Annotated in this window: 63 protein-coding genes; 57 read left to right on the top strand and 6 right to left on the bottom strand. The window is 66.2% G+C overall.

Annotation, left to right across the window (positions count from 1 at the left end):
* Window positions 1–109: 109 nt before the first annotated feature.
* A complete protein-coding gene (locus tag ACTICP_RS07640) occupies window positions 110–1384 on the bottom strand; it encodes an isochorismate synthase (protein ID WP_441891083.1) in 1275 nt (424 codons plus the stop codon).
* 95 nt (window positions 1385–1479) lie between these two features.
* On the opposite strand from ACTICP_RS07640, the gene ACTICP_RS07635 reads away from it, so the two are divergent.
* The 4 genes from ACTICP_RS07635 (at window position 1480) to ACTICP_RS07620 (ending at window position 5334) form a co-directional block, all read left to right on the top strand.
* Window positions 1480–2067 carry a hypothetical protein gene (locus tag ACTICP_RS07635; protein WP_441891081.1) on the top strand — a complete coding sequence of 196 codons (588 nt, stop codon included), beginning with the start codon at window positions 1480–1482 and terminating at the stop codon, window positions 2065–2067.
* Window positions 2064–2780, top strand: a complete 717-nt coding sequence (locus tag ACTICP_RS07630; RefSeq protein WP_441891079.1) for a class I SAM-dependent methyltransferase — start codon at window positions 2064–2066, stop codon at window positions 2778–2780. Before ACTICP_RS07635 ends, ACTICP_RS07630 begins: the two co-directional genes overlap by 4 nt.
* 81 nt (window positions 2781–2861) lie before the next feature.
* Window positions 2862–3923: a polyprenyl synthetase family protein gene (locus tag ACTICP_RS07625; protein ID WP_441891077.1), complete on the top strand. Its 1062-nt coding sequence runs from the start codon at window positions 2862–2864 to the stop codon at window positions 3921–3923.
* Window positions 3924–3960: 37 nt separating this feature from the next.
* On the top strand, window positions 3961–5334 hold the full coding sequence (locus ACTICP_RS07620) for an FAD-dependent oxidoreductase (protein ID WP_441891075.1): 1374 nt from the start codon (window positions 3961–3963) through the stop codon (window positions 5332–5334).
* Between the two features lie 12 nt (window positions 5335–5346).
* On the opposite strand, the gene ACTICP_RS07615 is transcribed toward ACTICP_RS07620, so the two are convergent.
* On the bottom strand, window positions 5347–5745 hold the full coding sequence (locus tag ACTICP_RS07615; RefSeq protein ID WP_441891073.1) for a hypothetical protein: 399 nt from the start codon (window positions 5743–5745) through the stop codon (window positions 5347–5349).
* A 120-nt stretch (window positions 5746–5865) separates the two neighbouring features.
* Between ACTICP_RS07615 and ACTICP_RS07610 the strand changes: the two genes are divergently transcribed.
* Window positions 5866–6912 carry an alpha/beta hydrolase gene (locus ACTICP_RS07610; RefSeq protein ID WP_441891071.1) on the top strand — a complete coding sequence of 349 codons (1047 nt, stop codon included), beginning with the start codon at window positions 5866–5868 and terminating at the stop codon, window positions 6910–6912.
* 110 nt (window positions 6913–7022) lie between these two features.
* Window positions 7023–7175, top strand: coding sequence for a hypothetical protein (locus ACTICP_RS07605; RefSeq protein ID WP_441891069.1), 153 nt, complete (start codon window positions 7023–7025; stop codon window positions 7173–7175).
* A gap of 23 nt (window positions 7176–7198) precedes the next feature.
* Here the strand turns inward: ACTICP_RS07605 and ACTICP_RS07600 are convergent, their stop codons facing one another.
* Window positions 7199–7687, bottom strand: a complete 489-nt coding sequence (locus tag ACTICP_RS07600) for a YajQ family cyclic di-GMP-binding protein (protein WP_441891067.1) — start codon at window positions 7685–7687, stop codon at window positions 7199–7201.
* 191 nt (window positions 7688–7878) lie between these two features.
* Here ACTICP_RS07600 and ACTICP_RS07595 point away from each other — a divergent pair, with 191 nt between their 5' ends.
* The 45 genes from ACTICP_RS07595 (at window position 7879) to ACTICP_RS07375 (ending at window position 39009) form a co-directional block, all read left to right on the top strand.
* On the top strand, window positions 7879–9108 hold the full coding sequence (locus tag ACTICP_RS07595; RefSeq protein WP_441891065.1) for a sugar ABC transporter substrate-binding protein: 1230 nt from the start codon (window positions 7879–7881) through the stop codon (window positions 9106–9108).
* An 84-nt stretch (window positions 9109–9192) separates the two neighbouring features.
* Window positions 9193–10806 carry an ABC transporter permease subunit gene (locus ACTICP_RS07590; RefSeq protein ID WP_441891063.1) on the top strand — a complete coding sequence of 538 codons (1614 nt, stop codon included), beginning with the start codon at window positions 9193–9195 and terminating at the stop codon, window positions 10804–10806.
* 1 nt (window position 10807) lies between these two features.
* On the top strand, window positions 10808–11701 hold the full coding sequence (locus tag ACTICP_RS07585; protein WP_441891061.1) for a sugar ABC transporter permease: 894 nt from the start codon (window positions 10808–10810) through the stop codon (window positions 11699–11701).
* A 92-nt stretch (window positions 11702–11793) separates the two neighbouring features.
* On the top strand, window positions 11794–11964 hold the full coding sequence (locus tag ACTICP_RS07580; protein ID WP_441891059.1) for a hypothetical protein: 171 nt from the start codon (window positions 11794–11796) through the stop codon (window positions 11962–11964).
* An 89-nt stretch (window positions 11965–12053) separates the two neighbouring features.
* Window positions 12054–13046 carry an ABC transporter gene (locus ACTICP_RS07575; RefSeq protein ID WP_441891057.1) on the top strand — a complete coding sequence of 331 codons (993 nt, stop codon included), beginning with the start codon at window positions 12054–12056 and terminating at the stop codon, window positions 13044–13046.
* 71 nt (window positions 13047–13117) lie between these two features.
* Window positions 13118–13552, top strand: coding sequence for a hypothetical protein (locus ACTICP_RS07570; protein ID WP_441891055.1), 435 nt, complete (start codon window positions 13118–13120; stop codon window positions 13550–13552).
* Between the two features lie 52 nt (window positions 13553–13604).
* Complete coding sequence (locus tag ACTICP_RS07565; RefSeq protein ID WP_441891053.1) at window positions 13605–14252, top strand: spermidine/putrescine ABC transporter substrate-binding protein; 648 nt, start codon at window positions 13605–13607, stop codon at window positions 14250–14252.
* A 225-nt stretch (window positions 14253–14477) separates the two neighbouring features.
* Window positions 14478–14846, top strand: coding sequence for a 30S ribosomal protein S12 (rpsL, locus tag ACTICP_RS07560; protein WP_017201609.1), 369 nt, complete (start codon window positions 14478–14480; stop codon window positions 14844–14846).
* A gap of 5 nt (window positions 14847–14851) precedes the next feature.
* On the top strand, window positions 14852–15322 hold the full coding sequence (rpsG, locus tag ACTICP_RS07555; RefSeq protein WP_017201608.1) for a 30S ribosomal protein S7: 471 nt from the start codon (window positions 14852–14854) through the stop codon (window positions 15320–15322).
* An 80-nt stretch (window positions 15323–15402) separates the two neighbouring features.
* Entirely contained in the window at window positions 15403–17517 is a 2115-nt protein-coding gene (gene fusA, locus ACTICP_RS07550; protein WP_441891050.1) for an elongation factor G, read from the top strand.
* Window positions 17518–17672: 155 nt separating this feature from the next.
* Window positions 17673–18863 (top strand): elongation factor Tu, encoded by a 1191-nt coding sequence (tuf, locus tag ACTICP_RS07545; RefSeq protein ID WP_441891048.1) that lies wholly within the window; start codon window positions 17673–17675, stop codon window positions 18861–18863.
* Window positions 18864–19319: 456 nt separating this feature from the next.
* Complete coding sequence (gene rpsJ, locus ACTICP_RS07540; RefSeq protein ID WP_017201594.1) at window positions 19320–19628, top strand: 30S ribosomal protein S10; 309 nt, start codon at window positions 19320–19322, stop codon at window positions 19626–19628.
* 11 nt (window positions 19629–19639) lie between these two features.
* Window positions 19640–20299: a 50S ribosomal protein L3 gene (gene rplC, locus ACTICP_RS07535; RefSeq protein ID WP_441891046.1), complete on the top strand. Its 660-nt coding sequence runs from the start codon at window positions 19640–19642 to the stop codon at window positions 20297–20299.
* Window positions 20300–20302: 3 nt separating this feature from the next.
* Window positions 20303–20965, top strand: a complete 663-nt coding sequence (gene rplD / locus ACTICP_RS07530; RefSeq protein ID WP_441891044.1) for a 50S ribosomal protein L4 — start codon at window positions 20303–20305, stop codon at window positions 20963–20965.
* Entirely contained in the window at window positions 20962–21285 is a 324-nt protein-coding gene (gene rplW / locus ACTICP_RS07525) for a 50S ribosomal protein L23 (protein ID WP_441838868.1), read from the top strand. The genes rplD and rplW overlap by 4 nt, the downstream gene beginning before the upstream one ends.
* A 21-nt stretch (window positions 21286–21306) precedes the next feature.
* Window positions 21307–22146 (top strand): 50S ribosomal protein L2, encoded by an 840-nt coding sequence (gene rplB, locus ACTICP_RS07520; RefSeq protein WP_441891042.1) that lies wholly within the window; start codon window positions 21307–21309, stop codon window positions 22144–22146.
* A 12-nt stretch (window positions 22147–22158) separates the two neighbouring features.
* The gene (gene rpsS / locus ACTICP_RS07515; RefSeq protein WP_033106056.1) at window positions 22159–22440 is read left to right on the top strand and encodes a 30S ribosomal protein S19; all 282 of its coding nucleotides are present in this window, start codon (window positions 22159–22161) and stop codon (window positions 22438–22440) included.
* A gap of 25 nt (window positions 22441–22465) precedes the next feature.
* Window positions 22466–22864: a 50S ribosomal protein L22 gene (rplV, locus tag ACTICP_RS07510; protein ID WP_441891040.1), complete on the top strand. Its 399-nt coding sequence runs from the start codon at window positions 22466–22468 to the stop codon at window positions 22862–22864.
* A complete protein-coding gene (rpsC, locus tag ACTICP_RS07505) occupies window positions 22864–23613 on the top strand; it encodes a 30S ribosomal protein S3 (RefSeq protein ID WP_441891038.1) in 750 nt (249 codons plus the stop codon). Before rplV ends, rpsC begins: the two co-directional genes overlap by 1 nt.
* Complete coding sequence (gene rplP, locus ACTICP_RS07500; RefSeq protein WP_144792547.1) at window positions 23613–24032, top strand: 50S ribosomal protein L16; 420 nt, start codon at window positions 23613–23615, stop codon at window positions 24030–24032. The genes rpsC and rplP overlap by 1 nt, the downstream gene beginning before the upstream one ends.
* On the top strand, window positions 24032–24349 hold the full coding sequence (gene rpmC / locus ACTICP_RS07495; RefSeq protein ID WP_147037971.1) for a 50S ribosomal protein L29: 318 nt from the start codon (window positions 24032–24034) through the stop codon (window positions 24347–24349). Before rplP ends, rpmC begins: the two co-directional genes overlap by 1 nt.
* On the top strand, window positions 24349–24657 hold the full coding sequence (gene rpsQ, locus ACTICP_RS07490; protein WP_441891036.1) for a 30S ribosomal protein S17: 309 nt from the start codon (window positions 24349–24351) through the stop codon (window positions 24655–24657). The genes rpmC and rpsQ overlap by 1 nt, the downstream gene beginning before the upstream one ends.
* 26 nt (window positions 24658–24683) lie before the next feature.
* The gene (rplN, locus tag ACTICP_RS07485; RefSeq protein WP_441891034.1) at window positions 24684–25052 is read left to right on the top strand and encodes a 50S ribosomal protein L14; all 369 of its coding nucleotides are present in this window, start codon (window positions 24684–24686) and stop codon (window positions 25050–25052) included.
* A gap of 2 nt (window positions 25053–25054) precedes the next feature.
* Window positions 25055–25414, top strand: a complete 360-nt coding sequence (gene rplX / locus ACTICP_RS07480) for a 50S ribosomal protein L24 (RefSeq protein ID WP_441891032.1) — start codon at window positions 25055–25057, stop codon at window positions 25412–25414.
* Entirely contained in the window at window positions 25414–26004 is a 591-nt protein-coding gene (gene rplE / locus ACTICP_RS07475) for a 50S ribosomal protein L5 (protein ID WP_441891030.1), read from the top strand. The genes rplX and rplE overlap by 1 nt, the downstream gene beginning before the upstream one ends.
* A gap of 120 nt (window positions 26005–26124) precedes the next feature.
* Entirely contained in the window at window positions 26125–26523 is a 399-nt protein-coding gene (gene rpsH / locus ACTICP_RS07470; RefSeq protein ID WP_441891028.1) for a 30S ribosomal protein S8, read from the top strand.
* A 6-nt stretch (window positions 26524–26529) separates the two neighbouring features.
* Window positions 26530–27066 carry a 50S ribosomal protein L6 gene (gene rplF / locus ACTICP_RS07465; RefSeq protein WP_441891026.1) on the top strand — a complete coding sequence of 179 codons (537 nt, stop codon included), beginning with the start codon at window positions 26530–26532 and terminating at the stop codon, window positions 27064–27066.
* 2 nt (window positions 27067–27068) lie between these two features.
* Window positions 27069–27428 (top strand): 50S ribosomal protein L18, encoded by a 360-nt coding sequence (gene rplR / locus ACTICP_RS07460; protein WP_441891024.1) that lies wholly within the window; start codon window positions 27069–27071, stop codon window positions 27426–27428.
* Window positions 27425–28135: a 30S ribosomal protein S5 gene (rpsE, locus tag ACTICP_RS07455; RefSeq protein WP_441891022.1), complete on the top strand. Its 711-nt coding sequence runs from the start codon at window positions 27425–27427 to the stop codon at window positions 28133–28135. Before rplR ends, rpsE begins: the two co-directional genes overlap by 4 nt.
* Window positions 28135–28320, top strand: coding sequence for a 50S ribosomal protein L30 (gene rpmD / locus ACTICP_RS07450; protein WP_441891020.1), 186 nt, complete (start codon window positions 28135–28137; stop codon window positions 28318–28320). The genes rpsE and rpmD overlap by 1 nt, the downstream gene beginning before the upstream one ends.
* Window positions 28320–28967: a 50S ribosomal protein L15 gene (gene rplO, locus ACTICP_RS07445; protein ID WP_441891018.1), complete on the top strand. Its 648-nt coding sequence runs from the start codon at window positions 28320–28322 to the stop codon at window positions 28965–28967. The genes rpmD and rplO overlap by 1 nt, the downstream gene beginning before the upstream one ends.
* A gap of 101 nt (window positions 28968–29068) precedes the next feature.
* The gene (gene secY, locus ACTICP_RS07440) at window positions 29069–30391 is read left to right on the top strand and encodes a preprotein translocase subunit SecY (RefSeq protein WP_441891016.1); all 1323 of its coding nucleotides are present in this window, start codon (window positions 29069–29071) and stop codon (window positions 30389–30391) included.
* Window positions 30388–30990: an adenylate kinase gene (locus tag ACTICP_RS07435; RefSeq protein WP_441891015.1), complete on the top strand. Its 603-nt coding sequence runs from the start codon at window positions 30388–30390 to the stop codon at window positions 30988–30990. The genes secY and ACTICP_RS07435 overlap by 4 nt, the downstream gene beginning before the upstream one ends.
* Window position 30991: 1 nt before the next feature.
* Window positions 30992–31834: a type I methionyl aminopeptidase gene (gene map, locus ACTICP_RS07430; protein WP_441891013.1), complete on the top strand. Its 843-nt coding sequence runs from the start codon at window positions 30992–30994 to the stop codon at window positions 31832–31834.
* A gap of 145 nt (window positions 31835–31979) precedes the next feature.
* A complete protein-coding gene (locus tag ACTICP_RS07425; protein WP_441891011.1) occupies window positions 31980–32642 on the top strand; it encodes a DsbA family protein in 663 nt (220 codons plus the stop codon).
* Window positions 32643–32833: 191 nt separating this feature from the next.
* Window positions 32834–33055, top strand: coding sequence for a translation initiation factor IF-1 (gene infA, locus ACTICP_RS07420; RefSeq protein WP_017201569.1), 222 nt, complete (start codon window positions 32834–32836; stop codon window positions 33053–33055).
* 62 nt (window positions 33056–33117) lie between these two features.
* Window positions 33118–33234, top strand: coding sequence for a 50S ribosomal protein L36 (gene rpmJ, locus ACTICP_RS07415; RefSeq protein WP_441891009.1), 117 nt, complete (start codon window positions 33118–33120; stop codon window positions 33232–33234).
* Between the two features lie 131 nt (window positions 33235–33365).
* Window positions 33366–33740, top strand: a complete 375-nt coding sequence (gene rpsM, locus ACTICP_RS07410) for a 30S ribosomal protein S13 (protein ID WP_441891007.1) — start codon at window positions 33366–33368, stop codon at window positions 33738–33740.
* A gap of 30 nt (window positions 33741–33770) precedes the next feature.
* Entirely contained in the window at window positions 33771–34169 is a 399-nt protein-coding gene (gene rpsK / locus ACTICP_RS07405; RefSeq protein ID WP_033106075.1) for a 30S ribosomal protein S11, read from the top strand.
* A 124-nt stretch (window positions 34170–34293) separates the two neighbouring features.
* The gene (locus tag ACTICP_RS07400) at window positions 34294–35283 is read left to right on the top strand and encodes a DNA-directed RNA polymerase subunit alpha (protein WP_441891005.1); all 990 of its coding nucleotides are present in this window, start codon (window positions 34294–34296) and stop codon (window positions 35281–35283) included.
* 34 nt (window positions 35284–35317) lie between these two features.
* Entirely contained in the window at window positions 35318–36040 is a 723-nt protein-coding gene (rplQ, locus tag ACTICP_RS07395; RefSeq protein ID WP_441891003.1) for a 50S ribosomal protein L17, sunset domain variant, read from the top strand.
* Between the two features lie 119 nt (window positions 36041–36159).
* The gene (locus ACTICP_RS07390) at window positions 36160–36954 is read left to right on the top strand and encodes a sulfite exporter TauE/SafE family protein (RefSeq protein WP_441891001.1); all 795 of its coding nucleotides are present in this window, start codon (window positions 36160–36162) and stop codon (window positions 36952–36954) included.
* 62 nt (window positions 36955–37016) lie between these two features.
* A complete protein-coding gene (locus ACTICP_RS07385) occupies window positions 37017–37478 on the top strand; it encodes an FAS1-like dehydratase domain-containing protein (protein WP_441890999.1) in 462 nt (153 codons plus the stop codon).
* Complete coding sequence (locus tag ACTICP_RS07380) at window positions 37475–37873, top strand: MaoC/PaaZ C-terminal domain-containing protein (protein ID WP_441890997.1); 399 nt, start codon at window positions 37475–37477, stop codon at window positions 37871–37873. The genes ACTICP_RS07385 and ACTICP_RS07380 overlap by 4 nt, the downstream gene beginning before the upstream one ends.
* Complete coding sequence (locus ACTICP_RS07375; RefSeq protein WP_441890995.1) at window positions 37873–39009, top strand: UDP-N-acetylmuramate dehydrogenase; 1137 nt, start codon at window positions 37873–37875, stop codon at window positions 39007–39009. The genes ACTICP_RS07380 and ACTICP_RS07375 overlap by 1 nt, the downstream gene beginning before the upstream one ends.
* Here the strand turns inward: ACTICP_RS07375 and ACTICP_RS07370 are convergent.
* Window positions 39006–40205, bottom strand: coding sequence for a pyridoxal phosphate-dependent aminotransferase (locus ACTICP_RS07370; protein WP_441890994.1), 1200 nt, complete (start codon window positions 40203–40205; stop codon window positions 39006–39008). The two genes, ACTICP_RS07375 and ACTICP_RS07370, sit on opposite strands and share 4 nt — an antisense overlap.
* 104 nt (window positions 40206–40309) lie before the next feature.
* Here ACTICP_RS07370 and ACTICP_RS07365 point away from each other — a divergent pair, with 104 nt between their 5' ends.
* Window positions 40310–42034 (top strand): acyl-CoA dehydrogenase, encoded by a 1725-nt coding sequence (locus tag ACTICP_RS07365; protein ID WP_441890992.1) that lies wholly within the window; start codon window positions 40310–40312, stop codon window positions 42032–42034.
* 76 nt (window positions 42035–42110) lie between these two features.
* On the opposite strand, the gene aceB is transcribed toward ACTICP_RS07365, so the two are convergent.
* A complete protein-coding gene (gene aceB, locus ACTICP_RS07360) occupies window positions 42111–43763 on the bottom strand; it encodes a malate synthase A (protein ID WP_441890990.1) in 1653 nt (550 codons plus the stop codon).
* 175 nt (window positions 43764–43938) lie between these two features.
* Between aceB and ACTICP_RS07355 the strand changes: the two genes are divergently transcribed.
* Entirely contained in the window at window positions 43939–45393 is a 1455-nt protein-coding gene (locus ACTICP_RS07355) for a helix-turn-helix domain-containing protein (RefSeq protein ID WP_441890988.1), read from the top strand.
* 84 nt (window positions 45394–45477) lie between these two features.
* On the opposite strand, the gene ACTICP_RS07350 is transcribed toward ACTICP_RS07355, so the two are convergent.
* A complete protein-coding gene (locus ACTICP_RS07350) occupies window positions 45478–46947 on the bottom strand; it encodes a PucR family transcriptional regulator (protein ID WP_441890986.1) in 1470 nt (489 codons plus the stop codon).
* A 98-nt stretch (window positions 46948–47045) separates the two neighbouring features.
* Here ACTICP_RS07350 and gabT point away from each other — a divergent pair, with 98 nt between their 5' ends.
* The 4 genes from gabT to poxB all read left to right on the top strand — a co-directional run.
* Window positions 47046–48410 carry a 4-aminobutyrate--2-oxoglutarate transaminase gene (gene gabT, locus ACTICP_RS07345; protein ID WP_441890984.1) on the top strand — a complete coding sequence of 455 codons (1365 nt, stop codon included), beginning with the start codon at window positions 47046–47048 and terminating at the stop codon, window positions 48408–48410.
* 21 nt (window positions 48411–48431) lie between these two features.
* Window positions 48432–49901: an NAD-dependent succinate-semialdehyde dehydrogenase gene (locus ACTICP_RS07340; RefSeq protein WP_441890982.1), complete on the top strand. Its 1470-nt coding sequence runs from the start codon at window positions 48432–48434 to the stop codon at window positions 49899–49901.
* Window positions 49902–49945: 44 nt separating this feature from the next.
* Window positions 49946–51307 carry an NAD-dependent succinate-semialdehyde dehydrogenase gene (locus tag ACTICP_RS07335; protein ID WP_441890980.1) on the top strand — a complete coding sequence of 454 codons (1362 nt, stop codon included), beginning with the start codon at window positions 49946–49948 and terminating at the stop codon, window positions 51305–51307.
* 332 nt (window positions 51308–51639) lie between these two features.
* Window positions 51640–53203, top strand: a 1564-nt coding sequence (gene poxB / locus ACTICP_RS07330) for a ubiquinone-dependent pyruvate dehydrogenase (RefSeq protein ID WP_441890978.1), incomplete at its 3' end; no start/stop codon positions are given.

Genomic DNA, 53203 nt, shown 5'->3' with positions numbered 1-53203 from the left:
CTCTGCGCCTCCGCTCAACGCCCACCGCGGGTCGTTGAGCGAGCGGAGCGAGACGAAACGGGCTGAGCGAGCCGAAGGCGAGTCGAAGTCAGCTCCTCACATCAGCACCTCAGGCCAGCGCATCCACCAGCGGCCGGAACTTCACCCGCGTTTCCAGCAGTTCGGTTTCCGGGTCGCTGGCCGCGACGATGCCGGCGCCGGCGTAGGCCGTCACGGCGATCGGGTCGGCATCGGAACCGGGGTTGAACTGCGCGCACCGCAGCGCGATCGCCCATTCGCCGTTGCCGTCACCGTCGATCCAGCCCACCGGCCCGGCATAGCGCCCCCGGTCGAACGGTTCGATCTCGCGGATCGCGGCGACGGCGGCTTCGGTCGGGGTGCCGGCGACCGCAGCGGTCGGATGCAGGGCGCCCACGAGGTCAAGCGCCGATCCGCCGTCCGCGAGCTCGGCCTCCACATCGGTGGCGAGGTGGAACAGATTCGGCAGTTTCAGCAGGAACGGCTGCTCGCTCGATGCCATGGCCCGCACGTGCGGGCGCAGCGATTCCAGCAGGCTCTGCACCGCATATGCATGCTCGTCGATGTCTTTCGTGCTCGTCGCCAGATGGGCCGACGCCTCGGTGTCCTGATCGGCATCGGCGCCTCGCCCGATCGTTCCCGCCAGCACGCGCGCGGTCACGCGACCATCCTGCGCAGTGACGAGCGTCTCGGGGCTCGCGCCGATGAGGCCGTCGACGGCGAAGGTCCATGTGTCGGGGTACCCGGTCGAGAGGGCGCGCAGGAGGCGCCGCAGGTCGGAGTGCGCGGGAATCGTGCCGGCGAGGTCGCGGGCCAGCACGATCTTGCCGATCTCGCCGTTGGTGATGCGGTCCAATGCCGTGCGCACCGACGCCTGGTATCCCTCCGGCGACTGCGCGCCGGGACCGACCGTTCCCGCCCAGTGCGGGCCGTACGCGCTGGGCTCGAGGGTGGCTCCTGGCTGATCCTGCGGAAGATCTTCGCCGACCGGTGCGATCCGAGTGATCCAGCCGCGGCCCTTGCGCTTGCCCAGGATGATCGAGGGGACGACCAGGATGCTGTCCGCTGCCGACCCTTCGTCGAAGGTGAGCGCGCCGAACCCGACCAGCCCGGTGCCGGGAAGCCCGACGGGATCGTCGACCTCGGCATTCGCGGAGAGTTCGCGCCACGCCTCGGCGATGATCGCGCTGCGCAGCGGGCCTTCTCCTGCGGAGACGCGGATGGATGCCGTCACCCCGGTGCCGATCGCGACGATCCCGTCGCCGCGACGCAACCACGCGAGAGGGTGCTCGGGGCTGGCATACGACAGGAGGTCTTCGACCGGATCGAATTCACGGGTTTGAACGATCAGGCGAGTGCTGCTCACCGATCCAGTTTAGGGCGCGCGGGCGTGCTCGAATCGCACGCCCGATCAGCGCGGCATCAGTGAGCGGGCGCGGCGGTGCGACATACAGTGGGAGCATGAGCGCCGATCGCCCCGCCTCCGCTGCCGAGATGATTTTCCAATGGCGCAAGTGGGACGGTTCGCCGCACTGGCGCCACGAATGCGTCTACCTCGGCGCGGACGAGTGGGGTGACTGGGTCGGTCAACCGCGCGGCTGGCACAGCATCCGGCCCGGCGCGGAGTTCTACGCCGAAGCGCCGAACGTCACCCTGGTGCCGCCGTCCGGAGACTTCTCCCTCACCGTCAACCGCGGCCACCCGTCCGGCATGCGCATCTACATCGATCTCGGCTGGGATGTCTGCTGGTCAGATGACCCGCTGCTGGCGACCGGCATCGACATGGACCTCGACGTCATCCGCCTTGAGCGCGACCGTGACCCCGCTGACGGTCCCAGCGGCACGTGGGTCGATGACCGCGACGAGTGGGCGGAGCACAGCATCCGCTACGGCTACCCGGCCGATGTCGTGACGCGCCTCGAAGCGCTCACCCTCGACCTTGAGGCGCGGGTACGGGCGCAGAGCGCTCCGTTCGACGACGCGACGGCGGATGTATGGCTCGATCGTCTGGGTGCGCTCGAACTCGACAGCCCTAGACTGGATGGGTGAACCAGCCCAATCGCGCAGACCTCGGCAGGGACCCGGCGCGGGTCAGCGGCATGTTCGATCAGGTCGCTGCGGGATACGACCGCACGAACACGGTGATGACGTTCGGCAATGACGCGCTCTGGCGGGCCGCAACGACCCGAGCGGTGGCGCCGAAGCGCGGCGAGCGCATCCTCGATCTGGCGGCGGGAACGGCATCCTCTTCAGCATCCATCGCGATGAGCGGAGCCGAGGTCGTCGCCGCCGACTTTTCACCCGGCATGCTGGCAGAGGGCAAGCGGCGGCATGCGCACCTCAAGAACCTGAGCTTCGTCGAAGCGAATGCCACGGACCTTCCCTTCAGTGATGACGAGTTCGACGCCGTGACGATGTCGTACGGACTGCGCAACGTGCAGCAGCCGAAGAAAGCGCTCGCCGAGTTGTTCCGCGTCACCCGCCCCGGTGGCCGATTGGTCATCAACGAGTTCTCCACGCCGCCCGGAAAGGCGTTCCGCGGCCTGTACCGCTTCTACAACGCTCAGGTGCTGCCCCGTGTTGCCCGAATGGCCGGCACCAACGGCGACGCCTACGACTATCTCAACGAGTCGATCCGCGACTGGCCCGATCAGAAGCGGCTCTCCGCCTGGATTCGCGAAGCCGGCTGGACCGACGTCGCCTACCGCAACCTCTCCTTCGGCATCGTCGCGCTGCACCGCGCGACCAAGCCGGTCAGCTGAACGCCGCACCGTCTGAGGATTCATCGACGACTCGGCCGCTGACGCGGTTCGCGCGACCCGCGTGCGGGTAGGGTGGGAACCGTGACTTCGAGCCCCGCTGCCCCGGGTTCGCGCCTCGCGAGCCGTCTGGGCTTCAGCGACCGCGTGTTCGTCGGACCAGCCGCGCGCCGGGTCGCTCGTCAGATCGAAGACGGGCTCGAACTCGTCGAGACGGGCCTCGCCGACGAACTGCACGTCGCCGACTCGATCGCCGATGCCTCGGCCCGCTACCTCTACGAGGCCGGCGGCAAGCGCATCCGCCCCGTCCTCACGCTGTTGACCGCTCAACTCGGCGAGGGCAACATCCCCGCCGTCATCGACATCGCCAAGGCGCTCGAGATGACCCATCTCGGCTCGCTCTACCACGACGACGTCATGGATGGTGCAGACCGCCGCCGCGGTGTCCCAGCGGCGCATGCGGTGTGGGGCAACAGCGTCGCCATTCTCACCGGCGACATCCTGTTCTCCCGCGCCAGCCAGCTCATGGCACGGTACGGCGATCGCGCGATCCGGCTTCAGGCCGATACGTTCGAGCGGCTCGTGATGGGGCAGTTGCATGAGACTGTCGGTGCGCAGGAGGGCGACGACCCGATCGCGTTCTACTTGCAGGTGCTCGCGGACAAGACCGGTTCGCTCATCGCCGCGGCGACCCAGGGCGGATCGATCTTCTCGAATGCTCCCGACGAGTACGAGGAGCCGCTGCGGGTGTACGGCGAGAAGGTCGGGGTGGCTTTCCAACTGCTCGACGACGTCATCGACCTGTCCGCCGATCCCGCCGAGACCGGCAAGGTACCGGGAACGGATCTTCGCGCCGGCGTCCCGACGATGCCGTACCTGCTGCTCAAGAACGAATCGGGTGCCGCGGCCGCGGCCCTCGCGGACCGCATCGATGATGGTGTCGCCCGGATCGCCGAGGGTGCAGACCCCGTCATTCTGGACCAGCCGCTCGCCGAACTGCGCGATCACGCTGTCACGCAGAAGACGCTCGAGCTCGCCGGATCCTGGACGCGGGAGGCCGTCACCGCACTGGAACCGTTGCCGAAGGGCACCGTGCGCGAGGCGCTGGTGCGCTTCGCCGAAACACTTGCAGACCGCAGCAGATGATCGCTCGTCGATCACTACAGCATCCGAAAGGACATCTATGACCAAGCTCAGGCTGGCCATCGTCGGGGCGGGCCCGGCGGGCATCTACGCCGCCGACATCCTGCTGAAGACCGAGCGCTCCTTCGACGTCTCGATTGACCTGTTCGAGCAGCTCCCCGCGCCCTACGGGTTGGTCCGCTACGGTGTCGCCCCCGATCATCCGCGCATCAAGGGCGTGATCAACGCGCTGCGCGATGTGCTCGACCGCGGTGACATCCGCATCTTCGGGAATGTGCGCTTCGGCGAGGACATCATGCTCACGGATCTGAAGAAGCACTACAACGCCGTGATCTTCGCCACTGGCGCCATCCGCGACGCCGATCTTGAGATTCCCGGAGTCGACGCCGAGGGTTCCTACGGGGCGGCGGAGTTCGTCAGCTGGTTCGACGGTCACCCCGATGTGCCCCGCGAGTGGCCGCTGGATGCCGAGTCGGTCGCCGTGCTCGGAAACGGCAACGTCGCGCTCGACGTGGCGCGGATCCTCGCCAAACACGCTGAGGACCTGCTGCCCACGGAGATCCCCGAGAACGTCCACGCGGGGCTCGACGCATCCCGGGTCACCGATGTGCACATCTTCGGGCGCCGCGGTCCGGCGCAGGTGAAGTTCACCCCGCTCGAACTGCGCGAGCTCGGCGAGCTGCGCGACGTCGACATGGTGGTCTACAACGAAGACTTCGACTACGACGATGCATCCATCGCCGCCATCGCCAGCAATAAGCAGGTGAAGGTCATCGACCGGGTGCTCCAGCAGTGGCGCACGCGTCCGTCGGCGGACAACGCCGGGGGAGAGGCGAGCAGGCGTCTGCATCTGCACTTCTGGTCGCGGCCGGTGGAGATCAAGAAGGATGCCGATGGCAGAGTCGCCGCCATCGTCTACGAGCGCACGCAGCCGGACGGCTCCGGCGGCATGACCGGCACCGGCGAGCTGCGCGAGATCGCGATCGGCCAGCTCTACCGCGCCGTCGGCTACTTCGGCTCCCCGCTGAAGGATGTCCCGTTCGACAAGAAGCATGGCGTCATCCCGAACCGCGAGGGCCAGGTCATCGCCAAGGATTCCAACCAGCGCGTGCCGGGCATCTATGCCACCGGCTGGATCAAGCGCGGCCCGGTCGGGCTCATCGGGCACACCAAGTCCGACGCGATGGAGACCGTGCAGCACCTGGTCAACGACCAGGGTTCGTGGTGGCAGCCGGTCGACCCCTCGGAAGAGGCCATTCCCGCACTGCTTGCCGAGCGCGGCGTGCAGTGGACGGATCTCGAGGGCTGGCACCGCCTCGACCAGCACGAGATCGGGCTCGGCGAACCGCACGAGCGCGCACGCATCAAGATCGTTCCGCGCGACGAGATGGTGCGGATCTCGCGCGGGGAGTGATGCGGGTCCCGGTCAGTTCGCCGGTTCGGTGACCTTGACCGTGAAGGTGACGGTGTCGCCGCTGGTCGCGTTGTCCAGGGTGACTTCGCTCTCCCCGACGGTCACGGCATCCAAGCCGGGATTGAACTGCGCACTGCCGTCGTCCTTGCCTGGAACGAACGCGACCACATCGCCGTTGTCGATCTCGGCCGTCCAGTCGAGGTACGTGTCGTCGTCGCCGGTCAGATCGATGGCGTTGCCCTCGGCGACCTCGACCGTTGTCCCGTCGATGTCGTTGATGTCGACGATCACCGGCGGGAGCGCCTCGCCACCCGGTTCGGCGGAGGCGCAACCGCTGACTGCCCAGGCTGTGCCGACGGCGATGAGCGCGGCGGCCGCGCGAAGTGCGGATGAACGGCGTTGGCGTGACATGTGACCCCCTCGATGCGGTGCGCCGTTCGCGTCTGGTCCCCGACGGCGTGGTTGCGCACAGCTTAGGGTGCGCGCGTCTGCGGCCGCGAGCGTGTCGCCGTGCTGAGTATCGTGGGATGCATGTCTGACTGGGTTCCTGACGTCCTCGGGGACGAGTTCGAGCAGCGCACCCTGCCGCTCGGGTCTGACGACCAGGGCGATGTGGTCGCGACGCTGGTGCGTGCGCTGCCCGCCACCCCGTCGGCACCCAACGGCTGGGAACGGTTCGTGCGGCGTCTGCGGGGGAAAGCGGTCGATGACCCTCCTCCGATGCTCGACGACATCGACGTGCTCTACGTGCACGGCTGGTCGGACTACTTCTTCCAGAAGCGTCTGGCGCGATTCTGGACGGCGCGCGGCGCGCGGTTCTACGCCCTCGATCTGCGCAAGTACGGGCGCAGCCTGCGCGACGGGCAGACTCCCGGCTACATCACGGATCTGGCCACCTACGACGAAGACATCGCCGCTGCCCTCGAGGTGATGGCGGGGGACCCCTCGTCGCCGCGCGAACGCCGACTGGTGCTGCTCGGTCATTCGACGGGCGGGCTCGTGCTGAGCCTGTGGGCCTCTCGGCACCCTGGTCGAGCGGATGCTGTCGTGTTGAACTCGCCGTGGTTGGAGTTCCAGCTCGGAGCCGTGCGCACCGCGATCCTCCCGGTGGTGGAACTGGGGGCGCGATGGCGACCGCATGATGCCGCACCGCAAGTGGATCTGGGGTTCTACGCACGCGCGCAGGCAGAGGTGGCCGACCCCGACGACCCCATGGACGTGAATCACGAGTGGCGTCCGGAGCACGCCATGACGGTCTATGCCGGCTGGCTGAACGCCATCCTCGCGGGGCACACGAGGGTGGCTGCGGGACTCGAGATCGACGCACCGGTGTGCGTGCTGCTGTCGACTCGTTCGCTGCCGCCGACGCGTTGGTCCAACGAGCTCACCTCGGCGGACACGGTGCTCGTCGTCGAAGAGATCGCGCGCCGGGCGCTGAAGCTGGGTTCAACAGTGACGGTGGAGCGCATCGACGGGGCGCTGCACGACGTGTTCCTGTCGCGCAAGCACGCGCGCGACGATGCTTACGCACGGCTGGGGCGCTGGGTCGCCGGGTGGGCGGCTGCCCGTCAGGGATGATGCGCCTGGAGTTTGCGGGATTATCGCCTTACGTCCGCTGAGTGTCAACGGTGGTCACGGCCAGCGACTTGGTGAGATGCTTGGGTCCAGATCGACGAACGGAGTCTCAGATGAGCGAGCCCATCTATCCAGAAGACGCACTGGAGCAGTCCGACCCCAATCCAGAAGGGGAGGACGTTGACCCGGACGACCTGTCGATCGCCGGGTCAGACATGCCCTACGGCGATGACGACGAGGAGTCTGAACTCGACGAGCGGGCGTGACCGGCGTGTGAGCGTCTCGCGGTCTACCGGTAGTTGATGAACTGCAGGTCGAGGTCGAGATCGGAGCCCTTGAGCAACGCGATCACGGACTGCAGATCATCGCGACTCTTGGACTGCACGCGCAGCTCGTCGCCCTGAATCTGGCTCTTGACGCCCTTGGGGCCCTCGTCGCGAATGATCTTGGAGATCTTCTTCGCGTTCTCCGAGGAGATGCCGTCCTTCAGCGTGGAAACGATGCGGAACTCCTTGCCGCTGGCGAACGGTTCGCCCGACTCGAGGCTCTTGAGCGAGATGCCGCGCTTGATGAGCTTGGACTGGAACACGTCGAGGACTGCCTTCGCACGCTCTTCGGTGTTCGCCTTGATCAGAATGGACTCGCCGCTCCACTCGACCGAAGCTCCGGTGCCCTTGAAGTCGTAGCGCTGCTCGACCTCTTTGCGGGCCTGGTTGAGGGCGTTCTCCGCCTCCTGGTGGTCGACCTTGCTGACGATGTCGAACGATGAGTCTGCCATGGCGCCATCCTATCGATTCTGGTTTCGTACACGGATCTTGGAAGCGCTTCCACGGCGGCGAGCTCGTTAGTCCGTGTGTCACGACTTGATATCAGCAGCTTTCCGCATTGCCTTATGGATGCGTCGCCATGCATACTGTAAGCGCTTGCAGTATGGCAGGCACTCAACAGCATCGAGAGAGGCACACACCAATGAAGGTGAACAAGAGGGGCATCCTCGCGTTCGGCGCGATCGCCGCGGTTTCCACACTCACGCTCGCCGGCTGCTCCGCCGGTGGCGACAGCGACGCGGGCGGCGACGAATCGACCGACTCCGCACTGGTCGTCTGGGTCGATGCCGAGCGCGTCGATGCTGTGCAGGGCGCAGCCGACGCCTACGAGGAGAAGACCGGGGTCGCCGTCGAGATCGTCGGCAAGGACGTCGACACAGTCAAGGACGACTTCATCCAGCAGGTTCCGACTGGCAAGGGCCCGGACATCACGATGGGAGCGCACGACTGGCTGGGCGAGCTGTCCACCAACGGTGTCGTCGCTCCGCTCGAACTGGGCGACTCGGCATCCGACTACCTCGATGTCGCACTCCAGGCGTCCACCTACGAAGGCAGCGTCTACATGCTTCCGTATGCGGTCGAGAACATCGCCGTACTGCGCAACGCCGACATCGTCCCCGAGCCCGCCTCGAACTTCGACGACATGATCGCCCAGGGGCGGGCCGCCGGACTCGACCAGCCGTTCGTCGTCGAACAGGGGGCCGAGGGCAACCCGTACCACCTGTACCCGTTCCAGACCGCGTTCGGGGCCCCGGTGTTCGGTACCGACTCCTCAGGCAGCTACGACCCTGCCGATCTGCAGCTCGGCAATGAGGGTGGCACAGAGTTCGCCACGTGGCTCGGTGCCCAGGGCGCGGACGGCGTTCTCAACACCGACATCGACGGCGAGATCGCCAAGCAGCAGTTCATCGACGGTAAGGCAGCCTTCTGGCTGACTGGTCCGTGGAACGTCGGTGCCGCCGTCGACGCCGGCATCAACGTCGAGATCGATCCGGTGCCGAGCCCGACCGACCAGGTCGCCTCGCCATTCGCCGGCGTGAAGGGGTTCTTCGTCGGCTCCGAGTCGAACAACAAGGTCGCCGCCAACGACTTCCTGGTCAACTATCTCGGCACCGAGGACGTCCAGCTCGAGCTGTTCGAAACCGGCAACATCCTCCCAGCTCTGACCGCTGCGGCGGACACCGCGGCATCCGACCCGATCATCGCCGGATTCCAGACCGTCGGCGCTGACGCCGTCCCGATGCCGGCCATCCCGGCGATGGGCGCCGTCTTCCAGTTCTGGGGCATCGCCGAGGCGGCCGTCATCAACGGCGCCGACCCTGCCGCCACCTGGCAGAAGCTGGCCGACGACGTGTCCGCCTCCATCGAGTAGCGCTTCGGAGCCTCGAGAACACAGTTCGTTCTGTCGGGGCGGGTGCGCACGCGCTCGCCCCGACAGTGTGATGACGGGATGAAGATGACCGACCCCACCGCAACGGAGCTGACGCCACCGCCGACCCGGCGTCAGCGTCAGGCCGCGCAGATCGCCGAGGCCGCCTCCGGACGCATCGGTTGGATGCTGTTGAAGATCGTGCTCCTTGCGGTCGTCGATGCCATCGCGCTGTACGCCGTATTCGTGCTGTTCACGAACCGCGAGTGGGTGGTGCTCGGACTGGTCGTGCTCGTCACGGCATTCGTCAACTACGTCTACTTCTCCCGCAAGGCGATTCCGGCGAAGTACCTGACGCCGGGCGTCATCTTCCTGATCATCTTCCAGGTGTTCACGCTGCTGTACACCGGATACATCGGCTTCACCAACTACGGCACCGGGCACAACGGCTCGAAAGATCAGGCGGTCGCCGCGCTCATGGCCTCCGCGCAGGAACGGGTTGAGGACTCGCCCGCCTACCCCGTGACCGTCGTGGAGCAGCTCGGCACGCTCGGGCTGCTCGTCACCGATCCGGTGGACGGCGACGTCAGCGTCGGTTCGAATGACCAACCGCTGACGGAGGTCGACGGCGCGACGATGGAGGACGGCAAGGCGGTCGCCGTCGACGGATGGGACGCGCTCAGCTTCGCCCAGGTTCTCGCCCGGTCCAATGAGATCGAGCAGTTGTCGGTCGACTACAGCAATGACCCGAACGACGGCGCCATCCGCACGCCGGACGGCCAGAACGGGTACCTGTATGTCTCGTCGCTCGTGTACGACGAGGCCGCCGGCACCATGACCGACACCGGGTCCGACACGACCTACGAAGACATCGGTACCGGTGCCTTCACCTCGGCCGACGGCGAAGAACTGCTGCCCGGCTGGCAGATCACCGTCGGGTTCGACAACTTCGTCCGCGCGTTCACGGATGAATCGATCCGCGGACCACTCGTCTCGGTGACGATTTGGACCTTCGTATTCGCCCTGCTTTCGGTCGCCACGACGTTCTTCCTCGGCCTGCTGCTGGCGCTGGTCTTCAACAACACCAAGATGCGGTTCCGCAACGGCTACCGCATCCTGCTCATCCTTCCCTACGCGTTCCCGGCGTTCCTGTCGGCACTGGTCTGGGCGGGCATGATGAACGAGAGCTTCGGCTTCATCAACCAGGTGCTCTTCGGCGGAGCATCCATCCCCTGGCTGACGGACCCCGTTCTCGCGAAGGTCTCTGCGCTGATCGTCAATCTCTGGCTCGGCTTCCCCTATATGTTCCTCGTCTGCATGGGGGCGCTGCAGGGAATTCCCGAAGAAGTGAACGAGGCCGGCGTCATGGACGGCGCGAACCCGTGGCAGGTCTTCCGGCAGATCAAGCTGCCGCTGCTGCTGGTCACTGTGGCTCCGCTGCTGATCTCCACGTTCGCGTTCAACTTCAACAACTTCAACCTGATTTACATGCTCACCGGAGGCGGGCCGAGGTTCACCGATGTGTCGATCCCCGTGGGCCACACCGACATCCTGATCTCCATGGTGTACAAGGTCGCCTTCACGGGCCAGACGCGCGACTACGGCCTCGCATCGGCATTCACGATCATCATCTTCATCGTGGTTGCTGTGATCTCGATCATCAGCTTCCGCAGGACCAAGGCACTCGAGGAGCTGAACTGAGATGACCATTACCACCTCCTCCCCACGCCGCCGTCGGCGATCCTTCGGCGCGTGGTTCGGCGACACCGGGTGGCGCCACCTGGTCGCCGTCGTCGTGACCATCTTCGCGATCTTCCCGCTGCTGTACGTCTTCTCGGCCTCGCTCAACCCGCGCGGCACGCTCACCGGCTCGAACCAGTTGTTCTCGGCCGTGGGCATTGACAGTTACGTGCGCATCCTCACCGATCCGAAGAATCCGTACGGGCTGTGGTTCCTCAACACGCTCGTCATCGCCGTCGTCACAGGTCTGGTCACCGTGTTCATCGGTGCTTGTGCGGCATATGCCTTCTCGCGCATGCGCTTTGCTGGACGTCGTGTGGGGCTCGTAACGATCGTCGTCGTGCAGATGTTTCCGCAGCTGCTCGCCGTGGTCGCGATCTTCCTGCTCATGACGACGCTGGGGGACTGGTTCCCTGCCATCGGCTTGAACACGCACACCGGACTGATCCTGGTCTACCTCGGCGGCGCGCTGGGTGTGAACACCTACCTCATGTACGGCTTCTTCAACACGATCCCCAAAGAACTCGACGAGGCCGCCCGCATCGACGGCGCCGGCCACGCCCGCATCTTCTTCACGATCATCCTGCGCCTGGTGGCTCCGATCCTCGCTGTGGTGGGGCTGCTGAGCTTCATCGGGACGGTCAACGAGTACGTCGTGGCCAGCGTCATGCTCATCGATCCGGAGCAGCAGACCCTCGTGGTCGGCCTCACCAAACTCGTATCCAACCCGCGTTACGCGGACTGGTCGGCGTTCTCTGCCGGAGCCGTGATGGCTGCCATCCCTGTGATGATCCTGTTCCTGTTCCTGCAGAAGTACATCGTCGGCGGCCTCACGGCCGGTGCGACCAAGGGCTGAGGCCGACGAGCCGGTGGTGTTCGCGCGCGCAGCAGGCATCATGAGCGCGTGTCCAGCCCCGCACTGCGTGCGGCTCGTCGTACCGTGGAGACATGGCACGGGCTGACGGTCGCAACCTCGCGTTGAGTTGGATCGCGGGTCTCATCTGCACCGGCGTCGTCGCCGCGCTGGTGTGGCTCGCGCTGCCGATGGGGCCCGTGATGGTGCAGTACGTCGGCGATACGTTGCGCACGGTCTTGCCGGGGGGCGCGGACGCTCCCTGACGGGTCGGCCGACACGTCGGCACGCCTGCGCTTTCGCATGCCATCGCGGCGATATCCTCGCACTGCACACAACGAGGAGAGGCGCCCACATGAGTGACCCCGAGGTTCCCCAGCACGAGCAGAAGTCCGGCGTCGACGACGTCGTCGACAGCGCCAATGCCGGACTCGCGGAGGCCGAGGCCGCGCGCGCCGACCAGCCGCAAGCGGCCGAGGCGGATGCTGCGGACCACACGCCCGCCGATCCCGCACCCGCCGACAACACCCCCGTCGATCACGACGCCGTCGACCCCGACCTCGCAGCATTCGAAGCGGCCGAGCGCGACCACCCCGGCACCTTCGGCGGAGCGGGGCGTGCCGAAGCGGCCCCTGTGAAGGACGAGTCCCGCTTCAGCAGGACGGATGACGCGACGATCGCCGACTCCGCGTATGCGCCGCCCGTCGCCGACGCCACCGAGACCCGTGTCGTCCCCTCCGAGCCGTACGCGGCGGAGACGGTCGCCGCGACGCCGGCCCACCAGCAGCCGATCTTCGTTCAGGCACCTGAGCCGCCGCGCGAGCGCGGCAACCGCGGCACGGCCGGTGCGATCGGTCTGCTCGCCACGATCGTCTTCGCGATCCTGTATCTCGGCATCGGGCTGGGGTGGAGCGCGCTTCGCGGTGACATCGCGGGCGGCGAGGTCGTCGACGTCGTTCTCACCACGCTGACGACCTGGGCGTTCTGGGTGCCTGTCGCCGTCTTCTTCATCGGCTTCTGGCTGCTCGGAGCGATCATCAACCGCGGCCGCTGGGGACTCTGGGTCGTGTTCGGGCTCCTGGTGGGCGTCGTCTCCTACGGCGGGTACATCCTCGGTCAGCTGTTCGAAGCGCCGTTCTGGCTCATCAACGCTTCTGAGGCGACCACGCTCGTGGGCGACCAGCTCTTCGCGCCCCTCGCGATCGCATCGTTCGTGCTCGGCCGCGAACTGACCATCTGGTTCGGTGCATGGGTCGCCCGCAGTGGCGCCCGCAAGACCGAGCTCAATGACGAGGCCCAGCGTGAGTACGAGCGCACGCTCGAGGCCGGTCCGAATCTCTCGAGGTAACCACGGACATGTCATCGTCTGACCCCCGTGGGCCCGAGTCCGCGGGGGTTTCGGCTGTCCTGGCGACGGTGATGACGGCCATCGGATTCTTCGCGCTGGCGGTGTTCGGCCTCGGGGCGCTGAGCGTCGCGACGGATGCCGACATCATCTCCGTCCCCGGTCTGGGCCAGGCGCCCGGCATCGTCGGCATGATCATCGCGATCGCGGTGTTCGCCGGCATTCTCTGGCTCGCCGTCCGGATCGCACGACCACGGTTCCGATCTGTGTGGACCATCGCGATCGCAACAGCGCTGGCGCACTTGATCGGCGTCGGCATCGCGACGCTCGTCGTGACGGGAGAATTCGTCACCGGACTGGCGGTCATGGGTGGACTGATCAGCGGGGGAGCGAGTCTCATCATTCTGGCGGCAGCGGCGGTCGCCGGTTGGGCCGGTGTCGCGCTTCGGCGCACCCGGGCGGGCCGTCCGCGGTGGCCGTGGGAGCGCGACGACCCCGACGCCGGTTGACGCGCATGCCCGAAATCTGTTGACCGTGCGCCGATCCCCGTACGCTGGAGACGTGGAGCGCTCACTGGAGACGCAGGTCGACCTGGCCGTCGAGGCCTGGTTGCGCTGGGTGCCGCGCTGGGAGCCGGCGACCCACCGTGGTCGCGTCGCGCCCTGCCGCCGCTGTCTCGGTTCGCCCATCCTCTCTGCGGTCGGCATCGGGGCAGACGTCCCGCACGGTGTGCAGCACGGCCTTTCGACCCGCATAAAGACAGTCGTTGACCACGCTGTCGCCGCGTACACCGCGAAGAATCTGCCGATGCTGCAGGGCGAGCTGGACCAGCAGTCGGCCCGCAACCGTGCCCGCAGCTACCGGCCCTCCGAAGACCTCGATCCCGAGTACGAGGGCATGCCGCTTGACCCTGACCCGGTGCCCGGTGCGCCGTTCCTGTTCACGATCGCCGGACTCGCCGACGACGAGGCGACGGAGCTGCCGCCCCTGCCGCCGCTGTCCGATGAGGCGAAGGCCGCCCTCCGTCAGGAGGTCACTCTGGCCGACGAGTACGCCAACATGGTCGGCCGAGAGATCTGCGGGATGCTGCTGCGTCATCGCCTCGCGGTGCAGAACGCGATCTCGCAGTACGTCGAGCCGCAGATCGAGGCTCTGCTCGCCGAGCTCACCCAGGCGCTGGATTCGCCGTTCGACCCTGAGGTGCCGTAGCCGGCGAGTCCCGGCGCCCCCGGGCATTTGACCGCTTGCGTTACGCGGGATTACACTTGATCAGGTGTGTGCACGTCTTCGCGTGCCTGCACGCGGGCTCCGGTCCATACCGGTCTGCCCCCACGGCATACCCACCACACCAAAAGCACGTTCATTCGGGCGCGCCGGCGGGTCATGATGTGAAACCCATCACGCTGTCACCGTGCAGCACTATGAGGAGAGAACGTGCCAACCATTCAGCAGTTGGTTCGCAAGGGTCGCTCGCCCAAGGTCACCAAGACCAAGGCGCCGGCGCTCAAGTCGAACCCCCAGCAGGCCGGTGTCTGCACCCGTGTGTACACCACCACGCCGAAGAAGCCGAACTCGGCGATGCGCAAGGTCGCTCGTGTGAAGCTCCGCAACGGCACCGAGGTCACCGCCTACATCCCCGGTGAGGGGCACAACCTGCAGGAGCACTCGCTCGTGCTCGTCCGTGGCGGTCGTGTGAAGGACCTCCCCGGTGTGCGTTACAAGATCGTCCGCGGCGCCCTGGACACCCAGGCAGTCAAGAACCGTAAGCAGGCTCGTTCCCGCTACGGCGCGAAGAAGGGTTGAGTTAGATGCCTCGTAAGGGTCCCGCCCCCAAGCGCCCCGTCGTCAACGACCCGGTATACGGCGCGCCGATCGTCACCTCGCTGGTGAACAAGATCCTCGTCGACGGCAAGAAGTCGCTGGCCGAGTCGATCGTCTACGGCGCCCTCCGCGGCGTCGAGGCGAAGAACGGTCAGGATGCCGTCGCCACGCTCAAGAAGGCGCTCGACAACGTTCGCCCCACCCTCGAGGTCCGCAGCCGCCGCGTCGGTGGCTCGACCTACCAGGTGCCGGTCGAGGTCAAGCCGCACCGCGCGAACACGCTCGCGCTGCGCTGGCTCGTCAGTTACGCCAAGGGTCGTCGTGAGAAGACGATGACCGAGCGTCTCCAGAACGAGATCCTGGACGCATCGAACGGCCTGGGCGCTGCGGTCAAGCGCCGTGAGGACACTCACAAGATGGCCGAGTCGAACCGCGCGTTCGCTCACTACCGCTGGTAAACAGCTCTGCTCGCCCCCGCCTGTCGGGGGCGAGCACCCACTCTTCGCAGTTGCACTGCTAGACAGAAAAGGACACTCCTGTGGCACAAGACGTGCTCACCGACCTGAGCAAGGTCCGCAACATCGGCATCATGGCGCACATCGATGCTGGCAAGACCACCACGACCGAGCGCATCCTGTTCTACACGGGCGTCAACCACAAGCTCGGCGAGACGCACGACGGCGCGTCGACCACTGACTGGATGGAGCAGGAGAAGGAGCGCGGCATCACGATCACGTCTGCCGCCGTGACCTGCTTCTGGAACAACAACCAGATCAACATCATCGACACCCCCGGTCACGTCGACTTCACCGTCGAGGTGGAGCGCTCGCTCCGCGTGCTCGACGGTGCCGTTGCCGTCTTCGACGGCAAGGAGGGCGTCGAGCCCCAGTCCGAGACCGTGTGGCGTCAGGCCGACAAGTACGGCGTTCCGCGCATCTGCTTCGTCAACAAGATGGACAAGCTCGGTGCGGACTTCTACTTCACCGTCGACACCATCATCAACCGTCTGGGCGCCAAGCCGCTCGTGCTCCAGCTGCCGATCGGCTCCGAGAGCGAGTTCGTCGGTGTCATCGACCTCATCGAGATGCGCGCACTGGTCTGGGAGGGCGACTCCAAGGGTGACGTGACGATGGGCGCCTCCTACGAGGTGCGCGAGATCCCGGCAGACCTTCAGGAGAAGGCTGCCGAGTACCGTCAGCAGCTGCTGGAGACCGTCGCCGAGACCGACGACGTGCTGCTGGAGAAGTTCTTCGGTGGCGAGGAGCTCACGGTCGCCGAGGTCAAGGGCGCCATCCGCAAGCTGGTCGTCGCGAACGAGATCTATCCCGTGCTCTGCGGCTCTGCGTTCAAGAACCGCGGCGTTCAGCCGATGCTGGATGCTGTCGTCGACTACCTCCCCAACCCCCTCGACGTCGGTGCCATCGAGGCGCACGACCCGAAGGACGAGGAGAAGGTCATCGAGCGTCACCCCGACGCGAACGACCCGTTCTCGGCTCTCGCCTTCAAGGTCGCTGTGCACCCGTTCTTCGGTCGCCTGACCTACGTGCGCGTCTACTCGGGTCACCTCGACTCGGGCTCGGCCGTGATCAACTCGACCAAGGGCAAGAAGGAGCGCATCGGAAAGATCTTCCAGATGCACGCCAACAAGGAGAACCCGGTCGACTCGCTCACCGCGGGCAACATCTACGCCGTCATCGGCCTGAAGGACACCACTACCGGTGACACCCTCGCCGACCCGGCTGCCCCGGTCGTCCTCGAGTCGATGACGTTCCCGGAGCCGGTCATCGAGGTCGCCATCGAGCCGAAGACCAAGGCCGACCAGGAGAAGCTGGGTCTCGCGATCCAGAAGCTCGCCGAAGAGGACCCGACCTTCCGCACCGAGCTCAACCCCGAGACCGGTCAGACGACCATCAAGGGCATGGGTGAGCTGCACCTCGACATCCTCGTGGACCGCATGAAGCGCGAGTTCCGCGTCGAGGCGAACGTCGGAAAGCCCCAGGTGGCCTACCGCGAGACGATCAAGAAGATCGTCGAGAAGCACGACTACACCCACAAGAAGCAGACGGGTGGATCGGGCCAGTTCGCGAAGATCCAGTTCACCATCGAACCTCTCGAGGTCACGCCCGACAAGACGTACGAATTCGTCAACTCGGTCACCGGTGGACGCATCCCGCGCGAGTACATCGGCTCGATCGACGCCGGTTTCCAGGACGCGATGAACGTCGGCGTGCTCGCCGGCTACCCGATGGTGGGCGTCAAGGCGACCATCGTCGACGGTGCGGCGCACGACGTCGACTCGTCGGAGATGGCGTTCAAGATCGCCGGCTCCATCGGTTTCAAGGAGGCCGCGCGCCGCGCGAACCCCGTACTGCTCGAGCCGCTGATGGCCGTTGAGGTGCGTACGCCCGAGGAGTACATGGGCGACGTCATCGGCGACCTGAACTCGCGTCGTGGCCAGATCCAGTCGATGGAAGATGCCACCGGCATCAAGATCGTCCGCGCATCTGTGCCGCTGTCCGAAATGTTCGGCTACATCGGCGACCTGCGGTCGAAGACTTCCGGTCGTGCGGTGTACTCGATGGAGTTCGACTCGTACGCCGAGGTCCCACGGGCCGTCGCAGACGAGATCATCCAGAAGACCAAGGGCGAATAAGCCCTTCGCCCGACCGGCCTCCTTCGCCGGAGGCCGGTCGGACAACACACAACTTCACAAAGCTCTCTCTACTAAACTGAGAATCAAACCCCGTAGCGAACCGGTCACAATCCAGTGCCCGGCAATCTCTACACGAACGTCCTGAGGAGGACCCAGTGGCCAAGGCCAAGTTCGAGCGGACCAAGCCGCACGTCAACATCGGAACGATCGGTCACGTTGACCACGGCAAGACGACACTGTCCGCAGCCATCTCCAAGGTGCTCGCCGACAAGTACCCGTCTGACACCAACGTTAAGCGTGACTTCGCGACCATCGACTCGGCGCCGGAAGAGCGTCAGCGTGGTATCACGATCAACATCTCGCACATCGAGTACGAGACCCCCAAGCGCCACTACGCGCACGTTGACGCCCCGGGTCACGCCGACTACGTCAAGAACATGATCACCGGTGCCGCTCAGATGGACGGCGCGATCCTCGTGGTCGCCGCCACCGACGGCCCGATGGCTCAGACCCGCGAGCACGTTCTGCTCGCCAAGCAGGTCGGCGTGCCGTACCTGCTTGCCGCGCTGAACAAGTCCGACATGGTCGAAGATGAGGAGATCCTGGAGCTCGTCGAGCTCGAGGTCCGTGAGCTGCTTGCAGGTCAGGGCTTCGACGAGGAAGCTCCCGTCATCAAGGTCTCGGCGCTGAAGGCGCTCGAGGGCGACGAGAAGTGGGTCAACTCGATCCTCGAGCTCATGGAAGCTGTCGACAACAGCGTTCCGGACCCGGAGCGCGACCGCGACAAGCCGTTCCTCATGCCTGTTGAGGACGTCTTCACGATCACCGGTCGTGGCACGGTCGTCACCGGCCGCGCCGAGCGTGGCACGCTCGCCATCAACTCCGAGGTCGAGATCGTCGGCATCCGCGCGACGCAGAAGACCACGGTCACGGGTATCGAGATGTTCCACAAGCAGCTCGACGAGGCATGGGCCGGCGAGAACTGTGGTCTGCTGCTCCGTGGCCTCAAGCGTGAGGACGTCGAGCGCGGCCAGGTTGTTGTGAAGCCCGGTTCGGTTACGCCGCACACGGACTTCGAGGGCACCGCGTACATCCTCTCCAAGGACGAGGGTGGCCGTCACAACCCGTTCTACACGAACTACCGCCCGCAGTTCTACTTCCGCACCACCGACGTCACCGGCGTCATCTCGCTGCCCGAGGGCACCGAGATGGTCATGCCCGGCGACACCACCGACATGTCGGTCGAGCTGATCCAGCCGATCGCCATGGAAGAGGGCCTCGGCTTCGCCATCCGTGAGGGTGGACGCACCGTGGGCGCCGGTACGGTCACGAAGATCAACAAGTAAGTTCTCTTACTGCAGCACAGGGGTCGGGCCTTCGGGCCCGGCCCCTGTGTCGTGTGTCAGGGATGCGCCGCCTTCGCTGTGCCCACGCGGAATCCGACCGCGACACGCCCGGGTTTGCGTAAGTGAAATCGGGCATGGCAGAATAGACAAGTTCAACATTCCGGTGGCGCGCACGGCGCATCCAGCGGATCACTGTCAGGGCAGTGCATAGACGGCATCCAATTCTCCCGAAGAGCAGGATGCAGGGTTCTAGGCCGCGGGCAGCAGAACATCACCACCACCTCCTCTACCAGGAGGTTCTGCCGTGCGCTCAGGCGTGCGGGTTGACAGAAGAACAGCGGTGCGCAGATCGGGATTCCGATCGAGTGCCTGGCGTGAACAGCGCCGACGTGCGTCCAATGCCCCTGGGTCACCCGATCCAGGCCGGTAAGACGCTTTAAAGAGAGTGAGCAGACAATGGCGGGACAGAAGATCCGCATTCGCCTGAAGTCGTATGACCATGAGGTCATCGACACGTCGGCGCGCAAGATCGTCGACACCGTGACCCGTGCGGGCGCGACTGTCGTCGGCCCCGTGCCGCTTCCGACCGAGAAGAACGTCGTGTGCGTCATCCGGTCGCCCCACAAGTACAAGGACAGCCGCGAGCACTTCGAGATGCGCACCCACAAGCGTCTGATCGACATCGTCGACCCGACGCCGAAGGCTGTCGACTCGCTGATGCGCCTCGACCTCCCGGCCGACGTCAACATCGAGATCAAGCTGTAAGGGGTCCCGGCATGGTTGACATCAATTCAAAGGTTTCCAAGGGGATGCTGGGCACCAAGCTCGGCATGACCCAGGTGTGGAGCGCGGACGGCAAGCTCGTCCCCGTCACCGTCATCGAACTGGCACCCAACGTGGTCACTCAGGTGCGCACGCCCGAGAAGGACGGCTACAACGCCGTTCAGATCGCTGCCGGTCAGATCGACCCCCGCAAGGTGAACAAGCCCCTCACGGCTCACTTCGAGGCCGCCGGCGTCACTCCGCGCCGCCACGTCACCGAGATCCGCACGGCGGATGCTGCTGACTACTCACTCGGTCAGGAGATCACGGTGGAGGGCCTGTTCGAGGCCGGCCAGTTGGTCGACGTCGTCGGCACCAGCAAGGGCAAGGGCACCGCGGGTGTCATGAAGCGCCACAACTTCAAGGGCGTCTCGGCATCGCACGGTGCACACCGCAACCACCGCAAGCCCGGCTCGATCGGCGCATCGTCGACCCCGAGCCGCGTCTTCAAGGGCATGCGCATGGCCGGCCGTATGGGTGGCGAGCGCGTGACCATCCTCAACCTGACGGTGCACGGCATCGACGCCGAGAAGGGACTGCTGCTCGTCAAGGGCGCCGTTCCCGGTGCTCGCGGCCGCATCGTCTACGTCCGCAACGCAGTGAAGGGGGCCTAGTCCATGGCTGACTCGACTCTCGCGCTCGACGTCCTCAAGGTCGACGGCAAGAAGGCCGGCTCCATCGAGCTGCCCGCCGCGCTCTTCGACGTCAAGACGAACATCCCGCTCATCCACCAGGTCGTCGTCGCGCAGCGCGCGGCGGCTCGCCAGGGCACCCACTCGACCAAGCGTCGTGGCGAGGTCTCCGGCGCCGGCCGCAAGCCCTTCAAGCAGAAGGGCACCGGTAACGCCCGTCAGGGCTCGATCCGCGCGCCGCACATGACCGGCGGTGGCATCGTCCACGGCCCGAAGCCGCGCGACTACTCGCAGCGCACCCCCAAGAAGATGATCGCCGCCGCCCTGCTGGGTGCGCTCAGCGACCGTTTCCGCGGTGAGCGCCTGCACGCCGTCGAGTCGTTCGGCATCGACGGGGCACCTTCTACGAAGGCCGCCGCATCGTTCCTCGCGACTGTCGCGACGTCGAAGAACATCCTCGTCGTGACCGAGCGCAATGACGAGCTGAGCATCAAGAGCATCCGGAACCTCCGGAACCTCCACGTGATCAGCTTCGACCAGCTCAACGCGTACGACGTTCTCGTCGCCGACGACATCGTCTTCACCCAGGCCGCTCTCGAGGGCTTCATCGCCTCGAAGACCGGCGCAACCGAGGAGGTCTCGGCATGACCGAGCAGAAGGGCGCCCTTCAGACGGCGTTCAACAAAGACCCCCGCGACATCGTCCTGAAGCCGGTCGTCTCTGAGAAGAGCTACTCGCTGATCGACGAGGGCAAGTACACCTTCCTCGTCGACCCGCGCGCGTCGAAGACCGAGATCAAGCTCGCCATCGAGAAGATCTTCGATGTCAAGGTCGCGTCGGTCAATACGATCAATCGCGTCGGCAAGGCCCGTCGCACCCGCTTCGGCACCGGCAAGCGCAAGGACACCAAGCGCGCCATCGTGGCCCTGAAGTCGGGCACCATCGACATCTTCACGGCAATCGGCTGATCCGGGGGATAAAGGACAATCATGGCTATTCGCAAGTACAAGCCCACGACCCCGGGTCGTCGCGGTTCGTCGGTGGCCGACTTCGCTGAGATCACTCGATCGACGCCGGAGAAGTCGCTGCTGCGCCCGATCTCGAAGACCGGTGGTCGCAACAACCAGGGCCGCATCACGACCCGTCACATCGGTGGTGGCCACAAGCGCCAGTACCGCGTCATCGACTTCCGTCGCAATGACAAGGACGGCGTCAACGCCAAGGTCGCTCACATCGAGTACGACCCCAACCGCACCGCGCGCATCGCGCTGCTGCACTACTTCGACGGCGAGAAGCGCTACATCCTCGCTCCGAACAAGCTGAAGCAGGGCGACGTCGTCGAGAATGGCGCATCGGCTGACATCAAGCCGGGCAACAACCTGCCGCTGAAGAACATCCCGACCGGTACGGTGATCCACGCGATCGAGCTCCGCCCCGGTGGCGGTGCGAAGCTCGCCCGCTCGGCCGGAGCATCCGTTCGTCTCGTCGCCAAGGACGGCCCCTACGCGCAGCTCCGTCTGCCCTCGGGTGAGATCCGCAACGTCGACGCACGCTGCCGCGCCACTATCGGCGAGGTCGGCAACGCCGAGCAGTCGAACATCAACTGGGGCAAGGCCGGCCGCAACCGCTGGAAGGGCATCCGCCCGACCGTCCGCGGTGTCGCCATGAACCCGATCGACCACCCGCACGGTGGTGGTGAGGGCAAGACGTCCGGTGGCCGTCACCCCGTCACCCCCTGGGGTCAGGCTGAGGGTCGTACCCGTCACCCGAACAAGGAAAGCGACAAGTACATCGTGCGTCGTCGCACCGCCGGCAAGAAGCGCAAGTAGGAGTAGAAGAAGATGCCACGGAGTCTCAAGAAGGGCCCCTTCGTCGACGAGCACCTGCTTCGCAAGGTCGTCGTGCAGAACGAAGCCGGTTCCAAGAACGTCATCAAGACCTGGTCCCGTCGGTCCATGATCATCCCGGCCATGCTGGGGCACACGATCGCGGTCCACGACGGTCGCAAGCACATCCCTGTGTTTGTCACCGAGACCATGGTCGGTCACAAGCTGGGCGAGTTCGCGCCCACCCGCACCTTCCGCGGCCACGAGAAGGACGACAAGAAGGGCCGTCGCCGCTGACGCGGGGACGATAGAGGAGAGAGAAATGGTGGAGTCCATCGCACGCGTGCGACACATCCGCGTGACCCCTCAGAAGGCTCGTCGTGTCGTCGCGCTCATCAAGGGCAAGCAGGCCCAGGAAGCTCTGGCGATCCTCAAGTTCGCTCAGCAGAGCGCCAGTGAGCCGATCTACAAGCTTGTCGCGTCGGCCATGGCCAACGCGCAGGTGAAGGCGGATCGCGACAACGAGTACCTCGATGAGCAGGACCTGTACGTGGCAAACGCGTACGTCGACGAGGGCACGACGCTCAAGCGTTTCCGCCCCCGCGCTCAGGGTCGCGCTTTCCAGATCAAGAAGCGCACGAGCCACATCACGGTCGTGCTCTCGACGCCCGAGGTCGCTGCTGCGGCCGAAGGTGACAGCAAGAAGAAGGCGAGCAAGTAATGGGCCAGAAGATTAACCCGTACGGCTTCCGCCTGGGCATCACCACGGACCACGTGTCCCGGTGGTTCTCGGACTCGACGAAGCCGGGTCAGCGCTACGCCGACTACGTGGCCGAGGACGTCAAGATCCGCGGCCTGCTGAAGAAGCAGCTCGACCGCGCCGGCGTCTCGAACATCGAGATCGAACGCACCCGTGACCGCGTCCGCGTCGACATCCACACCGCCCGTCCGGGCATCGTGATCGGTCGTCGTGGTGCCGAGGCCGAGCGCATTCGCGGCGACCTCGAGAAGCTCACCGGTAAGCAGATTCAGCTGAACATCCTCGAGGTCAAGAACCCCGAGGCCGACGCTCAGCTCGTCGCGCAGGGCATCGCCGAGCAGCTCTCTGCTCGCGTGGCGTTCCGCCGTGCGATGCGCAAGGGTCTGCAGGGCGCACAGCGCGCCGGCGCCAAGGGCATCCGTATTCAGGTCTCCGGCCGCCTCGGCGGCGCGGAGATGAGCCGTTCCGAGTTCTACCGCGAAGGCCGTGTGCCGCTGCACACCCTGCGCGCGAACATCGACTACGGCTTCTACGAGGCACGCACTACCTTCGGCCGCATCGGCGTGAAGGTCTGGATCTACAAGGGCGACCTCACCAACAAGGAGCTCGCTCGCGAGCAGGCCAACCAGAAGCCTTCGCGCGACCGGGGCGGCGACCGCCGTCGTGGACCGCGCAACGAGGCCCCTGTTGCAGAAGGAGCGTCGGCATAATGCTCATCCCCCGTAAGGTCAAGTTCCGCAAGCAGCACCACCCGGGTCGCTCGGGTCAGGCTACCGGCGGCACGAAGGTCTCCTTCGGCGAGTACGGCATCCAGGCTCTGACCCCCGCTTACGTGACCAACCGTCAGATCGAGGCAGCTCGTATCGCCATGACGCGTCACATCAAGCGCGGTGGAAAGGTGTGGATCAACATCTACCCCGACCGTCCGCTCACGAAGAAGCCTGCCGAGACCCGCATGGGTTCCGGTAAGGGCTCCCCGGAGTGGTGGGTCGCAAACGTCAAGCCGGGTCGCGTCCTCTTCGAGGTCGCCGGTGTCAGCGAGGAACTCGCTCGCGAGGCACTGACCCGGGCCATTCACAAGCTGCCCCTTAAGGCACGCATCATCAAGCGCGAGGAGGGCGACGCGTAATGGCGATCGGCACCAAGGAGCTCGCTCCGGCAGAGCTCGACACGTTCGAAGACCAGCGCCTCGTCGAGGAGCTGCGAAAGGCCAAGGAGGAGCTGTTCAACCTCCGCTTCCAGTCGGCCACAGGCCAGCTGGAGAGCCACGGCCGCATCCGCGCCGTCAAGCGCGACATCGCTCGCCTCTACACGGTGATCCGCGAGCGCGAGCTGGGCATTCGTGCCACGCCCGCGCCCGTCGAGGCCCCGGCCAAGAAGGCGTCCAAGTCGAAGGCGAAGAAGACCGAGGATGCCTCGGCTGACGCCGAAGGGAAGGCTGAGTAATGGCCACCAAGAAGGAAGCGGAAGCCCCCGTCTCGCACGATGTGCGTGACGAGAACGCTCGCGGTTACCGCAAGACGCAGCGCGGCTACGTCGTCAGCGACAAGATGGACAAGACCATCGTCGTCGAGGTCGAGGACCGCGTGAAGCACGCACTGTACGGCAAGGTCATCCGTCGCACGGAGAAGCGCAAGGTGCACGACGAGACCAACTCGGCGGGCATCGGCGACCTCGTCATCATCAGCGAGACCCGTCCGCTCAGCGCCACCAAGCGCTGGCGTCTGGTCGAGATCGTCGAAAAGGCCAAGTAAGCCGCCGGCTTGCTTAAGGAGTAATAGTGATTCAGCAGGAATCCCGCCTCAAGGTCGCCGATAACACCGGCGCGAAGGAGCTGCTCACGATCCGTGTTCTCGGTGGTTCGCGCCGCCGTTACGCCGGTCTGGGTGACACCATCGTCGCCACCGTCAAGGACGCGATCCCGGGCGGCAACGTGAAGAAGGGCGATGTCGTCAAGGCTGTCATCGTCCGCACAGTGAAGTCGGTCCGTCGTCCGGACGGCTCGTACATCAAGTTCGACGAGAACGCCGCCGTGATCCTGAAGACCGACGGGGAGCCTCGCGGCACCCGCATCTTCGGCCCGGTCGGCCGTGAGCTTCGTGACAAGAGGTTCATGAAGATCGTCTCGCTCGCCCCGGAGGTTATCTGATCATGGCGAACATCAAGAAGGGTGACCTGGTTCAGGTCATCTCGGGCGCCAAGCCCGAGCGCGGCGGCGACCGCGGCAAGCAGGGCAAGGTCCTCGATGTCCTTGCCGAGCAGAACCGCGTCATCGTCGAAGGCGTGAACTACGTCACCAAGCACACCCGCGTCGGTCAGACGCAGCGTGGCACCAAGACGGGCGGCATCGAGACCCTCGAGGCTCCCATCCACATCTCCAACGTCGCACTCGTCGACCCCGAAACCAAGAAGCCGACCCGTGTCGGCCACCGGGTCGAGGAGCAGACCAAGGATGGCGTCAAGCGCACCGTCCGCGTGCGCTACGCGAAGAAGTCAGGTAAGGACCTCTGATGAGCACCGACACTGCCGCGCAGGCTGGCAAGATCCAGCCGCGCCTCAAGCAGAAGTACAAGGCCGAGATCCAGCAGAAGATGCGGGACGAGTTCGGCTACGAGAACGTGATGCAGATTCCCGGCCTCGTCAAGGTCGTCGTCAACACCGGTGTCGGTGAAGCGGCTCGCGACAGCAAGGTGATCGACGGCGCGATCGAAGATCTCACCAAGATCACCGGTCAGAAGCCGATCGTCACGAAGGCCCGCAAGTCCATCGCGCAGTTCAAGCTGCGTGAGGGCCAGGCCATCGGCGCGCACGTCACCCTCCGCGGAGACCGTGCATGGGAGTTCATCGACCGCCTGGTCTCGCTCGCCCTGCCCCGCATCCGCGACTTCCGCGGCCTGTCGTCCAAGCAGTTCGACGGCCACGGCAACTACACCTTTGGTCTCCAGGAGCAGAGCGTTTTCCACGAGATCGATCAGGACAAGATCGACCGCGTCCGCGGCTTCGACATCACCGTGGTCACCACGGCGAAGACGGATGACGAGGGCCGGGCACTGCTCCGTCACCTCGGCTTCCCGTTCCAGGCCGAAGACGCCAAGGCGTGATCGTCTGCGGCCGGGGTGCGGTGGCGCCCCGGCCGCGACATACAATTGAAAATCCGTGCTCATCGAAGGTCGGCGTCTGTGTAACGGGCGTCGAAACCTCGTGATCGAAAGAAGAACACCATGACAATGACAGACCCGGTCGCAGACATGCTGACCCGTCTGCGCAACGCGAACTCGGCTCACCACGAGACCGTGTCGCTGCCGTCGAGCAAACTCAAGACCCACATCGCCGACATCCTCCAGCAGGAGGGTTACATCTCCGGCTACGAGATCACCGACGCTCGCGTCGGGCAGAGCCTCACGCTTCAGCTGAAGTACGGCCCCAACCGTGAGCGTTCGATCGCGGGCATCAAGCGCGTGTCGAAGCCCGGTCTTCGCGTCTACGCGAAGTCCACGGAGCTCCCCAACGTCCTGGGTGGCCTGGGCGTTGCCATCCTGTCCACCTCCTCCGGTCTTCTCACCGACCGTCAGGCCGAGCAGAAGGGCGTGGGCGGAGAAGTTCTCGCCTACGTGTGGTAATTCGAAATGTCGCGTATCGGACGTCTTCCCATCGACATCCCCGCGGGCGTGACCATCTCGGTCGACGGTCGTGCGGTGGCGGTGAAGGGCCCCAAGGGGGAACTCTCCCTGTCTGTGGCCAGTCCCATCGAGGTCGCGGTCGAGGACAACCAGGTGGTTGTCACCCGTCCCGACGACGAGCGTGAGTCGCGGTCGCTCCACGGCCTGACCCGCACGCTCATCAACAACAACATCATCGGCGTCACCCAGGGCTACACCAAGGGCCTCGAGGTCGTCGGCACCGGTTACCGCGTGCAGCAGAAGGGCAGCTCGATCGAGTTCGCCCTCGGCTTCTCGCACCCGGTTCTGATCGACCCTCCTGCTGGCATCACCCTGACGGTGGAAGGCAACAACAAGGTCACCGTGAGTGGCATCGACAAGCAGGCCGTCGGTGAGGCAGCTGCCAACATCCGCAAGATCCGCAGGCCCGAGCCGTACAAGGGCAAGGGTGTGCGCTACGCCGGCGAGAACGTGCGTCGCAAGGCCGGAAAGGCTGGTAAGTAACCATGGCTGTGAAGTCGAAGTCCGACGCCCGTTCGCGGCGTCACGCCCGTCTTCGCAAGAAGATCGTCGGCACCGAGGTGCGTCCGCGCCTCGTCGTAAATCGTTCGGCTCGCCACGTCTTCGTCCAGCTGGTCGACGACAGCAAGGGCCGCACCGTCGCCTCGGCATCCACGCTCGAGACCGAGCTGCGCTCGTTCGACGGTGACAAGACCGCCAAGGCCCGCAAGGTCGGCGAGCTCGTCGCCGAGCGCGCGAAGGCTGCCGGTGTCAGCGAGGTCGTTTTCGACCGCGGTGGCAACCGCTACGCCGGTCGCGTCGCGGCCATCGCCGACGGCGCCCGCGAAGGGGGGCTGGCACTGTGAGTGACAACAAGGAGAACGAAGTGACCACCGAGCAGCCCGCTGCTGAGAACGCTCCGGTCGAGACCGCAGCGTCCACCGAGCAGCCGCAGCGCGACGACCGTCAGGGCCGCCGCGGTGGCCGTGACCGCAACCAGGGTGGTCGTGACCGCAACTCCCGTGATCGCGGCGACAACCAGTTCCTGGAGCGCGTCGTCACTATCAACCGCGTCTCGAAGGTCGTGAAGGGTGGTCGTCGCTTCAGCTTCACCGCCCTCGTGGTCGTCGGTGACGGCAACGGCCTGGTCGGCGTCGGATACGGCAAGGCCCGCGAGGTGCCCCTGGCCATCTCCAAGGGTGTCGAAGAGGCCAAGCGGAACTTCTTCCGCGTGCCCCGCGTCGGCAACACCATCCCGCACCCGGTGCAGGGCGAGGCCGCTGCCGGCGTCGTGCTGCTGCGTCCGGCCGCTGCCGGTACCGGTGTTATCGCCGGTGGTCCTGTGCGCGCCGTGCTCGAGTGCGCCGGTGTCCACGATGTCCTCTCGAAGTCGCTCGGCTCGTCGAACACGATCAACATCGTGCACGCGACGGTCGAGGCTCTGCAGGGCCTCGAAGAGCCTCGCGCTGTCGCGGCTCGTCGCGGTCTCGAGTACGACGCCGTCGTTCCGGGCATCATCATCCGCAACGAGGCCAAGGCCGCCGCTGCGGCCGCCGCGAAGGTAGGTGCCTGATGGCCGCCCGTCTGAAGGTGACCCAGATCAAGTCCAAGGTGAGCGAGAAGCAGAACCAGCGCGACACGCTGCGCAGCCTCGGTCTCAAGCGCATCGGTGACGCCACCGTGCGCCCTGACGACGCGCAGACGCGCGGTTACGTCAAGACCGTCGCCCACCTCGTCAAGGTTGAGGAGATCGACTAATGGCTGAGAAGAACGAAGCCGTCGAGGAGAAGGCCGCCAAGGCCCCTGCCAAGAAGGCCGCCACCACCAAGGCTGCTGCTGAGAAGAAGCCCGCTGCGAAGAAGGCGCCTGCCAAGGCCGCTGCCGACGCGAAGGCACCTACGGCTGAGGCAGCCAAGAAGCCGGCCGCCAAGAAGGCTGCGCCGAAGGCAGAGGCTGAGGCCTCCCGTCCGGGAGTGCTCAAGGTCCACCACCTGCGTCCCGTCCCCGGCGCCAACACCGCGAAGACCCGTGTCGGTCGCGGTGAGGCGTCGAAGGGCAAGACCGCTGGTCGCGGCACCAAGGGCACCAAGGCCCGCAACACCGTTCGCGTCGGCTTCGAGGGTGGGCAGATGCCTCTGCACATGCGCACCCCGAAGCTGCGCGGGTTCAAGAACCCGTTCCGGGTCGAGTACCAGGTCGTGAACCTGGCCAAGCTCGCGGAACTGTACCCCTCCGGTGGCGACGTCACCGTCGGCGATCTGGTCGCCAAGGGTGCGGTTCGCAAGAACGAGAAGGTCAAGGTCCTCGGCAACGGTGACATCGATGTGAAGCTCACCGTCACGGTCGACAAGGTCTCGGGTTCTGCCGAGCAGAAGATCGTGGCTGCTGGCGGCACCGTCAAGTAATCGCATCGGAGAGGGGTCGGATCTATCCGGCCCCTCTCCTGCGTTACGCTGGTCTTTCGGCCGTCCGTCGCGGATCGGCATCCCTTTTTGGAGGAACGCCCTTGTTTAGCGCTATCGCGCGGATCTTCCGCACGCCTGACCTGCGTCGGAAGATCGGATTCACGCTGGCGATCATCGCCATCTACCGGCTCGGCTCTCATGTCCCTGCTCCGTTCGTGCATTTCCCGAACGTTGAGGAGTGTCTGCGTCTGAATGCAGGTACCGAAGGACTGCTGAGCCTGGTCAACCTGTTCTCCGGCGGCGCGCTGCTCCAGCTGTCGATCTTCGCGCTGGGCGTCATGCCCTATATCACCGCGACGATCATCACTCAGCTGCTGCGCGTGGTCATCCCGCATTTCGAGGCGCTGCACAAGGAAGGTCAGGCCGGCCAGGCCCGCCTGACCCAGTACACGCGCTACCTCACCATCGCGCTCGCGCTGCTGCAGTCGACGACTCTCGTGACGGTGGCGCGCAGCGGTCAGCTGTTCGGTACCACTGACATCGCCGCGTGTCAGCAGCTGCTGACCAACGACGTGTGGTGGGCGCAGCTGCTCATCGTCATCGCGATGACCGCCGGCTGTGGCCTGATCATGTGGTTCGCCGAGCTCGTCACCGAGCGCGGCATCGGCAACGGCATGTCGCTGCTCATCTTCACGTCGATCGCGGCGACCTTCCCGGCCGCCATGTGGACGATCTTCGAGACCAACGGCTTCGAAGTGTTCTTGCTGGTGCTCGCCGTCGGTGTCATCGTCACCGGACTCGTGGTCTTCGTGGAACAGTCTCAGAGACGTGTCCCGGTGCAGTACGCCAAACGCATGGTCGGTCGGCGAACGTACGGCGGAACGAACACGTACATCCCGATCAAGGTGAACATGGCCGGTGTGATCCCGATCATCTTCGCCTCGTCGCTGCTGTACATTCCGATGCTCATCGCGCAGTTCAACACTCCGCAGGACGGCACCGAGCCCGCAGCCTGGGTGGTCTGGGTCTCGCAGTACTTCACCACCGGCGATCACCCGCTGTACATGGCGGCGTACTTCCTGCTGATCATCGGGTTCGCTTACTTCTACGTCGCGATCACCTTCAACCCCGTTGAGGTCGCCGACAACATGAAGAAGTACGGCGGGTTCATTCCCGGCATCCGTGCTGGCCGTCCGACGGCCGAGTACCTGGACTTCGTGATCACCCGCATCACGTTCCCCGGTTCGATCTATCTCGGCCTGATCGCGCTCATCCCGCTGATCGCGCTCGCGACCGTCGGTGCCAACCAGAACTTCCCGTTCGGTGGCGCGTCGATCCTCATCATCGTCGGTGTGGGTCTCGAGACCGTCAAGCAGATCGATGCGCAGCTCCAGCAGCGTCACTACGAAGGGCTTCTCCGTTGACAGCAGCATCCGCAGCACGAATTCTCATCGTCGGCCCGCAGGGTTCCGGCAAGGGCACGCAGGGCGTGCGCGTGGCAGAGGGCTTCGGCATTCCGGTGGTCTCGACCGGTGACATCTTCCGCGCCAACATCAAGGGCGGAACCGAGCTCGGCCGCAAGGTCAGTGACATCACCGCGCGCGGAGACCTCGTGCCGGATGAGCTGACCAGCGAGATCGTGCGCGATCGCCTGTCGCAGGACGACGCGGCGAGCGGCTTCCTGCTGGACGGCTACCCCCGCAACGTCGCGCAGGTCGGCCACCTCGACGAGTTCCTCAGCGGCCGCGACGAGGCTCTGGATGCCGTCATCCTGCTCGATGTCCCGCGCGAAGAGAGCATCGCCCGCCTGAAGCTTCGTGCTGACGAGCAGGGCCGTTCGGACGACACCGAAGAGGGCATCGCGCACCGCCTCGACATCTACGAGAACGAGACCGCACCGATCCTCGCCGTCTACGGTGAGCGCGGCATCGTCGATCGCATCGACGGCGTGGGCTCTCTTGACGAGATCACCGAGCGCATCCGGTCGGCGCTGAGCGCGCGCGGCCTGACTCTCGCCGCCTGACGTGTTCCGCCGCTCGATCTACAAGACGCCCGCCCAGCTGCGGGCGATGATCGAACCAGGTTTCATAACGGCGGCGTCGCTGGATGCCGCGGGCGCGGCGATTCGGGCGGGCGCTACCACCGCCGATGTGGATGCTGCGGCCTCTGCCACCGTGGTCGCACGCGGGGCTGAGTCGAACTTCAAGCTCGTGCGCGGCTATCACCACACGACGTGCATCTCGGTGAACGAGCAGGTTGTCCACGGCATCCCGGGGTCACGCGTCCTGGAGCCGGGTGACATCGTGTCGGTGGACAGCGGGGCGCAGTTCCGGGGCTGGAACGGCGACAGCGCGCGGACCTTCATCGTGCCGGATCCCGAGCGGACCGAAATGATCGCCCGGCGCGAGGAGCTCTCGCGGGCGACCGAGCGCTCGATGTGGGCCGGGATCGCGGCGATGGCATCCGTCTCTCACATCGGTGAGATCGGCGCGGCAATTCAGGAGCACCTCGAGGCGAACCCGCCCTCTGCCGGCGGGGACTGGGGCATCCTCCGTGAGTACGTGGGGCACGGCATCGGCCGCAAGATGCATGAGGCACCGAGCGTGTTCAACTACCGCACGCCCGACCCCGGTGCCGAGGTCAAGCCGGGGCTCGTGCTCGCGATCGAGCCGATGGTGACTGCTGGCTCCGAGCAGACGCTGATCGAGGAAGACGACTGGACCATTTCGACCGTCGACGGTTCGGACGGCTCCCACTGGGAGCACAGTGTCGCCCTCCACGCCGATGGCATCTGGGTCCTCACCGCGCCCGACGGCGGCGCCGCGGGCTTGGCCCCCTGGGGTATCACCCCCACTCCTCCCGCCTGACGTTCCCTCCGCTTTTCTCCCCGCGGAGGGGTAGGGGATAGGGGGGAGAAAGGCTCACAAGCTGGGCATAGGATTCCACGGGAAGATTGGATGTACCCCTTGCCCGGACCCGCTCACAGCGCGGGTCTTGAGAGAACGGAAGAGCATGGCCGCTGCTGCCAAGAGCAACACCAACTGGTTCGCGATCGGAATCTCGATCGCCGTCGTCGTGGTCCTCGTGGCCCTCGGCGGGCTTGTGGTCTTCCTCAACAGCCAGGCGAGCGCGCCCGGCACCGCACCCGACAGTGCGATCGTCAACGAGGAGACCGGTGCCATCACCATCGGCGAAGGCGACACAGAGGTCGACACGTTCGTCGACTTCATGTGCCCCATCTGCAGCGACTTCGAGGATGCATACGGCGGTGCGCTGCAGGATGCCGCGGCTGCTGACGAGATCACCCTGAACCTGCACCCCATCTCGATCCTGGACCGGTACTCGCAGAACACCGAGTTCTCCACCCGCGCCGCCGCATCCGTGTACTGCGTCGCGGCGGAGTCGCCGGATGCGACGGTGGACTACTTCAACCTGCTCTTCGAGAACCAGCCGGCCGAGAACAGCACGGGACTGACAGACGACGAGCTCGCTGCCTTCGCCGAGCAGGCCGGAGCCGGCTCCGCAGCCGAGTGCATCGCCGACGGCACCTACAAGCGCTTCGTCACCTCGCAGACGAACGAGCACGAGATCCAGGGCACACCGACCGTCGAGATCGACGGGGAGCGTATCGAGAACTCCGAACTCGATGCCCGCCTCGGCGAAATCGTCGGCTGATTGCACTAGTGCTGGCGGGCCGCCCGCCCGGAGCGGCCCGCCAGCGTACACCCCGAGTTGCCGGAGGGCCTCGGAGCAGATAAGATAGACCGTTGGTGCCTTGCGCCCGGTTTCGGTGTGTCTATCCGGCGCGGCACCACAATCATCCATCCACCGCAGATCGACCGGTCTGCAGAAGCGTCAGCGAGGCTATGGCTAAGAAAGACGGTGTCATCGAGATCGAGGGCGTGATCTCCGAGGCTCTGCCCAACGCGATGTTCCGCGTTGAGCTCAGCAACGGGCACAAGGTCCTGGCAACGATCTCTGGCAAGATGCGGCAGAACTACATCCGCATCATTCCCGAGGACCGCGTGGTCGTGGAGCTCAGCCCCTACGACCTCACCCGCGGCCGCATCGTCTACCGCTACCGCTGATCGGTCGAGAAGTAACACCCCAGGCTCCGCCTGCCCGGTGAAGACAGCGAACAGGAAACATCATGAAGGTCAAGCCCAGCGTCAAGCCCATCTGCGACAACTGCAAGGTGATTCGCCGTCACGGCCGCGTCATGGTGATCTGCAAGAGCAACCCGCGCCACAAGCAGCGCCAGGGCTGATCGACCAGATCTGACACACAACTCAATACATACAGGCAGGGTGAAGACGTCGCGCGAACGACTGACACCTCGGGAAAGAGGCCCGGGTCCACATCCTGCTCCACACCTCTACGCATCCCAGGAGATACCGCATGGCACGTCTTGCCGGCGTTGACATCCCGCGCGATAAGCGCGTGGTGATCGCCCTCACCTACATCTACGGCGTCGGCCGTACCCGCTCCGTCGAGATCCTCAAGGCGACCGAGATCGACGAGTCGATCCGCGTCAAGGACCTCACCGACGACCAGCTCATCGCACTCCGCGACCACATCGAAGGCAACTTCAAGGTGGAGGGTGACCTGCGCCGCGAGGTCGCCGCAGACATCCGCCGCAAGGTCGAGATCGGCTCGTACGAGGGCATCCGCCACCGTCGCGGCCTTCCGGTGCGCGGTCAGCGCACCAAGACCAACGCCCGCACCCGCAAGGGCCCGAAGCGCACCGTCGCCGGCAAGAAGAAGGCCCGCTAAGCAGCGGCCAGGGAATAGGAGAAAACTTTCATGGCTGCACCTAAGGCCGCCGCGCGCAAGCCGCGCCGCAAGGAGAAGAAGAACATCGCGCTGGGCCAGGCCCACATCAAGTCGACGTTCAACAACACCATCGTTTCGATCACCGACCCGTCCGGCGCTGTCATCAGCTGGGCATCGTCCGGTGGCGTGGGCTTCAAGGGCTCGCGCAAGTCGACCCCCTACGCCGCAGGCATGGCCGCAGAGTCGGCTGCCCGTCAGGCTCAGGAGCACGGCGTCAAGAAGGTCGACGTCTTCGTGAAGGGACCGGGCTCCGGTCGCGAGACCGCGATCCGTTCGCTGACGGCCGCTGGCCTCGAGGTCGGTTCGATCCAGGACGTCACCCCGCAGGCACACAACGGCTGCCGCCCGCCGAAGCGTCGCCGCGTCTGATCCGGTGCTGCGAGGGATGCGTCACGCATCCCTCGCTCCGCCCGTTACGGGCACTGACTTTCACAACTCAAGACCTCACCCACCACATGTCATATAGCGGGCATGTGATCGAAAGGAACACAGAGTGCTCATTGCACAGCGTCCCACACTGACCGAGGAAAAGATCGCCGAGGACCGGAGCCGGTTCATCGTCGAGCCGCTCGAGCCCGGCTTCGGATACACCATCGGAAACGCGCTGCGTCGCAGCCTGCTCTCGTCGATTCCCGGCGCTGCTGTCACCAGCATCCGCATCGATGGCGTCCTGCACGAGTTCAGCACCATTCCCGGTGTGAAGGAGGATGTCACTGAGATCATCCTCAACATCAAGCAGCTGGTTGTCTCGTCCGAGCGCGACGAGCCCATCACGGCGTACCTGCGCAAGACCGGTTCCGGTGAAGTGACCGCCGCTGACATCTCGGCTCCGGCCGGTGTCGAGGTGCACAACCCCGAGTTGGTCATCGCGACGCTCAACGACACGGCGAAGTTCGAACTCGAGCTCACCATCGAGCGTGGCCGCGGCTACGTTTCGGCGACGCAGAACCGCAACGAGTATGCCGAGGCCGGGCAGATCCCCGTCGACTCGATCTACTCGCCGGTTCTCAAGGTCAGCTACCGCGTCGAGGCGACTCGTGCCGGTGAGCGCACCGACTTCGACAAACTCATCCTGGATGTCGAGACGAAGAACTCGATCCTCCCGCGTGACGCTGTCGCATCGGCCGCGAAGACCCTGACCGAGCTGTTCGGCCTCGCCCGCGAGCTGAACGTCGAGGCCGAGGGCATCGAGATCGGCCCGGCGCCGGTCGAGCCCGTTCTCTCCAGCGAGCTGTCGATGCCGATCGAGGACCTCGACCTGTCGGTCCGTTCCTACAACTGCCTCAAGCGCGAGGGCATCAACACGGTGTCCGAGCTCGTGGCGCTGTCGGAGACGCAGCTCATGAACATCCGCAACTTCGGCCAGAAGTCGGTCGACGAGGTGCGCGACAAGCTCATCTCGCTCGGACTGTCGCTCAAGGATTCGGTACCCGGTTTCGACGGGGCCCACTTCTACGGCGCAGGCGAAGACGAGTCCTTCTGACCTTCCCGATTATCTGACCAGGAGTTAGACGAATATGCCTAAGCCCAATAAGGGACCCCGCCTCGGAGGCGGCCCCGCCCACGAGCGCCTGCTGCTTGCCAACCTGGCATCGGCTCTGTTCACCCACAAGTCGATCACGACGACCGAGACGAAGGCCAAGCGCCTGCGTCCGGTTGCCGAGCGGCTGGTCACCTTCGCCAAGCGCGGAGACCTGCACGCACGTCGCCGCGTGCTCTCGATCCTCGGCAACAAAGAGGTCGTGCACGTCCTCTTCGCTGAGATCGCACCCCTGGTCGCCGAGCGTGAGGGCGGCTACACCCGCATCACGAAGATCGGCAACCGCAAGGGCGACAACGCCCCGATGGCCGTGATCGAGCTCGTCCTCGAGCCCGTCACCCCGAAGGCGAAGAAAACTGCCGCCCCGAAGACCGAGAAGGCTGCGGCTGCTCCGAAGGCTGACAAGGCCGACGAGAAGCCGGTCGAGGACGCTGCTGACGCCGGCGCCGAGTCGCAGGAGGAGGGGGCTGCCGCTGAGGCGGTCGCCGCCGCTGCGGTCGCCGACGGCGGCTTCGGCGAGGACTCCGCCGCTCCTCTCGAGGACGGCGCCGCACCCGAGGGCTTCGACATCAAGGGCAACAAGGACTCCATGAAGTTCCACCGCCCGGACGGCCAGTGGTACGAGCAGACCGTCGCTGAGGTCTGGTTCCGCACCGCCGAGGCTGCTGAGGCCGCTGGCTTCGAAGAGGCCGGCAAGTAAGCGCACGTCGTTCGAAGCCCGTCATCCCGCACAGGGATGGCGGGCTTCGTCGTCTCGGCGCAAGAGACGCGCCCCGATCGGAGTAGGGTGGATGCCGTGCAGAGGCTGACACGTTGATGATGACGGAACCGACTCGAACTTTCCGCACACCACGCGCCTATCTGACCTTCGTCGTCATCGGCCTGATCGCGGGCCTGCTGTCGGGACTGTTCGGCGTAGGCGGCGGAACGGTCATCGTCCCCCTCCTCGTGCTGATGCTCAGTTTCGACCAGCGTCTGGCTGCCGGCACGTCTCTCGCGGCGATCGTGCCCACAGCGAGCGTCGGAGTCATCTCGTACGCACTCCACGGGTCGGTGGCCTGGATCACGGCGCTCATCCTCGCCGCCGGTGCCGTCGTCGGCGCACAGGTCGGCACGCGCCTACTGCCGCGCATCTCACAGAGCGCGCTGCGGTGGGGGTTCATCGGGTTTCTGCTGGTCGTGATCGTGAGCCTGTTCCTCGTGATTCCCGCGCGTGATGCGGTCTTCGAGCTGGGCTGGATAAACGGTGCAGCTCTCGCGTTGGTCGGTGTCGGAACGGGCATCATTGCCGGCCTCATCGGCGTCGGCGGTGGTGTCGTCATCGTGCCCGTGCTTATGCTCGCGTTCGGCACCAGCGACCTCGAGGCCAAGGGAACGTCGCTGCTGATGATGATCCCTACCGCGATCTCGGGGACGATCGGCAACCTCCGCCACCGCAACGTCGACCTGCTCGCCGCGGTCATCATCGGCGTCGCGGCCTGCACGACGACCGCTCTGGGAGCGTGGCTTGCCACCCTCATCGACCCGTTCGCCGGGAACATTCTCTTCGCCGCGTATCTCGCGTTCATTGCGATCCAGATGGCGATCAAAGCGTTGCGCAGTCGGCGCCGCTGAGCCTGGGTCGTGCCGCACCAGGCAGCAGCGAGGTCACGGCATCCGCTCGGTAGACTTGTCCGGTGCCTGTGAACAACGAACTGATCGGCCGGGAGTTCCCGCCGACACCGCCGTACCTGGTCGGCCGCGAGAAGGTGCGCGAGTTCGCCCGCGCCGTGTTCGCCGACGCTCCGCTGCACACTGACGTCGAAGCCGCTCGCGCGCTCGGCTACGCCGACGTCGTCGCACCGCCGACGTTCGCCATGGTCATCCAAGACCTCACGCTCCAGCAGCTGCTCTCCGAGCCCGACTCGGGGATCGTGCTGGCTCGCACTATCCATGCCGAGCAGAAGTTCAGCTACTCCAAGCCGATCGTCGCCGGTGACGAGCTCACCGGGCAGATGAAGGTCACCGGCATCCGCATGATGGCCGGAAACGCCATGATCACCAGTGCGGCCGAGATCGCCGATGCCGCGGGTGACCACGTCGTCACCGCGACCAGCATGCTGCTGGTGGGCTCGGAAGAGGGGGAGGGCGACGCATGAGCTACACCGTCGGAGACGTGATCGCCGAGCGCACCGTCCACCTCACCCGGGAATCCCTCGTCCGCTACGCCGGGGCTTCCGGAGACTTCAACCCGATCCACTACCGCGACGACGTCGCCGCATCCGTCGGTCTTCCGGGCGTGCTCGCCCACGGGATGCTGACGATGGGACTCGCCTCGTCCGTGGTCGTCTCCGCCCTCGGCGACTCCGCGAAGATCACCGAGTACGGCGTGCGGTTCACCCGCCCCGTCGTCGTCGACCCCGACAACGGTGCCGACGTCTCGGTGCTCGCGAAGGTCGGCGCGGTCGATGAGACCTCGGCGCGCATCGACCTCACCGTCAAGGCGGCTGACACGACGGTGCTCGTCAAGGCGCAGCTGCGCGTCGCGCTCTGATGGCCGAGATCACGCCGATCCCGCTCGCGGAGCTCACGACTCTGCGCACCGGCGCTGCCCCGGAGCGGATGCTGGATGCCACGACCGCAGACGAACTCGTCCAGACGCTGCGCGAGGTGTGGCAGGGCCTGGACGAATGGTTCGTGCTCGGCGGCGGATCGAACTTGTTCGTCGGCGATGAGCCGTTCGAGGGCACGGTCATCCGGGTTCTCACAACCGGCATCGAGCGTTTGCCGTCGCCGCATGAGGGGCGTGTTCGGCTGCGGGTGCAGGCGGGACACAACTGGGACGACCTCGTCGCCTACGCCGTCGAGCACGGTCTCGCCGGCATCGAGGCGATGAGCGGCATTCCCGGTACCGTCGGCGCCGCACCTGTGCAGAACGTCGGCGCCTACGGGCAGGAGATCCAAGAGACTCTGGTCGAGGTCGAGCTGATCGACGAGTCCACCGGCGAGGTTTCCACGGTTCCGGCATCCGAACTGGGGCTGGGGTTTCGCACCTCCGTCCTCAAACACCACTACGGCGGAGTCCCGATTCGGCGGGCGGTGATCCTGTCGGTGACGCTCGACCTCGCCGAGGTCGGCGACGCAGGCCGCGCGATCAGTGGCGAGCAGCTCCGTCGTGCACTCGGACTCACCGACGACGAGCCGATCCGGCTCGCTGCGGTACGCGAGCAGGTGCTCGCGATCCGTGCGGCGAAGGGGATGCTGTTGAACTCCGACGACCCCGACACCAGCAGTGCGGGCTCGTTCTTCCAGAACCTCATCGTGTCGGAGGCCGTCGCAGCGCAACTGCCGCCGAAGTGCCCGCGGTGGCCCGTGCAGCCTGATCGTGATGTCGCGACGGTCATTCCGCTCGAGTCCTACGACGGGCAGGTGCCGGTGACCCCGGCGGTGCGCCGAGAGGTCAAGGTCAGCGCCGCCTGGCTCATCGAGAACGCCGGGATCTCGAAGGGGTTCCGCCTGCCGCGCTCACGTGCGGGAATATCGAGCAAGCACGCCCTGGCGCTCACGAACCGCGGAAATGCGAGCGGCGCAGAACTTGCCGAGCTCGCGCGCTACATCCAGGCGCGGGTGCACTCCGAGTTCGGACTGCTGCTGCAGCCCGAGCCCGTCCTGGTGGCCGTCGAGCTCTAGGCGAAGAGGTGCTGGAGACGCTGGATGCCCTCGAGCAGTTGGTCGTCGCCGAGCGCGTACGACAGGCGCAGGTAGCCGGACGGACCGAAGGCCTCGCCGGGAACGACGGCGACCTCGGCCTCATCGAGAATGAGATCGGCGAGCTCCAGCGACGTCGTGGGAGTCTTGCCCGCCCACGTCTTCCCGAGCAGCCCCTGCACGTCCGGGTAGACGTAGAAGGCTCCGAGCGGGTTCGGCACCCGGATGCCGTCGATCTTCGACAGCTCCGACACGATGAGTTTCCGGCGGCGGTCGAAGGCATCACGGAAGGCCTGCGCTTCGGTCTGCGGGCCGTTGAGAGCGGCGACCGCCGCACGCTGTGCGATGTTGTTGACGTTGCTCGTCAGATGGGACTGCAGGTTTCCGGCGACCTTGATGGCGTCTGCGGGCCCGACCATCCAGCCCACGCGCCAACCGGTCATGGCGTAGGTCTTGGCGACGCCGTTGACGAGGATCGTCTGGGCCGCAGCATCCGGCACGGCCTCGACGATCGAGGTGGCCTTCACGCCCTCGTAGGTGAGGTTCTGGTAGATCTCGTCCGAAATGATCCAGATGCCGTGCTCGACCGCCCACTCTCCGATCGCCCGGGTCTCTTCGGCCGTGTAGACCGAGCCGGTCGGATTCGAGGGAGAGACGAAGACGAGCACGGTGGTGCGCTCGGTGCGCGCGGCCTCGAGCTGGTCGACGGTGACCTTGTAGTCCTGGTCGGCGCCGGCGAAGACCTCGACGGGCGTGCCGTCGGCGAGACGAATCGCCTCGGGGTAGGTCGTCCAATACGGCGCGGGCAGCAGCACCTCATCGCCGGGGTTCACGACCGCCTGGAACGCCTGGTACACGGACTGCTTGCCGCCGTTGGTGACGATTACCTGGGACGGTGCCACTTCGAGGCCCGAGTCGCGCAGGGTCTTCGCGGCGACCGCCTCGCGCAGCGCCGGCAGGCCGGGCGCGGGGGTGTAGCGGAAGTTCGCCGGGTCCTGCAGAGCCTCGGCCGCAGCATCCACGATGAACTGCGGCGTCGAGAAGTCGGGCTCACCGGCGGCGTAGGAGATGACGGGCTTGCCTTCGGCCTTCAACGCCTTGGCCTTGGCGTCGACCTTGAGCGTTGCCGATTCGGCGATGGCGGACAATTTGCGAGAGAGGGGAGCGCGTTCAGTCACACCTCAGATGGTACTCGGGTGCGTCGGCGCGTGTCAGAATCGATCGCCGTTGACACTCAGTTTCAGATAGACTGAAACGAAGTCTCAGATTTGAGGAGTGAACGATGAGTTCTGCCACCCCGTACGTCCCGCCGGTCTCCGACTACGCGTTCCTCTACCGCGAGGTCTTCGGCCGTGACATCGTCGCCGCGGCATCCGGCGGAGCGATCACTGCCGACGACGCCGTCGAGATCGTCTCCGGCGCGGGCGAGTTCGCCGCCGAGGTGCTCGCACCGCTCGACCGCCCCGGCGATCAGATCGGCGCCCGACTCGAGAACGGCGAAGTGCACCTGCCCGACGGGTTCGCCGAGGCTTATCAGGAGCTCGTCGCGGCGGGCTGGGTGAGTGCGACCGCCCCGGAGTCCGCGGGCGGCGATGGTCTGCCAGACTCCGTCGGAGCCGCGCTCGGCGAGATCTGGAACGCCTCGAACATGGCCTTCGCCCTGTGTTGGATGCTGGGCACCGGCGCCATCCACGCGCTCGACGCCGCGGCATCCGATGAACTGCGCGAGACGTACCTGACCAAGCTCGTCAGCGGCGAGTGGACCGGCACGATGAACCTCACCGAGCCCGAGGCCGGTACCGACCTCGGTGCGATCCGCACGGTGGCCACGCCGCGCGACGACGGCACGTTTTCGATCAGCGGGCAGAAGATCTTCATCACCTGGGGTGATCACGACGTGGCCGAGAACATCGTCCACCTCGTCCTCGCGCGCACTCCCGGTGCACCGGACGGAGCTAAAGGGCTGTCGCTGTTCGTTGCCCCGCGCACGCTTGTGAATGCAGACGGATCGCTCGGTGAACGCAACAGCGTCGAGACCGTGGCGATCGAGCACAAGCTCGGCATCCACGGCAGCCCGACCTGCGTGCTGTCGTACGAGGACGCCACCGGTTACCTCGTCGGCGAGCTGCACGGAGGACTGGCCGGCATGTTCGTCATGATGAACTCCGCACGGGTCGGCATGGGCCACCAGGCCACCGGCGTCTCCGATCGGGCATACCAGGGGGCCGCGGATTACGCCTCCGGACGACTGCAGGGTGCGGTGCAGGGGCGCCCGGCGGGCACTCCGATCGCGGAGCATCCCGATGTGCGACGCATCCTGCGCTCCATGTCGAGCCAGGTGTTCGCTATGCGCGCGCTCTCCGTCTATGTCGGTGACCTGTTCGACCGAGCAGGCAATGACGAAGATGTGCTGCGCATGGCGGAGCTGTTCGTGCCGATCCTCAAGGGCTGGAGCAGTGAAGAGGCCCTGCACGTCACCAGCGACGGCATCCAGGTCTACGGCGGCATGGGCTTCATCGAAGAGACCGGTGCAGCGCAGCACTACCGTGATGCGCGCATCACCCCGATCTACGAGGGCACCACGGCGATCCAATCCAACGACCTGATCGGCCGCAAGGTGCTGCGCGATCAGGGCGCGACCGTCGGCGAACTGTTCGGGGCGATCGACGAGACGGTCGCTGCGCTGCGCGCGTCCGGCGGCGATGTCGCCGGACGCATCGCCGAACGTCTCTCGCGAGCGCTGGATGCCGCACGACGCGCCACCGACGCGCTGCTCGCATTCGGGACAGGGCGCGATGCCTCGTCCGTGAGCGTGCCGTACCTGCTGCTGCTCGGCACGCTGGCTGGCGGATGGATGCACGCGCTCGCCGTCGTCGCGGTCGCCGCCCACGACGCACCGGAGGAGGCGGATGCTGCGCGCCTCACCGACGCGGACTTCTACGCCGCGCATCACCTCGCACGCGTGCACGCACTCGCTGAGACGGTGGCCGCCGGCGAGATCGCCTAGCTCGAATGAGAATCGCCCTGCCGCATGAAACTCATGTCGGCAGGGCGATTCTCATGCTGGAGGGCGATTCTCGCGGTCAGTCCTCGATCAGGAACTTCGAATAGGCCGACAGCGTCAGGAACGCGGGGAACTCGGAGCCCAGAGCGACCTCGCGGAAGATCTCGGCGGCATCGTCGAAGCGGTCACCGGCAGAGCGGGTGGTCTGTGCGAGCACCTCGGTGATCAGCCCCTCGATGTACTCCGGCGTGATGCGGGCGCCGTCCTCGGTGGAGCGGTCCTGGTGGATCCACTGCCACACCTGCGAGCGCGAGATCTCTGCCGTCGCGGCATCCTCCATCAGGTTGTCGATCGCGACGGCGCCGAGCCCCCGCAACCACGCCTCGATGTAACGGATCGCCACCGAGACGTTGTCGCGCACGCCCCGCGCGGTGATCGGGCGTCCGATGCGCAGGTCGAGCAGGTCAGAGGCCCGCACGTTCACGTCGTCGCGCTGCCGGTCGAGCTGGTTCGGGCGGTCGCCGAGGACGGCGTCGAACTCCGCCTGGGCCGTCGGGATCAGGTCGGGGTGGGCCACCCACGTACCGTCGAAGCCGTCGCCGGCCTCGCGCTTCTTGTCGGCCGAGACCTTTTCGATGGCCGAAGCGGTCACCTCGGGGTCGCGGCGGTTCGGGATGAAGGCGCTCATGCCGCCGATCGCGAAGGCTCCGCGCTTGTGGCACGTCTTGACCAGCAACTCGGTGTAGGCCCGCATGAACGGCACGGTCATCGTGATCTCGCTGCGGTCGGGCAGCACGAAGCGTGCCCCGCGGCCGCGGTAGTTCTTGATGATCGAGAAGATGTAGTCCCAGCGCCCGGCGTTCAGGCCCGCGCAGTGATCACGCAGTTCGTAGAGGATCTCATCCATCTCGAATGCCGCCGGCAGTGTCTCGATCAGCACGGTCGCACGGATCGTGCCGTGGTCGATACCGATGTACTCCTCGGCGAACGTGAACACGTCGTCCCAGAGCTTGGCTTCTTCACTGGACTCCAGCTTGGCGATGTAGAAGTACGGGCCGCGGCCGTTCTCGATCAGCGCCTGGGCGTTGTGGAAGAAGTAGAGGCCGAAGTCGACGAGCGACCCGGATGCCGCCATGCTGCGGCCCGTGCGATCGATGAAGGTCAGGTGCTTCTCGACCAGGTGCCAGCCGCGAGGGCGCATCACGATCGTCGGAGTCTGCTCGGCGGTGACCTCGTAGGTCTTGCCCGCCTCGTTCGTGAAGCTCAGCTCACCGCGGATGGCGTCGCGCAGCGACAGCTGCCCGCCGATCACGTTCTGCCAGGTGGGGCTGGTGGCGTCCTCCTGGTCGGCGAGCCAGACCTTCGCGCCGGAGTTCAGCGCGTTGATGGTCATCTTCGGGTCGGTGGGCCCGGTGATCTCCACGCGGCGGTCCTCAAGCCCCGGCCCGGCGCCGGCGACGCGCCAGTCGGCGTCCTCGCGGATGTGCTTGGTGTCGTCGCGGAACTGCGGATCATGCCCGCTGCCGATCTCGAACCGACGGCGCATGCGGTCGGCGAGGCGGTCATGCCGCCGGTTCGCGAACCGGTGATGCAGCTCGGTGAGGAAAGCGATCGCGTCAGGGGTGAGGATCTCGTCGAACCGGTCGCGCTGCGGACCGGTGACGGTGAGAGCCGGGCCCTGCTGGATCGTCTGCGTGGGAGCGGTGGTCGGGGGAGCGGTGGGAATGGTCATGATCGGAATCCTTTGGCGTTGAGACGGATGCTTGCGTTGAGACTCGGATGCTTCGGTTAAAGCGACGAGGAGATCGAGGGCTTGCCATCTACTCTCGGTGAAGTTCAAGGGGCCACATGCACATTCGAGGGGAGAAGAATTATGATTCTTCTGCTTTCGTGACAGAATCAGCCCCATGACCACCGTTGACGCCGAAGAAGACTCCGACGCCCTCACCATCGGCCGTCGCATCCGCCAATTGCGCACCGCGCGCGGGATGACCCTCGACGACCTCGCGTCCGCTGTCGATCGTGCGCCGAGCCAGATGTCGATGATCGAGACGGGTAAGCGCGAGCCGAAGCTGACGCAGCTGCAGGCGATCGCGCGTGCACTCGGCGTCGGCATCGACGCGCTGCTCGAGGGCGAGCCGCTCGATGAGCGCAGTGCCGCCGAGATCGCACTCGAGCGTGCGATGAAGGGGCAGACGTTCCAGGCGCTCGGCATCGATCCGTTCCGCATCGCCAAGACTGTGCCGACTGAAGCTCTGAAGGCGATGCTCGCGCTGCACAGCGAGATCGATCGGCTGAAGGATGAGCGCGCGGCGACCCCGGAGGAGGCCCGCAGGGCCAACGTCGAACTGCGGCACCTCATGCGCCGGCAGGACAATCATTTCGCAGAGCTCGAGGCGAAGGCATCCGAGATCCTGGCGGCGGTCGGACATCCGAGCGGCCCGCTGACCCAGCGGACGGCGTCCGAGATCGCGGCCTACCTCGGATTCACGCTGCACTATGCCCCCGACCTGCCGCAGACCACGCGCAGCGTCGCCGATCTGGCGAACGGGCGACTGTACCTGTCGAGCAGTGTGTCGGCCAAGGGTGATGCTCGCACTGCCGTGCTGCAGGCGCTTTCGAGCAGGATGCTGGGGCATTCCGAGCCGCGCAGTTATGCCGAGTTCCTTCTGCAGCGCGTGGAGACGAACTATCTCACTGGGGCGCTGCTGATCCCCGAGGCGCACGTCGTACCGTCGCTGAAGGATGCCAAGGAGCGCAGGGCGATCTCGATCGAAGATCTGCGCGACGCGTACTCGGTGTCATACGAGACGGCCGCGCACCGCTTCACCAACCTTGCGACCCGTCACCTCGACATTCCGGTGCATTTCCTCAAGGTGCACGAGTCGGGCACGATCACCAAGGCGTACGAGAACGACGACGTGAACTTCCCGACGGATCGCCTCGGCGCGATCGAGGGGCAAATGTGCTGTCGCCGATGGACGAGTCGGGTCGTGTTCGACGAAGACGACCGTTTCAACCCGTACTACCAGTACACCGACACCGGCAACGGCACCTATTGGTGCACGGCACGCGTCGAGTCATCCAGCGAGGGGATGCATTCGGTCAGCGTCGGAGTCCGCTTCGACGACACGAAGTGGTTCGTCGGGCGCGACACTTCCAACCGCGGTGTCTCGAAGCACTCGGTTGAGGTGTGCTGCCGCCGTGCTCCGGCCGACCTCGAAGAGCGCTGGCGCGAGCATTCCTGGCCGAACGTCAAGACCCCGCGCACGCTGCTTGCGACGCTGCCGACCGGATCATTCCCCGGTGTGGACACGACCGACGTGTACGAGTTCTTGGAGGCGCACGCGCCGCGCGCGTAGCGCTCCCCGACCGCGAGAATCAGTTTGCCGCATGGCAATCACCCCGTCAGCGCGAGCCTCATGCAGCAGGCTGATTCTCGCGGCTCAGCGGGCAGACTGCAGCAGAGCCCAGAGCTCGGCGCGGGCGGGGAACGAGGTCAGATCGAGGTGGAGCAGCTGGGCCGCCTGCGACACCCGCGATCGCAGGGTGTGCCGATGGATGCCGAGAGCCATGGCCGCTGACTCATAGCGGGCATCGTGCTCGAGCCAGACCCGCAGCGTGTGCTCCAAGCCCGGATCGGCCTCGCGCAGCGGGGCGAGTCGGGCTTGTGCGATGAGGGTGGCGTCGTCGGTGCGGAGTGCCGAGAGGATTCCGGATGACGCCGCCTCCGAGAACCGGATGACGCTGTCGCCTCCGCGCCGGAGCGCGCCGAGCGCCTGGCCGTGCGCGCGCGAGAACGAGGAGTAGTCGACCGGGTCTGATACTCCGATGCGGATGCCGAAGCGCGCAGCGGCCTCGTCGATCAGCGCGGCATCCGACTCGGGCAGACAGATCACGACGCCGGCATCCTTCACCGCGAGAAAAGCCCGTGATCCGCGCTCGGACCGCCTTCGCTCCCACCACTCCTCCAGCGCCCCGGGCACGGCATCCGGCGCCACGGCCACGATCACTGGCGCGGCGGGCAGCGCTCCGAGCACGCGCTGCGCGAGCGTGTCGTCGTCGGCGAGCAGCGACTCCAGCAGCTGGGTGTGCAGACGACGGCGTGAACCTTCGAGCTCGACGCTCTGCTCCAGAGCGAGTCCGGCCATCGCTATCACCGAGGTGACCACAGCCCTCGCCTCCGAGTCCAAGGACGGGGCGGCGATCGCAATCACGCCGCGCAGCCCGCGAGTGCGTCCGAGAGTGAACAGCTGCAGTGACTGCCCGTCGACGGCGATGGAGCGTCCGGTCTCCGTGCCGCGGGCGAGCATGTCGTCGACCTGGGCGGCGAGGTCATCGTGTGCGGCGCCGGAGATGCCGCCCGGAGGGTGCTCGAGGGTGAGAGCCCCCGACGCGTCGAACATGGCGACCCAGGCATCCAGCCTTCGGCCGAGTTCGGCAATGATCGCGACGAGGCCGTGCGGGCGCAGCGCGGCCACCGCCAGGGCGCGCTGCGTGTCCAACGCCCAGCTGCGACGCGCGAAGGCTTCCGCGGCCACCGCCTCGGCGTGCGCGCGGGCGACGGCGATGAACGGGGTGGCGTACGGCACCTCGAACAGGGGGAGCGCTGCCCGTTCGCAGGCCGAGACGAGCCCCTCCGGCAGATCCGGATGCCTCACACCGGTGCCGAATCCGAGACCGGCCACGCCGCGCGCGACGAGTCTGTCGACGTACGCGGATGCCGTCATCTGGCCGTCGAACTGGCCGCCCGTCGTCAGCAGAGCGAGGTCGTCGGCGAGGAACGGTGTGGGGTCGGCGAGGTCGGTGGAGTGCACCCAGCGCAAGGGTCGGTCCAGCGCGCGATCAGTGCCGGAGATGAGGCGCAGCCCGAGTGCGGAGGTCTGCACCAGCCCGCGAAGCGTGGGGTCGGCCATCGGGGTCCTCTATCTCGCTGTACATTCGGGCGAACTTCTAGGTCAAATTATACAGAGAGGCGAATGCATCCGTTCGCTCGCAGGCTTACGCTCGCGGTATGACCCTCATCGACTCCGACGCGACCGGCACCACTCCGACCGGAGGGCCGACGCTCGCCCAGGAGCGCCGCCTTGTCACCTCGCTCCCCGGCCCCCGGTCCGCCGAGATCCTCGCGCGCAAGGCCGAGGCGGTCCCTGTCGGCGTCGCGCACACCGTGCCGATCGCCGCCGTGGCAGCCGGCGGCGGAGTCGTACTGGATGCCGATGGCAACTCGCTCATCGACCTGGGCAGTGGCATCGCCGTGACCACGGTCGGCAGCGCGCATCCGAAGGTGGTGGCCGCGGTGGCGGCCCAAGCGGCGCAGTTCACGCACACCTGCTTCATGATCTCGCCGTACGAGTCGTACATCGAGGTCGCCGAGGCGCTGAACCGGCTCACGCCGGGCACCTTCGCGAAGAAGACCGCGCTGTTCAACTCCGGATCCGAGGCTGTCGAGAACGCGGTCAAGATCGCCCGCAAGCACACAGGCCGCTCAGCCGTCGTCGCCTTCGACCACGGCTACCACGGCCGCACCAACCTCACGATGGCGCTCACGGCGAAGTCGATGCCGTACAAGAGCGGCTTCGGCCCGTTCGCGCCCGAGGTGTACCGTGCACCGCTGTCGTATCCGTTCCGCGACGGACTCTCCGGAGCGGATGCCGCAGCTCTCGCCATCACGCAGATCGAAAAGCAGGTCGGCGCCGAGAACCTCGCCGCCGTTGTGATCGAACCGATCCAAGGGGAGGGCGGCTTCATCGTCCCCGCCGACGGATTCCTCCCCGCGATCGTCGAATGGTGCCGAGCGAACGGCGTCGTATTCATCGCCGACGAGGTGCAGTCCGGCTTCGCACGTACGGGCACCATGTTCGCCTCGGAGCAGTTCGGCATCGAACCCGACCTCATCACCACGGCCAAGGGCATCGCCGGCGGTCTTCCGCTCGCCGCCGTCACCGGCCGGGCGGAGATCATGGATGCCGCGCACGCGGGCGGCCTCGGCGGCACGTACGGCGGCAACCCGATCGCCTGCGCCGCCGCCCTCGCCGCGATCGACGCGTTCGAGAACGATGGACTGATCGAGCGCGCCCAGCACATCGGCAGCATCCTGGGTGACCGGCTGCGCGCGATGCAGACCGACGACCCGCGCATCGGCGACGTCCGCGGCCGTGGTGCGATGACGGCGATCGAGTTCGTCGATCCGGAGACGAACGCCCCGGATGCCGCGCTCGCTGGAGCCGTCGCCCGCGCCTGCATCCAGAGCGGTGTGATCGTGCTGACGTGCGGCACGTACGGCAACGTGATCCGCTTCCTGCCCCCGCTGTCCATCGGCGATGACTTGCTGAACGAGGGCCTCGACGTCCTCGCCGATGCGCTCGCCGCAGCTTGAAAACCGTGAAGGAGATCACCCATGAGCATCACCGCATCCGACGAGAAGACTCTGCTCGACAGCATCCCCACCGGCCTCTACATCGGGGGTGAGTGGGCGCCGGCGACCGGCGGCCGCACGTTCGACGTGCACGATCCGGCGACCAACGCCGTCATCTGCACGATCGCGGATGCGACGGCGGAGGACGGCATCCGCGCCCTCGATGCCGCCGCGGCGGCGCAGGACGAGTGGGCCGCCACTCCCGCCCGCACCCGCAGTGAGATCCTCCGTCGCGCGTTCGACCTCGTGCAGGAGCACAAGGAAGACCTCGCTCTGCTCATGACTCTCGAGATGGGCAAGCCGCTCGCCGAGGCACGTGGCGAGGTCGTCTACGGCGGCGAGTTTCTGCGCTGGTTCAGCGAGGAGGCCGTGCGCATCTCGGGCCGTTACGGAGCGAACCCCGAGGGCACCGGCCGCATGGTCGTCTCGCAGCGCCCGGTGGGCCCGTCGTTCTTCATCACGCCGTGGAACTTCCCGTTCGCGATGGCGACGCGCAAGATCGCCCCGGCGCTCGCCGCCGGCTGCACCGTCATCATCAAGCCCCCGGCACTCACGCCGCTGACGACGATCTTCTTCACCAAGCTGCTCGAGCAGGCGGGGCTTCCTGCCGGCGTCGTCAACGTCGTGCAGACCTCGTCGTCGTCGAAGCTCTCCGCACCGATCATCGCCGACTCGCGCCTGCGCAAGCTCTCGTTCACCGGCTCGACCGAGGTGGGCCGCAAGCTCATCGCTCAGGCCGCCGAGGGCGTGCTGCGCGTGTCGATGGAGCTCGGCGGAAACGCGCCGTTCGTCGTCTTCGACGACGCCGATCTCGACAAGGCGGTCGAGGGGGCGATGGCCGCGAAGTTCCGCAACATCGGTCAGGCCTGCACGGCCGCGAACCGCTTCATCGTGCACGCCTCGGTCGCGGGCGACTTCGCCGATCGCGTCACCGAGCGTGTGAAGGCGATGAAGATCGGTCGCGGCACCGAAGACGGCGTCGCGATTGGCCCGCTCATCGACGCGGATGCCGTCGACAAGGCCGGTCAGCTGGTCAAGGATGCCGTCGACAGAGGAGCGAGCGTCCGCGCCGGGGGCAGCGCCATCGACGGCGAGGGCACGTTCTTCGAACCGACCGTGATCACCGATGTGGCGAAGGGCAGCGACATCCTCCGCGAGGAGATCTTCGGACCGGTGCTCGCGATCGCGACCTTCGACACCGAAGAAGAGGCTGTACGTCTCGCCAACGACACCGAGTACGGGCTGGTCTCCTACGTCTTCACCGAGGACCTCGCCCGTGGGCACCGCATGATCGACGCGCTCGAGACCGGGATGATGGGCTTGAACGTGGGTGTGGTCTCCAACGCCGCTGCCCCCTTCGGCGGCGTCAAGCAGTCGGGCGTCGGCCGCGAGGGCGGTTTCGAGGGCATCCACGAGTACCTGTCCACGAAGTACACGCTGATCCCCAACTGAACGCCGATCCCACAAGTATTACCGGCACCCGCGAGAGGACGATGATGACCGCTTACGCCGTAACCAACCCCGCAACAGGTGAGACGACCGCCACGTACGACACGTTCACCGATGCGCAGGTCACCGATGCCGTCGCGCGGGCGGATGCTGCGGCATCCGTCTGGGCGGCGAAACCGGCGGCCGAGCGCGCGGAGGTGATCCGCCGCATCGCCCAACTGCACCGCGAGCGGAAGGACGAGCTCGCCGCGATCATCGTCAAGGAGATGGGCAAGCCGATCGCCGCCGCTGTCGGGGAAGTCGACTTCGCCGCCGACATCATCGAGTTCTACGCCGACAACATCGACAAGATCACCGGCGACCAGCCGCTTGAGATCCAAGGTTCAGGCACGGCGGTGGTCCGGCGGGCGCCGCTCGGGCCGCTGCTGGGGATCATGCCGTGGAACTTCCCCGCGTACCAGGTCGCGAGGTTCGCGGCTCCGAACCTCGCGGTCGGGAACACGATCATCCTCAAGCATGCACCGCAGTGCCCGGAGTCGTCCGCGGCGCTGGAGGCGATCTACCAGGACGCCGGTCTGCCAGACTGTGCGTACATCAACGTGTACGCCACGAATGAGCAGGCGGCATCGATCATCGCCGACCCGCGCGTGCGTGGGGTGTCGGTGACCGGGTCGGAGCGTGCCGGCGCTGCCGTGGCCGAGATCGCCGGACGCAACCTGAAGAAGGTCGCCCTCGAACTCGGCGGGTCGGACCCGTTCCTCGTCCTCTCGACGGACGACCTGGATGCCGTGGTTCAGGCCGCCGTCGACGCGCGCCTCGACAACAACGGCCAGTCCTGCAACGGCGCCAAGCGCTTCATCATCGTCGACGGTCTGTACGAGGAGTTCACGGCGAAGTTCGTCGCCGCGCTCGCCGCCGTGCAGGCGGAGGACCCGACACAGGAGGACACCGTGCTCGGCCCGCTCTCGTCCGTGGCGGCGGCCGAGCGGCTGCAGGAGCAGATCGACCGCGCCGTCGCTCAAGGGGCCACGCTGCTGACCGGTGGCACGCGCGACGGCGCGTTCTTCGCCCCGACCGTGCTCACTGGTGTCACCGCTGACATGGACGCGTACCGCGAAGAGCTGTTCGGGCCGGCCGCGGTCGTGTACCGCGCGGCGGATGAAGCGGATGCCGTGGCGATCGCCAACGGCACGCCCTTCGGGCTCGGGTCGTACGTGTTCACGACGGACGATGAACAAGCCCAACGCGTTGCCGACCAGATCGAAGCGGGGATGGTCTACGTGAATCTCGTGCTCGCCGACAGCCCGGAACTGCCATTCGGCGGCGTCAAGCGCAGCGGCACCTCGCGCGAGCTCGGGCTGCTCGCTGCCGACGAGTTCGTGAACAAGAAACTGATCCGCACGGCCTGACCCAGCCCGCCTTGCGTGGGGACGCTTCGACTCGTCGCTGGCGCTCCTCGCTCAACGCGTTTCGTCTTCAGCGCTTCGCGCCTGCGCTCAACGACCGGGGGCGCGCCGCCCTGCGGGGGTGCGGCGCCCTGCGGGGGGCGGCGCCCTGCGGGGGTGCGGCGCCATCGGGGGTGCGGCCATGCGGGGGGCGGCGCCATGCGGGTCGTTGAGCGAGCGCAGCGAGTCGAAACGGGTTGAGCGAGCGCAGCGAGTCGAAGCCTCGCGCCACAGTCAGACACGGCTACCGTCAGACACGGGCCCCTGCTGGCTCCGGCGAGAGTAGGGTCGGAGCCATGGTCACTGTCGCCGAGAACATCGTCCACACGCTCCGCGCCAATCACATCGACCGTGTCTACGGCATCCCGGGCGACTCGCTCAACGGATTCACCGATGCGCTCCGCAAAGACGGCACGATCCGATGGCTGCATGTGCGGCATGAAGAGTCCGCCGCGTTCGCGGCCGCTGCCGATGCGGCCCTCACCGGCGACCTCGCCGTCGTTGCCGGATCCTGCGGCCCGGGCAACCTGCATCTGATCAACGGGCTGTTCGACGCGAACCGTTCGCGTGTGCCGGTGCTCGCGATCGCAGCTCACATCCCTACCAGCGAGATCGGAACCGGATACTTCCAGGAGACCCACCCGCAGGAGCTGTTCCGCGAGTGCAGCGTCTACGTCGAGTACGTCGCCGACCCCGTGCAGATGCCGCGCCTCCTCGAGATCGCGATGCGCGAGGCCATCGAGAAACGCGGTGTCGCGGTGCTCGTGATCCCGGGCGAGGTCGCACTCGCCGACGTTCCCGTCGATCGCGCTGTCGTCGTCGATCGCGCCCACCCCGTGATCGTCCCCAACCCGCGCGAGCTCGAGAAAGCTGCAGAGCTGCTGAACGCTGCCAAGAAGGTGACGATCCTCGCCGGTGCTGGCGTCGAAGGGGCGCACGATGAGGTCATCGCGCTCGCCGACCGCCTGGGATCGCCGATCGTCCATGCTCTGCGCGGCAAGGAGTTCATCGAGTACGACAACCCGTTCGACGTCGGCATGACGGGCCTGCTCGGCTTCGCCTCCGGGTATCGGGCGATGGAGTCCGCCGACGCACTGCTGGTGCTGGGCTCCGACTTCCCGTATCCGCAGTTCTACCCGGACCACGCGACCACCATCCAGGTCGATATCCGCGGTGCACAGCTCGGCAAACGGCATCCGCTCGACTTGGGGCTTGTGGGTGACGTGCGCGCCACCGCGGACGCACTGCTCCCGCGCATCGCCGCCAAGGATGACCGTTCGCACGTCGAAGACGCCGTCGCGCACTACCGCAAGACGCGCGCCAAGCTCGACGAGCTGGCGGTGCCGTCAAAGGGCTCGAACCCGATTCATCCGCAGTATCTCGCACGGCTGCTCGACGAGGCGGCGACCGATGACGCGATCTTCACCGCGGACGTCGGCTCTCCCACCGTGTGGGCTGCGCGCTACCTCACGATGAACGGCCGCCGGCGACTGATCGGCTCATTCAGCCATGGCTCGATGGCGAACGCCCTGCTGCACGGCATCGGTGCGCAGACCGCTCAACCGGATCGCCAGGTGGTCGCGCTCGCCGGAGACGGGGGACTGGCGATGATGCTCGGCGAGCTCATCACCCTCACCCAGAACAAACTGCCGGTCAAGACGATCGTGGTGAACAACTCGTCTCTCAACTTCGTCGAACTCGAGATGAAGGCGGCGGGATTCGTGACGTACGCGACCGACCTCGAGAATCCGAACTTCGCCGCTGTCGCCGAGGCGCTGGGCATCTTCGCACGGCGCGTCGAGCGCAGCGAAGATCTCCCGGATGCCGTCGCCGAAGTCCTCGCCCACGACGGCCCTGCGC

This window comes from Microbacterium sp., assembly GCF_052102115.1.
Taxonomy (GTDB): Bacteria; Actinomycetota; Actinomycetes; order Actinomycetales; family Microbacteriaceae; genus Microbacterium.
The sequence above is the reverse complement of the archived record's forward strand: the minus strand, read 5'-3'. Positions and strand labels throughout refer to the sequence as shown.

Bases quoted from the DNA above. Each gene is read 5' to 3' on its own strand.
- ACTICP_RS07635 (WP_441891081.1), top strand. From the start codon at position 1,480: ATGAGCGCCGATCGCCCCGCCTCCGCTGCCGAGATGATTTTCCAATGG.
- ACTICP_RS07620 (WP_441891075.1), top strand. From the start codon at position 3,961: ATGACCAAGCTCAGGCTGGCCATCGTCGGGGCGGGCCCGGCGGGCATC.
- ACTICP_RS07615 (WP_441891073.1), bottom strand. From the start codon at position 5,745: ATGTCACGCCAACGCCGTTCATCCGCACTTCGCGCGGCCGCCGCGCTC.
- ACTICP_RS07610 (WP_441891071.1), top strand. From the start codon at position 5,866: ATGTCTGACTGGGTTCCTGACGTCCTCGGGGACGAGTTCGAGCAGCGC.
- ACTICP_RS07605 (WP_441891069.1), top strand. From the start codon at position 7,023: ATGAGCGAGCCCATCTATCCAGAAGACGCACTGGAGCAGTCCGACCCC.
- ACTICP_RS07600 (WP_441891067.1), bottom strand. From the start codon at position 7,687: ATGGCAGACTCATCGTTCGACATCGTCAGCAAGGTCGACCACCAGGAG.
- ACTICP_RS07595 (WP_441891065.1), top strand. From the start codon at position 7,879: ATGAAGGTGAACAAGAGGGGCATCCTCGCGTTCGGCGCGATCGCCGCG.
- ACTICP_RS07590 (WP_441891063.1), top strand. From the start codon at position 9,193: ATGACCGACCCCACCGCAACGGAGCTGACGCCACCGCCGACCCGGCGT.
- ACTICP_RS07585 (WP_441891061.1), top strand. From the start codon at position 10,808: ATGACCATTACCACCTCCTCCCCACGCCGCCGTCGGCGATCCTTCGGC.
- ACTICP_RS07580 (WP_441891059.1), top strand. From the start codon at position 11,794: ATGGCACGGGCTGACGGTCGCAACCTCGCGTTGAGTTGGATCGCGGGT.
- ACTICP_RS07575 (WP_441891057.1), top strand. From the start codon at position 12,054: ATGAGTGACCCCGAGGTTCCCCAGCACGAGCAGAAGTCCGGCGTCGAC.
- ACTICP_RS07570 (WP_441891055.1), top strand. From the start codon at position 13,118: ATGACGGCCATCGGATTCTTCGCGCTGGCGGTGTTCGGCCTCGGGGCG.
- rpsG (WP_017201608.1), top strand. From the start codon at position 14,852: ATGCCTCGTAAGGGTCCCGCCCCCAAGCGCCCCGTCGTCAACGACCCG.
- rpsJ (WP_017201594.1), top strand. From the start codon at position 19,320: ATGGCGGGACAGAAGATCCGCATTCGCCTGAAGTCGTATGACCATGAG.
- rplC (WP_441891046.1), top strand. From the start codon at position 19,640: ATGGTTGACATCAATTCAAAGGTTTCCAAGGGGATGCTGGGCACCAAG.
- rplD (WP_441891044.1), top strand. From the start codon at position 20,303: ATGGCTGACTCGACTCTCGCGCTCGACGTCCTCAAGGTCGACGGCAAG.
- rplW (WP_441838868.1), top strand. From the start codon at position 20,962: ATGACCGAGCAGAAGGGCGCCCTTCAGACGGCGTTCAACAAAGACCCC.
- rplB (WP_441891042.1), top strand. From the start codon at position 21,307: ATGGCTATTCGCAAGTACAAGCCCACGACCCCGGGTCGTCGCGGTTCG.
- rpsS (WP_033106056.1), top strand. From the start codon at position 22,159: ATGCCACGGAGTCTCAAGAAGGGCCCCTTCGTCGACGAGCACCTGCTT.
- rplV (WP_441891040.1), top strand. From the start codon at position 22,466: ATGGTGGAGTCCATCGCACGCGTGCGACACATCCGCGTGACCCCTCAG.
- rpsC (WP_441891038.1), top strand. From the start codon at position 22,864: ATGGGCCAGAAGATTAACCCGTACGGCTTCCGCCTGGGCATCACCACG.
- rplP (WP_144792547.1), top strand. From the start codon at position 23,613: ATGCTCATCCCCCGTAAGGTCAAGTTCCGCAAGCAGCACCACCCGGGT.
- rpmC (WP_147037971.1), top strand. From the start codon at position 24,032: ATGGCGATCGGCACCAAGGAGCTCGCTCCGGCAGAGCTCGACACGTTC.
- rpsQ (WP_441891036.1), top strand. From the start codon at position 24,349: ATGGCCACCAAGAAGGAAGCGGAAGCCCCCGTCTCGCACGATGTGCGT.
- rplX (WP_441891032.1), top strand. From the start codon at position 25,055: ATGGCGAACATCAAGAAGGGTGACCTGGTTCAGGTCATCTCGGGCGCC.
- rplE (WP_441891030.1), top strand. From the start codon at position 25,414: ATGAGCACCGACACTGCCGCGCAGGCTGGCAAGATCCAGCCGCGCCTC.
- rpsH (WP_441891028.1), top strand. From the start codon at position 26,125: ATGACAATGACAGACCCGGTCGCAGACATGCTGACCCGTCTGCGCAAC.
- rplF (WP_441891026.1), top strand. From the start codon at position 26,530: ATGTCGCGTATCGGACGTCTTCCCATCGACATCCCCGCGGGCGTGACC.
- rplR (WP_441891024.1), top strand. From the start codon at position 27,069: ATGGCTGTGAAGTCGAAGTCCGACGCCCGTTCGCGGCGTCACGCCCGT.
- rpmD (WP_441891020.1), top strand. From the start codon at position 28,135: ATGGCCGCCCGTCTGAAGGTGACCCAGATCAAGTCCAAGGTGAGCGAG.
- rplO (WP_441891018.1), top strand. From the start codon at position 28,320: ATGGCTGAGAAGAACGAAGCCGTCGAGGAGAAGGCCGCCAAGGCCCCT.
- ACTICP_RS07425 (WP_441891011.1), top strand. From the start codon at position 31,980: ATGGCCGCTGCTGCCAAGAGCAACACCAACTGGTTCGCGATCGGAATC.
- infA (WP_017201569.1), top strand. From the start codon at position 32,834: ATGGCTAAGAAAGACGGTGTCATCGAGATCGAGGGCGTGATCTCCGAG.
- rpmJ (WP_441891009.1), top strand. From the start codon at position 33,118: ATGAAGGTCAAGCCCAGCGTCAAGCCCATCTGCGACAACTGCAAGGTG.
- rpsM (WP_441891007.1), top strand. From the start codon at position 33,366: ATGGCACGTCTTGCCGGCGTTGACATCCCGCGCGATAAGCGCGTGGTG.
- rpsK (WP_033106075.1), top strand. From the start codon at position 33,771: ATGGCTGCACCTAAGGCCGCCGCGCGCAAGCCGCGCCGCAAGGAGAAG.
- rplQ (WP_441891003.1), top strand. From the start codon at position 35,318: ATGCCTAAGCCCAATAAGGGACCCCGCCTCGGAGGCGGCCCCGCCCAC.
- ACTICP_RS07390 (WP_441891001.1), top strand. From the start codon at position 36,160: ATGACGGAACCGACTCGAACTTTCCGCACACCACGCGCCTATCTGACC.
- ACTICP_RS07380 (WP_441890997.1), top strand. From the start codon at position 37,475: ATGAGCTACACCGTCGGAGACGTGATCGCCGAGCGCACCGTCCACCTC.
- ACTICP_RS07375 (WP_441890995.1), top strand. From the start codon at position 37,873: ATGGCCGAGATCACGCCGATCCCGCTCGCGGAGCTCACGACTCTGCGC.
- ACTICP_RS07365 (WP_441890992.1), top strand. From the start codon at position 40,310: ATGAGTTCTGCCACCCCGTACGTCCCGCCGGTCTCCGACTACGCGTTC.
- aceB (WP_441890990.1), bottom strand. From the start codon at position 43,763: ATGACCATTCCCACCGCTCCCCCGACCACCGCTCCCACGCAGACGATC.
- ACTICP_RS07355 (WP_441890988.1), top strand. From the start codon at position 43,939: ATGACCACCGTTGACGCCGAAGAAGACTCCGACGCCCTCACCATCGGC.
- ACTICP_RS07350 (WP_441890986.1), bottom strand. From the start codon at position 46,947: ATGGCCGACCCCACGCTTCGCGGGCTGGTGCAGACCTCCGCACTCGGG.
- gabT (WP_441890984.1), top strand. From the start codon at position 47,046: ATGACCCTCATCGACTCCGACGCGACCGGCACCACTCCGACCGGAGGG.
- ACTICP_RS07340 (WP_441890982.1), top strand. From the start codon at position 48,432: ATGAGCATCACCGCATCCGACGAGAAGACTCTGCTCGACAGCATCCCC.
- ACTICP_RS07335 (WP_441890980.1), top strand. From the start codon at position 49,946: ATGACCGCTTACGCCGTAACCAACCCCGCAACAGGTGAGACGACCGCC.